Below are 57671 nucleotides of genomic sequence, written 5' to 3' on the forward strand. Positions count from 1 at the left end.
ACAGCAAAAGAACAATAAATCAAAATCACCCCAGTTCTCACAAATTTGGGTAACATTTAATTTTGAGGCAACGGGGGCGGCACGCCGCGCAGCTCGTACTGCCTGCTGCGGCCGCGCTGAGTCTGTTCGGCCGACGCCGGTGAGCAAGCCGCTATTGCAAAAAAACAGCAGTTTTAAGCCTGAAAAAAAGATTGACTCCACCTTTGCTGATTTGTATATTGCCCCGCTAAATTTTTGAAGCCGGAGGGCTAGACCTAATTGGTAAGGCGGCGGTCTTGAAAACCGTTGGGTTCATCACCCTTGGGGGTTCGAGTCCCCCGCCCTCCGCATGCACGATCGGCAGTGGTTGCTTCCGGAGGTCGGCTGCCGCAGCTTCGCCCCGCGCAATCCGGAGAGGTGCCTGAGTGGCCGAAAGGAGCCGCCTGCTAAGCGGTTGTAGTGCCAAAAGCGCTACCCAGGGTTCGAATCCCTGCCTCTCCGCTCGCATCACGAGAAACAGGAAGCCAGCATGGTGGTTGTGCGCTTTGCACCAAGTCCAACCGGTTATTTGCATATAGGCGGTGCGCGCACGGCGATTTTTAACTGGCTGTTTGCCCGCAAGCATGGCGGCAAGTTCTTTCTCAGGATCGAAGACACGGATCAACAGCGCTCCGGCGAGGAGATGACGCAGGCGATCATTGACAGCCTGCAATGGCTGGGGCTGGATTGGGATGCGAAACCGATCAAGCAGTCCGATCGCCTCGATCAGTACCGGCAAATCGCCCATGAACTTCTGGCCGCGGGCAAAGCCTACCGCAGTTTCACCTCTGCGGCGGAGCTTGAGGTCGCACGCCAGCGCGCGGCCGAGGCGAAACGGGATTTCCGCTATCGGGAAGAATTCCCGCGCCTCGCGGCTGCGGAAGAGGCGGCACGGCTGGAGCGAGGCGAACCCTTCGCGATCCGCCTGCCGATCCCCGAGGGCGTGACGGAATGGGAGGATCAGGTGCATGGCCGGGTAGCGTTCGACAACAGCCGCATCGAAGATTTCGTCCTCCTGCGCTCCGATGGCCAGCCGACTTATCACCTCGCAGTGGTGGTCGATGATCACGCCATGGGCATCACGCACGTGCTGCGTGGTGATGATCACATCTCCAATACGCCCAAACAGATACTGCTGTATCGTGCCCTGGGTTGGGAAATGCCGGTGTTTGCGCACCTTCCGCTCATTCTCGGCCCGGACAAGACCAGATTGAGCAAGCGTCACGGCGCGACGGCGGTGGGCGAGTATGCGCGGAAAGGGTATCTGCCTGAGGCCCTTTTCAATTTCCTCGCGCTGCTGGGTTGGTCGCCCGGTGATGACCGGGAGATTCTCGGCCGGAAAGAGTTGATCGAACTGTTTGATTTGCGCGGCCTTTCCAAAAGCAACGCCGTGTTCGATGAGAAGAAGCTCGAGTGGATGAACGGCGAATACCTCGACCACGTCGACGCGGCACGGCTCGAGGAGATGGTCATTGCTGCGCTGCGCCAGGCACGAAGTGACCTTGACGAGAACCTGCTGCGTGATTCGACCTACGTTCACCGCGTGGTCACGCTGCTCAAGCCCAAGGTCAGAACGATTCCGGCGTTCGCCACCTTTGGTGCTTACTTTTTCGCGGCGCCGGTTGTTTTCGATGAGAGCGCCAGGGCAAAACACTGGCAGGGCGCAGGCACGGCAACGCAACTTCGCCAGCTCGCAGCAGCCTTTGAACAACTGCCGGATTTTAGCGCAGCCGCAACCGAGGCCTGCTTGCGTTCCCTGGCTGATCAACTCGGGATCAAGGCGGCGAATCTGATTCACCCGGCACGGCTGGCACTGACCGGTTTCGGTGTAAGCCCCAGTTTTTTTGAAGTTGTGGAATTGCTGGGCAAACAGCGAGTCGTGCAGCGGCTCTACCAAGCCGTGACGCTGCTCGCAAGCTGAGGCACTGGGGAGTCGTCCAACGGCAGGACATATGGCTCTGGACCATAGAATCGGGGTTCGAATCCCTGCTCCCCAGCAACAGGCTGTCCCGACCGCTGGGAATTGATGGTCGGGCTTCGCGTTTGTGAAATGTTGTGAAATGTACTTGATTGACGGCGCATTCGTCTAGCGGTCTAGGACACCGGCCTCTCACGTCGGTAACACGGGTTCGAGTCCCGTATGCGCCACCACGCCGCAAATTTGAAATTGACTTTTGTGGAAATTCTCATATATTGCGGCTCCATGCGCCCGTAGCTCAACTGGATAGAGCGCTTGGCTACGGACCAAGAGGCTGAGGGTTCAAGTCCTTCCGGGCGTACAAGATCGGCTCAACGGGAAGACAAGAAATCGTTCTTGTCTTCTTTGTTTATCGAGCACTCTGGGTGTTGCCAGGTGCACCGTCAAAGTGTCGTTCGCCATCTTTCGGCGTTGTTCGGCATGTCCCTATCACTTGCCGCCGATGCAATAGAGGATGAAGCAGCCTTGACACACGACCATTGGATGCAGTTTGCCATCAAAGAAGCGGAGAAGGCGCTCGATAAGGGCGAGGTTCCCATCGGCGCCGTCATCGTTTTTGAGGACAAGATCATCGGTCGTGGCCACAATTTGACGGAGACCCTGCAGGACGCCACGGCGCACGCCGAGATGATCGCGATTACCGCGGCGGCCGCCAGCCAAGCCAGTTGGCGCCTCGATGGTGCCACGGTTTATACCACCGTCGAGCCGTGCCCGATGTGCTGCGGCGCCATTCTATTGTCGCGGATTGTGAAAGTCGTCTATGGTGCGGAAGACCCGCGTTTCGGCGGCTGCGGCTCGGTGCCCAAGGTCAACGTGATGTCAACCAATCCCTTTGGGCCGCCGGTGCAGTTGGTGCCTGCGATCAGACAGGCGGAATGCCAGGGCCTACTCAAGGCCTTTTTTCAGAAGTTGCGCGAGGATACCACGCCGGACGAGTTTTGAGGAGTGTGCCGGACGGTAGCGCGCGCGGTTGTTTGCTGGGGCAGTAGCTCAACTGGGAGAGCGCCACGTTCGCAACGTGGAGGTCGGCGGTTCGATCCCGCTCTGCTCCACCAGCAAGTGTGTTTGAAAAGCTCTGCGTTATCGACTTCTCGACATACGCTCATCGACCACGGAGAGGTGGCTGAGTGGTTGAAGGCGGCGGTCTCGAAAACCGTTATCGGCCCTAAAGGTCGATCGGGGGTTCGAATCCCCCCCTCTCCGCGACGAAAATTCCTCGCACGCGAATCCCATCACGCACAAATCCCCGCGCGCCATGCCAGTCTCCTTGCGAAAGGGGGGCAATCATGTCTGCCGGGCACCCTTCCGGGATTCAGAAAGGTATGTGCTATCGAGTTTCGTGCGAGCCCTATCGACCGCCGGAGAGGTGTCCGAGAGGCCGAAGGAACGCGACTGGAAATCGCGTGTAGTGCCACAAGCGCTACCGTGGGTTCGAATCCCACCCTCTCCGCCAGCTTCCAATGTGCCTGCCAAAAATCCCTTGCCTTTCAAAGACTCAATGGTTATTTTGCGCCACCTGAAAAAGCAATTGTCTGGCACGTCTTAATCGGTTGGTGACGCTTCTACATCCTACCAACGACAATCTTCACCACGCATGAAATGGCCAAGGCCCGCGCAATCGGCGCGTGCCGAACCCCGCCAGGGCCGGAAGGCAGCAACGGTAAGCAATGCAAAGATGTGCCGCGGGGCACCTTGGCCTTTTTAATCGCAACGCAGCGCCCATCAACCGCGTGTCAGGGAGGAGGTCATGTCATCCCTCGAATGGTCCAAGCGAGCGCAGCCCAGAAGTCCAGTACCTGAAGGCACGCCGGTTTCTCCCCCGCCTCCCGCCGGGCAGGAGGCGCTCGGCTTAACGACTCGCAAAACATGATCGACGACCAGCGCATCGTGGCTCGGAGTTCTCATGTCATACCTTGTGCTCGCGCGCAAATGGCGGCCCAAACAGTTTGCCACCGTCGTCGCGCAGCAACACGTCACCCGCACGCTTGAAAACGCGATCACTCAGAACCGTGTCGCCTCCGCCTATCTGTTTACCGGCCCGCGCGGCGTGGGCAAGACCACCATGGCCAGACTGCTGGCCAAAGCGATGAATTGTGAGCACGGCCCCACCACCTCGCCCTGCGACCAATGCAGTAACTGCGAAGAAATCACCGCCGGTCGCAGCATGGATGTCATCGAAATCGATGGCGCCTCCAACCGCGGTATCGATGAAGTCCGCAACATTCGCGATAATGCCCGCTTCGCGCCCGCCGGCAGCCGCAAGAAGATTTACATTATCGACGAAGTGCACATGCTCACCGAGCCGGCCTTCAACGCGCTGTTGAAAATCCTCGAAGAGCCGCCCTCGCATGTGCTGTTCATCTTCGCCACCACTGAAATCCACAAAGTCCCGGCCACCATCCTCTCCCGCTGCCAGCGCTTCGATTTTCGCCGTGTGCCAATCGGCGAAATCGCCGGCCAGCTCAAGATGATTTGCCAAAGCGAGGGGGTGCAAGCCGAGGAAGCGGCGCTGCATCTCATTGCCAAACGCGCCGAAGGCAGCATGCGTGACAGCCAGAGCCTGCTCGACCAGGTGATTTCCTATTGCGGTGACCGGGTCACCAAGGAAGACGTCTCCCGGCTGCTCGGTTTGATCGACCAGGATTTGTTTTTTGAATGCAGCGATGCGCTCGTCGCGCGTGATGCCCGCCGCGCGCTCGCGCTCAGCGAGAAGATTCACAATGCCGGCATTCATCTCGGTGAATTCTTCGAACGTCTGGCCGAGCATCTCAGCTTCATCCTCACCACCCGCGTCACCGCCGGCACCAGCCATCTGGTGGGATTGGAGAACTACGCCGAGCGTTACAGCGCCGCGGCGCATGCCCTAAATGAACCCGAACTGATGCGCAGCATACAGCTCGTCACTGAGGCGCAAGCGCGGCTGGCGCGCGCCGCCAATCCGCGCGTGCTGCTGGAAATGTGTCTGCTGCGCATGGTGCATGCCGGCGCAAGTGACAATGCCGGCGGCGGCTCCGCTCCGAAAACCACGCCGGGCGCCGCGGCCAAGCCGGCGTCACAGACAGCGGCAGAGGGCGTCACCGTGGTGGCGGCTGAGCCTGCCGCCGCCGAGCCTGTGACCGTGCCGCGCCTGGAAGGCATCGCTGTGATTCCGCAGATTAGCCCAAAACTCGCGGCCATGCCGGCGGCGGCGACACCGGCTGCCCCCACCCCGGCGGCCGGCGGCTTGTTCAACTCCGGACTGTTGGCGCGCGTGCAGGGCGTGCCGGTGGTGAAAGCGAAGGAACCGGTGCTGCCACTGGCGGCGCACATCGAGAACGAAGCGGCTGCGTTGCAGGCGATTCAACAGTCCTGGCCGCAAATCCTCGAGCGCGTCAAGGGTGAGAAGATCTCACTGGGATCGTTTTTGGAAATGGGCGCACCGACCGCACTGCACGAGGGCGCGCTGGAGTTGAGCTTCGGCAGCAACTGCAATGGCTTTCACCTCAACTCCGTGAACAATCAGAAGACGATCATTCAGAAAGTGGTGCAGGCCGAGACCGGTTACTCGGTGCGCATCATTTGCCGCAAGACGGAGAATGGTGCCGTGCCTCTTCCGGCGCCACCACCGGCGGAAACAGCCGAGCCAGTCGCGCCGGCCGCGCCGGCCGGTGTCACCAGCGCTCCGGTGAGCAACGGCGCAGCGAAAATCGCAGTCAGTCCCGACAATGCACAGAATCTGAAGATGTTATTCGAGCACTACCCGGTGGCCCAGAAGCTGGTTGAGGCGCTGGATGGCGAGTTGATCCGCTGCCAGCCCAAAAGGTGAAGGACTGACATTTCATCTGCATGGCCGAGGGAATTCTGCGTTCGCCGGGCGCGTCGCAATGCCGGCTTGAGCGAGCGCTCACCGTTGCTCTGGCAGAAGCTGGTCTGAATTCTTGAAAATACCAGGAGAGACAGTAATGAGCCGTTCCAGCATGGGTGATTTGTTCAGAGGTACACAAGTGCTGCAAGAAAAAATCAGTCAAACGCATGAAAAGCTGGCCAGCCTGCAGGTGGAGGGCACAGCCGGCGGCGGCATGGTCACCGTGGTGATGAACGGCCGGCGGGAAGTGCTGCAGTTGAAAATCGAGAAGGAAGTGGTCAACCCTGACGATACAGAAATGCTCGAGGATCTCATTGTGGCTGCCTTGAATCAGGCGCTGGTCAAGGCGCAGGAAGTCGAGATGACGGAGATGAACAAAGTCACCGGCGGCATGCTCAGCCAGGTCATCGGCGGCTTGCAGATGCCGGGGCTGTGAGATGCAATACCTCTCGCGCAGTGTCGAAACGGCAGTGCTCGAGCTGTCGAAGCTGCCGGGCATCGGGCGCAAGACTGCGCAACGGCTGGTCTTCTTTCTGCTCAAATCCCAGCGCGCGGACGTCGAGACGTTGGCGCAAGCGCTGCTGGCGTTGAAGGAGAGAGTGCTGCACTGTTCGCGCTGTTTCAATCTGACGGAATCAGATCCCTGCGTGATCTGCGCGAACCCGGGCCGCGATCATACAGTGATCTGCGTGGTGGAGGAGGCCAACGACGTGCTGGCGCTGGAAAACACCGGCGAGCACCGCGGCTTGTATCACGTGCTGGGCGGCGCGCTTTCACCGCTGGACGGTATCGGCCCAGATGATTTGCGCATGCGTGAGCTGCTGCAGCGAATTCAGGCGGCGCAGCCAGCCGTGGCGGAAGTGATCCTCGCCACCAATCCCAACACCGAGGGCGAGGCCACGGCGATCTATTTGCTCAATTTGATCAAGCCGCTGGGCGTCAAGATCAGCCGTTTGGCGCGTGGCCTGCCGGTGGGCAGCGATCTGGAATTCACCGACGAAGTCACATTGTCCCGCGCCCTCACTGGCCGGGTACCGTGGTAGAGCAATGAAGTTCCCCGTTCTGCAAAACAGGCTGGGCTTTTCCATCAACTGTTGAGGCCAACCATGACCGTCTCCAACGTCCTCACGATTACGCGCATGGTGCTGGCGCCCGTGGTCGTCGCGTTGCTGTTTCCGGCGGGCTTGGCGTATCGCTTCGCCTCTTTGGGTGTCTTTCTGATCGCGGTATTGACGGACTGGTATGACGGCTACCTCGCCCGCAAATCCGGCAACATGTCGGCGTGGGGCGCGTTTTGGGATCCGCTGGCAGACAAGATTCTCACCCTGTCGACCTTCTTCGCGTTCGCGCTCTATCAATACGTCGCGATGTGGATGGTGGCTGCGATTGCGGCGCGCGACATTCTCATCACGCTGCTGCGCACTTATGCGCAGTACAAGAACAAGCCGGTGGTGACCAGCGTGTCCGCAAAATGGAAAACCGCCAGCCAGATGGCCGCCATTTACCTCATTATGCTTTACCTGATTGCAGAATCCTATTTCCTCGGCGCCAATCCTCCGACCTGGTTGCAGTGGATCGAAACCTTCCACATCATTCCCGTGATGATGCACCTGGTCACGCTCATCACCGTCGTGACCGGCCTGCAATATCTCTACGAGAACCGCCATCATCTGCGCAGCCTGGGCCACTTCTTCTTTCGCATTTTTGCAGCCCGCAACCTGGCCAAGTAAGGTGCCTCCCCTTTCCCACACCCTGGCGCATCTGATCGCAACCGTCGGTGGCCTTGGCCGTCTGCGCGTCGCACCGGGCACTGCCGGCAGCCTCGCCGCCGCCCTTGCATTTCTCTGCTTTCCGACTTATCTTCCACCACTTTGGTTCACCGCCGCCGTCCTCACCCTGATGCTGATCGGGGTTTGGGCCGCTCAGCGCGTGGCCAGCGCCCGCCGGCAAACCGATCCCTCCGAAATTATCATCGATGAAGTGATCGGCATGGCGGTGACCCTGGCCTTCGTTCCACTCGACCCGCTCACCATTGCGATCGGTTTCGTGCTCTTTCGTGTATTCGACATCGCCAAGCCTTTTCCGGTGCGGCAGGTGGAAAAACTCCACGGCGGCTGGGGCATTGTTTTGGATGATGTGGCGGCTGGAGTGTATGCGAATGTGAGCCTGCGCGTGTTGGCCGCCGTCATCCCCGCAGGGATCTTGACCTGAAGCACGGCGGCGCGGCCGACGCTTACGCAAGATCACCGGCTGCACTGTAAATGATGCAATTGGGCATTTGGTGTCTGTCCACGATCGCAAATTTTTGAGAAAATGTTCCTGCAACGGCTGAGCCGTTGCCGCCTCAAAACTCTCTGAGCTGTCACGGCACGCGAAGTTTTCGAAACCTCGGCTCAGCCGAGGTTGGAACATCTTCGAACAGGCATTGATGGGAATGTTCCTGCAACGCCTGAGCCGTTGCCTCAAAATCCTCGGAGGCGCCACGACACTCGGAGTTTTGGCAACCCCAGCTCAGCCGAGAGTGGAACATTTGCGGAGGGATGCTCTTCCCATGTTAGCAAGGACTTTGAATGGTCGCAGAGGTCATCGCGATCGGCGATGAGTTGCTGATCGGGCAAGTCGTGAATACCAATGCTTCCTGGCTGGGCGAACAACTGAGCCACGTCGGCATTCCGCTGCGCTGCGTTACCACCGTTGGCGACCGCCACGATGACATTCTGAGCAGCCTGGCCGCAGCCTGGGCGCGCGTCGAACTCGTTCTGCTCACCGGCGGGCTGGGTCCGACCCACGACGATGTCACCAAAAAAGTTGTAGCGGAGTTCATCGGCGCACGCCGCATGGTGACCGACGAAAAAGTGCTGCAGCATGTGCAGGAGCTGTTCGCCAAGCGCGGGGTGGTCATGCCGGCGGTGAATGTCGAACAAGCCTACGTACCGGAAGGCGCCCAGGTGTTGTGGAATGAAATCGGCACCGCGCCGGGATTGCTCTTTGAAAAGGATGGCAAGCACGGCGTGGTCTTGCCCGGCGTGCCCGCGGAAATGAAGAACATCTTTTCCGGGCCGCTGTTGCCGCGTTTGCGGGGATGGGCGGGCGAGGTGATCATCCGCCATCGCACGATCCGAACGCACGGCATCGGCGAATCTGCACTCGCCGAACTGCTTGCGCCGGTCAGTGAACTCGAACAATTCGGCAAGCTTGCCTTTCTCGCAAGCCTCTCCGGCGTCAACGTGCGCATTTCCGTCACCGGCCGCACCGCCGAAGAAGTCGAGCATGCCGTTCGCCAGGCCGAGGCGCGCATTCTTGCCAAAGCGGGAAAACATGTCTACGGTTACGACAATGAGTCTCTCGAAGAAGTAGTTGGCAGAAAGCTGCGCGAGCACAAGGCCACGCTGGCGGTTGCCGAATCCTGCACCGGCGGACTGATCGCGCACCGCCTCACCAACATTCCCGGCAGTTCAGATTACCTTGCGTGCGGGTTGGTGACCTACAGCAATGCCTCCAAAACTGCGTTGCTCGACGTGCCGGAAGAAGTAATTGCCCAGCACGGCGCGGTGAGCGAAGCCTGCGTGCGCGCCATGGCGGTCGGTGTTCGCCAGCGCTGCGGGACTGACTACGGCCTGGCCACCACCGGCATTGCCGGACCGGCGGGCGGCAGCGCGGACAAGCCCGTCGGTTTGGTGTGGGCCGCGGTCGCCACGCCTGAAAAGGTGACGGCCCGGCACGTGATCTATACGACCGACCGGCTGTTCAACAAAGAACGCTTCAGCACGCTGGCGTTGAGCCTGCTCTATCGCGCGTTGCCGGAGGCGCGCGCATGAGCGACCTGCTGCGATTATTCGTCGCCTTCGAGCTGCCGCCCCCGATCGCGGCAGAACTGACGGCCTACCTCGCGCCGCTGCGCGAGTTGGAGAGCGGCGTGCGTTGGGTGAAGCCGGAAAAGGTTCACCTCACGCTCAAGTTTCTCGGTGAAACGCCGGTGGTCAAAATCGCGGCGATTCAGGCGGCGCTGGCAGAGGTTTGCCGGCAGTTTGCCCCCTTCACTTGTGAAGTTGCCGGCGCCGGCACTTTCCCCAATCCGCAGCGGCCGCAAGTTTTGTGGGTCGGACTCAATGACCCGCATGGCCGGCTCGTTAAACTGGCGGAGGAAGTGGATCGCGCGCTGCATCAAGTCGGATTTGCGCGGGAGAAGCGGGCCTTTTCACCGCACGTGACGCTCGGCCGTGTGCGTGCAGGTCGGGCCGAAGCGGCGGTGAAGGAAATGATGAATCACCCTTTTCCCAGCCGCGAGCTGGCCTGCGAAGAACTCGTGCTCATGCAAAGCGTGCTGCAGCGGGAAGGTGCGGTCTACACGGCGCTGCAGCGCTTTGCGCTCGGCAGTACGACGAACGCGAGCCGCAGGTGACGTGTGGCGGACGCGCAGTGCCAGCGTCATTTTGTCGCGCGCGGAATCCCAATTCAACCAGTCTCAATCACCTCAACATCTCTGGAGGGATGAGTGGAGAAAAATGAAAAACTCAAGGCGCTAGATCTCGCCATTCAGCAAATCGACCGGCAGTTCGGCAAAGGCTCGGTCATGAAACTGGGTGATGAGCGCGCAAAGGTTCAAATCGACGTCATCCCCACCGGCTCGATTTCCCTCGATGCCGCGCTGGGCATCGGCGGCGTGCCGCGCGGCCGCATCGTGGAAATCTACGGGCCGGAATCCAGCGGCAAGACCACCCTGGCGCTGCACATCATCGCGGAGGGGCAGAAACTGGGCGGCGTGGCGGCGTTCATCGACGCCGAGCATGCCCTCGATGCCCACTATGCCAAGAACCTGGGCGTCGACGTGGACAACCTGATCGTCTCGCAGCCCGATACCGGCGAGCAAGCGCTGGAGATCACGGAAACCCTGGTGCGCAGCGGCGCGCTCGACGTGGTGGTGATTGATTCGGTGGCGGCGCTGGTGCCCAAGGCCGAAATCGAAGGTGAAATGGGCGAAGCGCAGATGGGCCTGCAAGCGCGCTTGATGAGCCAGGCCATGCGCAAGCTCGCCGGCGCCATCAGCCGCACCAACGTCTGCGTCGTGTTCATCAATCAGATCCGCGAAAAGATCGGCGTGCTGTTCGGCAGTCCGGAGACCACCACCGGCGGCCGCGCGCTCAAGTTTTATGCGTCGGTGCGCCTGGATGTGCGCCGCATCGCCTCGATCAAGGACGGCGACAACGCCACCGGCAATCGCACCAAAGTCAAGGTGGTGAAGAACAAAGTGGCGCCGCCCTTCAAGGAAGCGGAATTCGATCTGATGTACGGCACCGGCATCTCTTCCGAGGGTGATCTCGCCGATCTGGCGATCAATTTGAAGCTCATCGAGAAAAGCGGCACCTGGTTCACCGTCGGTGAAGACCGCATGCAAGGCCGCGAGAACCTGAAGAAGTATTTGGTTGATAATCCCGAGGTGAAGAAGAACCTCGAGCTCAAAGTGCGCAAGGCAGTGGGGTTGATCAAGGAAGAGGCCCAGCCTGCGGCCCCCGCCGAGGCCGGCAAATCAGCCAAGCCCGCGGCGCCCGCTCCAGCGGCAGCAGCACCGGCGAAGAAGTAGCGGCTGTCTGGAATCTTGTGAACCGTCCCACGTGCCGTTGGAACTTCACAAATTCCCGCGAGAGCAAACATGATTTCCTCCAGCGGCCGTCAGTCCAATCTCTTCGAAAACGGCGAAGAAAAGCTCAAAGCGGCTTTGACCAAGGCCTATCGCCTGCTGGCGCTGCGCAGCCGCAGTGAGAAAGAGCTGCACGACGCGCTCCGCAAGGCTGGTTTTGATGAGGAGATTGTGGCCGCCGCGCTTGCCGAATGCCGGCGCCAGCATTATCTTGACGACACCGGCTTTGCGCGTTCGTTCATTCAAAGCCGGCTGCGCAACCGTCCGATGGGTCGGGAACGGCTGGCCGTCGAGCTGCGGCAAAAGGGCATCGCGGCCGAGATCATTGCCGCTGCGCTCGATGAGGTTTTCACCGACAGCGCAACCTTGACGCTGGCGAACCAGCTCGCCGACAAGCAGCGCAAGAAACTTGCGGCCCTGCCGCCGCGGAAGGCGCGGCAAAAACTTGCGGACTTTCTGCAACGTCGAGGATTTGATTGGGAGACGATTCGGGCGACGCCGCTGTGGCAGGAGTTGCGTGAAGATGATTCCGGAGGGTAGGATTCGAGAGTTCCCTGGGATTTGGCCGCAAAGTGCGCAAACTCGAGCAGCTCCTGTTCGAAATACTGCGCGGCAAATCGGACGCCGCCATTTCGTTTGGCGATCTACGGCTTTTTGCTCTTGCGCCTGGGGTTTGACGAAAGTGAGAGGCAGTCATCATATATTTCGAAAAGACGGCGTCGAAGAAAAGATAAACCTGCAGGGAATTTGGCAATCCCATTCCCGCTCCGCAAGAGCGGCGCTTGGTGCTGACGCGAGAAGGCCGTAGAAGCTCGTGGGTTTCTGGTCACACTGCCGAAAAACAACCATTCCGGCGGCGTGACCGGAACGCTTGGTGAGGGAGCATGGGGCAATGAGCAGAAGTCACCCCGACAACCAAACGGAAGTTTACAAGTTCTGGCTCGGTTTTTTTGAGAAAGTAACTGTACTGATTGTTGCGGCGGTGATCTTGCCGGGTATTGTTGGTCAATTGAGCTTCCAGTTTACCTTGGCGGCGGGTTGGGTGGGCGTTGTTTTGGTTTTGCTGGTGATCATGCCATGGCTCAGTTACAGTCTCTGGCACCTGCCCAAAGCAGAAGATAACTCGCAAGGAGATGAGTCATGACCAGTGAGATGGCCTTCACCGTGATGATAACACCGGTGGCTCTGACCGGCATCTACTTGGTCTGGTGGACGCGCCGGGAAACGCGCAAAGACAGAAATCAATGATTGGGACATACAATTCAGGATATTCACATGAAGTCCAAAGCCGTTCGGCAGTCCTTTCTCGATTATTTCAAGCGGCAGGGTCACACCATCGTTCCCTCCGCGCCGGTGGTGCCGTTGGATGATCCGACGTTGCTGTTCACCAACGCCGGCATGAACCAGTTCAAGAACATTTTTCTCGGCACCGAGCAACGTGACTACAAGCGCGCGGCCGACACGCAAAAGTGCATTCGCGTCAGCGGCAAGCACAATGATCTCGAAGACGTCGGCTTCGACACCTATCATCACACCTTCTTCGAGATGCTCGGCAACTGGTCCTTCGGCGACTACTACAAGGCCGAGGCCATTGCCTGGGCGTGGGAGCTGCTCACCAAAGAATGGGGTCTGCCGAAGGATCGCCTGTACGCGACGATTTACAAAACGGATGACGAAGCCGCGGGATGGTGGCGCAAAATCGCCGGCCTGCCGAGCGATCGTATTCAGCGCTTCGGCGAGAAGGACAACTTCTGGGAAATGGGCGAAACCGGCCCCTGCGGCCCGTGCTCGGAGATTCACATCGATCTCACCCCGGACAAATCCGGCGCCGGCCTGGTGAATGCCGGCGACCCGCGCGTGATGGAAATCTGGAATCTCGTGTTCATTCAATACAACCGCGAGGCCGACGGCACGCTGGTTGAATTGCCTGCCAAACACGTCGACACCGGCATGGGCTTCGAGCGCGTGCTCGCTGTGCTCAATAAAGTCCAATCGAACTACGACACCGACCTCTTCACGCCGATTCTGGAAACGATCAGCGAGATCTCCGGCAAGGGTTATGATTTCGAGAACGGCATGCCGCATCGCGTGCTGGCCGATCACATTCGCTGCCTGACCTTTGCCATCGGCGACGGCGCCCTGCCTTCAAACGAAGGCCGCGGTTACGTGCTGCGCCGCATTCTGCGCCGCGCCGCGCGCTTCGGCAGAAAACTCGGCATGCACGAGCCCTTCGTTTACAAACTGGTGCAGCCGGTGGTGGAGGTCATGGGCGAGACGTTCTCGGAGCTGCACGACAAGCACGAATACATCAGCCGGGTGATCAAAGCCGAAGAGGAAAGCTTCAATCACACGCTCGATCGTGGACTGGAGATTTTCAGCGGCATCGTCGCCAAATTGGACAAGGAAAAGAAGAACAAGATTCCGGGCGAAGATGCTTTTCGCCTGTATGATACCTACGGCTTTCCGCTCGATCTCACCCAACTCATGGCGCGCGAGCGTGACCTGCTGGTGGATGAAGCAGGCTTCAACGCCGCCATGGCAGTGCAGAAGAGCAAATCACGTGAAGCCGGCAAATGGGATTATCACACCAGCCTGAAGCCGGATGAATGGCGCGAGCTGACCGCCGGCGCCGCCTCGCGCTTTGTGGGCTACACCGATCTCGAGCTGCAAGCTGAAATCCGGCGCTTGCAGCAAGAGGGCGAGCGCGTGGTGTTCACGCTCTCCCATACGCCGTTCTATGCGGAATCCGGCGGGCAAGTCGGCGACCAGGGCCGCGTGGAGGGCGAGGGCTTCGTGATCGAAGTCAGCGACGTGCAAAAAGTCGGATCACACATTGCGCATGTCGGCAAGCTGCTGTACGGCCAAATCGAGAATCCCCGCGTGCTGGCGCAAGTCGATGCCCGGTTGCGGCTCGACACGGCGCGCAATCACACCGCCACGCATCTGCTGCATCGCGCCTTGCGCGATACCGTCGGCAAGCACGTCACCCAGGCGGGTTCGCTCGTCGCTCCCGCGCGCCTGCGCTTCGATGTCACGCACTTCGAGCGCATCTCGCCGGCCCAGCTCGAGGACATTGCAGGCATCGTCAACGAGCAAATCCGCGCTGATCTGGAAATCACCACCAGCCAGATGCCATATGACGAGGCACGCCAGCTCGGCGCGATGGCGATTTTCGAGGAGAAATACGGCGACATCGTGCGCGTCGTCCGCATCGGCGATTTTTCGCTGGAGTTGTGCGGCGGCACGCATTTGCATCACACCGGCGAGGCGGGGCTGTTTTCCCTGCTGAGCGAAGGCTCGGCGGCCGCCGGCATTCGCCGGTTGGAGGCCGCCACCGGCCGCGGCTCGGAATTGCTGGTGCGCAAGGAAAGGCGCATGGCCGAAGAACTGCGCGCCTTGCTCAACAGCAATGAAGACGACGTCACCGAGCGCGTGCGGCAGCTTCTGGAGGAACGCAAGACGCTCGAGCGCGAGCTGCGCCAGTTGCGTTTGAAACTGGCGCAACAGGAGATTGTTGATCTCGCCAATCGCGCCATGCCTCTCAACGGCTTTCGTTTCGTCACCGCCCGGGTGGAAGCGAACACCGCGGACGATCTCAAACAAATGGGCGACACGTTGCGCGAAAAGCTCGGCAGCGGCGTGGGCGTGCTGGCGGCAGTGATGGACGACAAACTCACCTTCGCGTGCGTGGTCACCGATGATTTGATTCAACAGCAAAAGCTGAAGGCCGGTGAGATCGTCAAGCGGGTTGCTGCCATAGCCGGCGGTTCGGGCGGCGGCAGGCCGCATTTGGCGCTCGCCGGCGGCAAAGACGTGCACCGTTTGCAGGAAGCCCTGAACCAGGTACCCAAAATCTTGCAGGAGATGACCAATCGCTAGGCCAGCCGCATCTCAGGTGGGCAGCGGCAGCGCGACGGTTGCTCACCGCCCGGCCACGGCGCGCGACGGTGTTTGGCGCCAGCGCGAAGGCCCACACAAAGTCTACGACTACCTGTTGTCCGTGCGCGCGCAGAGCGGCGCGGGCCACTTTGTCCTGATCGATCCCGACAAGTGGGAATTCACCCAGCTCGCCGGCATGGCGGCCGCCGCCAGTGAAGGTGGCGCCGACGCCATTCTCATCGGCAGCAGCATGCTGCTGAATCCGCATTTCGATGACATCGTCCTCGCGATTCGCGCCGCGACGGAGATACCATGCCTGCTCTTCCCCGGCAGCACCATTCAACTCTCCCGCCATGCCGACGCGGTCTTGTTTCTCTCGTTGATCAGCGGCCGCAATGCCAACTACCTGATTGGCGAACAAGTCAAAGCCGCGCCGCTCATCCGGCATTTCGGCATTGAATCCATCGCCACTGGCTACATGCTGATCGACTCCGGCCGCATGACCTCCGCCGAATACATGAGCAACACCCGGCCGATGCCGCGTGACAAGCATGACATCGCCAAAGCCACGGCGCTGGCCGCGCAATACCTTGGCATGCAGTGGGTGTATCTGGAAGCCGGCAGCGGCGCCGAACATGCGATTTCGCCGGAGATGATTGCGGCGGTGGCCGGGTATGTCGAGGTGCCGGTGATCGCCGGCGGCGGCATTCGCACGCCCGAGCAGGCCGCCAAATGTGTGGCCGCCGGCGCGGCTTTCGTGGTGACGGGCAACGTGTTCGAGCAAGCCGGCGGCGGCGCGCTGATTCGGGATTTCGCCGCCGCAATTCACGCCGGCTCGCCACCGGCGCCCTGACGGCCGGCCAATGTCACCGCCACTACCCAGTCAAGCGAGTTTCCGTGCAGCGCGGCCGGCAGCTTCGATAGATTCTCATCAGGACGTTTGCGGTTAGGACATAGAATGATAGACATGCACTCGCATCTGTTGCCGGCGATTGACGACGGCTCGGAAAGCTGGGAAGAATCCCTGCAGATGGCTGCCCAAGCCGTTGCCACCGGCACCACCGAGCTGGCCGTCACCCACCATATCCTCGACAACACGCAGTATCGCCTGGAGTCGGAGATACTCGCGAAGTTTGCCGAAATGAAACAACGGCTGCTGCAGGCCAAGGTGGCGCTGAAGCTGCATCTCGCCGCCGAAATCTTCTATCAGCCCGAGATGGAGCTGTCCCACGAAATCTCGACCTTCAACAACAACGGCCGTTACTTTCTGGTGGAATTTCCGATGCAGGGCATTCCGCGCGGCGCAGATGACACCTTCTTTCAGTTCGTGCTCGAGGGCAAAATCCCGATCATTGCGCACCCCGAACGCAATTTCGGCTTTCTGAAGAACCCACAACGCGCCTATGACTTCGTGCAGCGCGGCGCCCTGTTGCAGTTGAACGCCGGCAGCCTGGACGGCAAATACGGCGAAGGCGTCAAAGCGCTGGCCATGGCCCTGCTCGACAGCCGGTTGATTCACTTCATCGGCAGCGACGGCCACAACACCGGCCGCCGGCCCATGCGCATCGGCAGCAGCTTCGGCATTGTGCGCGACATGTGGGGCGAGGAAACGGCGCAACGCATCTTTCATGACAATCCCCGCCAGGCGCTCGCCGGTGAAGACATCAAGATTCCGGAGCCGCTGCCGGTGGAAGCGGTGCGCAAACGCTCGAGCTTCAGTCCGCTGAGTCTGTTGAAGAAGCTGGTTGCGAGAAATGCCTAAACAACCGCCGGCGAGACGCTCTCCCCTCAAACCAGACGCCGCCACCCGCGTCACACCGGAACAATTCCTCTCCGTCTTTCCGCCGGCCACGCAAGCCCTTGCGCAACGCCTGCGCCGCCTCATCAAGCAAACGCTTCCCCATTGTCTCGAAGCAGTTTATCCCGGCTGGCGGCTGCTCGGCTATCGCATTCGCGGCGAGGGCAAGAGCCACTATTTCGCCTTTCTCGCGCCCAAGCAGGATCACGTCGTGCTCGGTTTTGAATTCGGTGTTTTTCTCTCCGACCCTGGAGGCTTGCTGCAAGGCGAGGGCAAGCAAGTGCGGCAATTGACGATCAGGAGCATGGCGGACTGGCGGCCGCGGAAATTTGCGGCGTTTATTCGAGAGGCCGCCGCGCTGGCCGCGATGCCGAAGGCGGCGATGGCACGCAAGCAGTTCGGCAAACGGAGCTGAAATGCGGCCATCCGCCATAATCCTTGCTAATTTCGGCGGGTTGTTCTATGTTGCGTCGTGCCAGACCGCCGGGGCGAAATCACTGCGCGGCGGAGTGATGGCATTTGCCTGACTGATGGGCCAGGGAAGTACATGGCCGGGCGCGCAACCGGGGAATGGCCCTCATGCCGGCCCGGAAGTCGTGGAATAGTTTCTCGGCGCCGTTTGAAAAAAATGGAACTCGCAATCGGTTAAGCGTTTTCAAAAGGCGGGAAACGCACCCATACTATGTTTGGATTCCTCAATTCGGCTCTGTTATGGGCCATGGCCGCCGTCGCGCTGCCCCTGCTCATCCATCTGCTCACCAAGCGCAAGCTCAAAGTCGTTGCGATCAGCACTCTGGCCTTTCTCAAGCGCCTCGAACGGGAGAATATCCGCCGGCTCAAGCTGAAGCAATTGCTGTTGCTGCTGCTGCGCATGTTGATCGTGGCGCTGCTGGTGCTCGCTTTTGCCCGGCCGACCTTGCGGCAAAACAGCGCGGCACTGGCGCAACGCGCCCGCACCACCGCGGTGCTCATCGTCGACAACTCGCTGAGCATGGCGGCCGCGCCGGAAGGTGTCTCGTTTCTCGCTGCGGCGCGCCGCCAGGTGCAGGAAATGGCGGATCTTTTTGCCACCGGTGATGAGATTTACCTGATCACCGCGGCCAAGCCGGCTGCGCTCCTGCCCGGCGGCCCGTTGGTGGAAGCCGAGCGCTTGCGTGAAGCGGCGCAATCGTTGCCGCAAACCTGGGCGGAAACCGATCTTGCCGGCGCCTTCGCCCTCGGCCGCGGGCTGCTGGAGAAATCGCGCAACGTCAATCGTGAAATTTATCTGTTCAGCGATGGCCGCGCCGCACAATTGCCGGAGCTGCCCGCGCTGCCGGGCGTGCGCGCATACTTCGTGCGCTACGACCGGCCGCTGGCCAACAATCTGACGCTCAGCGGCGCGACGCTGCGCAACCAGATTTTCGAGCGCGGCAAAAGCTTCGAAGTCACCGCCACGCTGGCCAACCACGGCGCCCATGACGTGCAGAGCCAATTGCTGCATCTCTATCTCAACGACAAACGCGTGGCGCAGCAAAGCGTGGAGGTACCCGCCGGCACGCAGCGCGCGGTGACGTTTCGCGCCGTGCCTGACACCACCGGCTTCCTGCGCGGCCGGCTGGCGCTGGAAGACGACGATTCGCCCGCCGACAATGCGCAGTTCTTCACGTTTTATATTCCGCCGCATCGGCGCCTGCTGGCGGTGAGTGAGCGGCCCGCTGATCTCGTATTCCTGCGCGCCGCCCTGCAATCGCATGCCGCCGCCACGCCGGCCGCCACCCAAAGCTGGAAGGAGATCACCACCAGAGAGTTGGCGGCAGAGCGCCTGCAGGATTACGACGGCATCGTGCTTGCTAATGTCAGCCGCTTTGCCGACGGCGTGGCCGAGCGTTTGATCAGCTTCATGAACAGCGGCGGCGGTGTGATCGTTTTGCTGGGCAGCGACGTCGATTTGCGGCACTACAATGAAGCCCTCTTGTCGCGCCTCGAACTCGGCGCATTCGGCGAAACCATCGGCAATATTGCCCAGCCGGAAAACTTCATGCAACTGGGTCGCATTGATTTCTCCCACCCGCTCTTCGACGGCGTGTTTGAGAGCAGCGACGACAAACCTCGGCTGGATTCCCCCAGGTTTCGCTTTGCCGTGCAATTGCGTTTGCAGGCCGGCACGAACGCGATCATCGACTATGCGAACCAGCAACCGTTTTTGGTCGAGCGCCAGGTGGGCAGCGGCCGCTTGCTGTTGTTCACTTCCGGGGTGGAAGAGGGCTGGTCGGATTTTTCCTTCAAGGGCATTTTTGCGCCGTTGCTGTACCGCAGCGTGGTATATCTTGCGCAAAGCCGCGACAATCTGCAGGCAGCGGCCACGATCGGCACTGAGTTGACCAGCGTGCTGCGCCAGCCCGCGGAGGAATTGGTGGTGGAGTTGCCCACCGGCGAGTTGCTGAAAACGCCGGTGCAGGTGGCGGGGCAGAATTATCGAGTGCGAGTGACGGAAACGGCGGAGCCGGGCTTTTATCAGTTGCGCGATCGCGGCGAGGTGGTGCACACCTGGGCAGTCAACTTCAATGCCGCGGAATTGAGCACGGCGCCCCTTGCTGAAAGCGCGCTGGCAGCCGCGGCCGGGGTATCCACGCTCGCACTCTTGTCCGGCGAAGGCAATGTGCGAGAGCAAATCCTATCCGCGCGTTACGGCTCCGAATTGTGGCAGATTTTCCTGATCGCCGCCCTCCTCGCGATGATCGTCGAGATGCTGCTTTATCGCAGCAGCGTGACCGCCGGCACTGCGAGCCAACACTCTCCCGCCGGAGTGCCGCAGGAGAAGGCGGGAGTGATCTGACCCGCGGAGGAACGGCCGCACGGCTGTGCGGGGGCAGGCAGAGTGTGAGATTTTGCCGCGAATCAAGACGCGGCCCAAACCGGCACAATCACAATTCTCAAGGAGGCAGTCAAAAACATCATGTATGAAACCCAGACCCGTGGGCGCGAGCGCGCGCTGTTGGTGGGATTTACCACGGATGGCCATTCCCGCGTCGCCGTCGAGGATTCTTTGCAGGAATTGGCGCTGCTGGCTGACACTGCCGGCGCCGATATTGTCGAAACCATTATTCACTCCCGCCCCAAGATCGACCCAGCCTTTTTTATCGGCCGCGGCAAAGCCGAATTCATCGCCACTCTGGTCGCCGAGCAGGACATTGACGTCGTCATTTTTGATGACGATCTCTCTCCGGGCCAGGCGAAAAATCTCGAAGAGCTTTTCGAAAAGAAGGTCATCGACCGCAGCGGCTTGATTCTAGACATCTTTGCGCGCCGGGCGCGCACCCGCGAGGCGCGCACCCAGGTCGAGTTGGCGCAGTTGGAGTATCTGCTGCCGCGCTTGACGCGCATGTGGAGCCATTTCTCCCGGCAGGTTGGCGGTATCGGTCTGCGCGGGCCGGGTGAAACCCAGCTCGAAGTCGACCGCCGCATTGTGCGCCAGCGCATCGCTCATCTCTCCCGCGAGTTGAAAAAGATCGACCGGCAGCGCGCCGTGCGCCGCCAGCACCGCGACGGCGTGTTCAAAGCCGCGCTGGTGGGTTACACCAACGCCGGCAAATCGACGCTGTTGAATGCCCTCACCGAAGCCGAGGTGTTCGTCGAGGATCGTTTGTTCGCCACGCTCGACTCGACGGTGCGCGCGCTGCGCTGGCCGCAAAATGGCTATCAAAAAGAGGTGGGCCCGGTGGTGCTCATTGACACGGTGGGCTTCATCCGCAAACTGCCGCATCATCTCGTGGCCTCGTTCAAAACCACTCTCGATGAGTTGCGCGAGGCCTCGCTGCTGCTGCATGTTATCGATGTCACGCATCCGCAGGTCGAACAACAAATCGCCACGGTGCGGAGCGTGCTCACGGAGATGCAGCTTCATGAATACCCGGTGCTGCACGTTTTCAACAAAGTCGATCTGTTGCCGGAAGACGGGCTGCTGCAGCGCCTGCAGCAGGAATATGCGCCGGCGATCTTTGTCTCGGCGCAACGCAAAATGTTCCTGGGGGATTTGCAGCGCTGGATCAATGATTTCGCCGCTGCCGGCGCGGTGGAATTCGAGGCCGAGCTGCCGCTCTCCGAACCGGCCAAGCTCGCGCGCGTGCACGAGATGGCCAACGTGCTGGAACGCCGCTTTGAAGCGGACAAGGTCATTCTCAAGTTGCGCGCCCGGCAGGCGGCCGCGGCACAGATTCGGCAGATGCTGTCGAATCATGCCAACGGCGTCGCTGCGTAGGATTACTCCTGCTTCTGCTCCTACTCTTACTCTTGCTCCTCCTCGCCTTTTTTCGTTGAGAACGAATAGGAGTGGGAGCAAGAGTAGGAGTAAGAGTAGGAGTAAGAGTAGGAGTAAGAGTAGGAGTAAGAGTAGGAGTAAGAGTAGGAGTAAGAGTAAGAGTAAGAGTAGGAGTAAGAGTAAGAGTAAGAGTAGTAATTGACCCTCACACCAATACTGCATTCTGCATGCCGCTTCACATTCTCATCGTCGATGACGAACCTCACATCCGCAGTACGCTGAGCGGATTGCTCTCCGATCTCGGCCACGTCACGCTGGCGTGCGCGAGCGGAGAAGAAGCACTCGAGCTGTTGGTGCAGCAGCCGGCCGATTTGATCTTTCTCGATTTGCGCCTGCCGGGCCTGAGCGGCCTCGAGGTATTGCAGCGCATGCGCGAGCAGAACCTCGCGGTGCCGGTAATCATGATTTCCGCGCATGCCGATATCAGCCTGGCCGTGCAGGCGACGCGGCTGGGCGCCTACAATCTGCTCGAAAAACCGCTGCAGCCGGAGCGCGTCGTGCTCGAGGTCAGGCATTTCGCCGAACGCCTGCAGCTCGAGGCTGAGCGCGACACGCTGCGGCAGCGCGCGGGCGTGACCGGCGAGATGATCGGCCAGTCGCCCGCTATGCTCGAGTTGCGCCAGGCCATCAGCAAGGCCGCGCCTGCGGAGGCGCGTGTGCTGATCACCGGCGAGAACGGTACCGGCAAGGAGCTGGTCGCCGAAGCGCTGCACCGGCAGAGCCTGCGCCAGGACAAGCCATTCGTGCGCGTCAACTGCGCCGCCATTCCGCGCGAGCTGATCGAGAGCGAGCTGTTCGGCCATGAAAAAGGCGCGTTCACCGGCGCGGCGCGGCGCAAGATCGGATTGATCGAGCAAGCCCACGGCGGCACGATTTTTCTCGATGAAATCGGCGACATGTCGCTCGACACCCAGGCCAAGCTTTTGCGGGTGTTGCAGCAAAACGAACTCATGCGCGTGGGCGGCACACAAACCATCCGCTTCGATGTGCGCGTCATCTCTGCCACCAACAAAAACCTGGATGCGGAAATCAGCGCCGGCCGTTTTCGTGAGGATTTGTATTTTCGCATCTCGGTGATTCCGATCGCTGTGCCGCCGCTGCGCGACCGGCTGGTGGATTTGCCGCTGCTGGCGGCGCATTTTCTCGGCCAGCTCGCCGCGGCCTACGGCCGCCGCGCCAAAACCTTGACCCCCGCGGCCGCCGATCTGTTGATGCGGCATCACTGGCCGGGCAACGTGCGCGAGCTGCGCAACATCATCGAGCGCTTGATGATCATGAACGATGAGCCGGCCATCACCGCCGGCCATGTGCAGCAAGCCCTGCCTGCTCTCGCCGCCGCGTCCTCTCCGTTTCCGGCTGTGCCCGCCGCAACGTCCGGCGATCTTGGTTATGCTTTGCTGGATACCACGGCGGACATTCCCTTGCGCGACCGTTTGGAGAAATTCGAATACGAGCTGCTGTCGCGCTTCTTTACTTTGACCGACGGCAACGTCAGTGAGATGGCGCGGCGCCTGCGCACCGACCGCGCCAATCTGCATCGCAAGCTGCAACGGTACAACATCAAAGCATAAAGGTCGGCGCGCCCGCCAATTTGCACGTTGATTTTTACCGCAATTCTCCTAGCTTCCCACCGAACAATCAGCGCCGCCCTCATCCCTGACGGGAAAGAAATACATGACACGCTTTCACCTCGGCTTGACCGGTCTGTTGCTGTTGGGTGCGCTTGCCCTTCCGGCTATGATGCCCTTCGCTTTTCCGGCGCGGGATCATTATCGCCCCGGTGATTGGGTGAGCTACGGCGTCAATCGCTATGTCAGCTCTGTGGCCGCCAGTCCGGAACAGGCTTTCTTCGGCACCACCACCGGCATCGCGCGCTATGATATTTTGCGCGGCACCTGGCAGGCGCCTTACACCACCAGCGACGGCATCGCTGACAACCGGATCATCGCCGTTGGATTCGATCACATCACCAGCACATTGTGGTGCGCCACAGCCAAAGGTCTCAGCCGGCAGCATCCCGCTTCCTTGCGCTGGACCAACTTCAGCAAGACCGAGATCGGCGTCTCTGAAAACGAAGAGTTCGTCTCGCTCGGCTTCGACAACAACGGCAACTGGTTCGAAACCAGCTCGGGCCGGCTGTTCCGGCAGGACAAATTCGGCAGCTTCTTTCAACCGGCTGGCGGCCAAGTGCCGGAGAGCGGTGTCGTGTGGTTTGGTGACCGCTCCCCCCGGCCCCGGCCATTTCCACATTTCTTCATGCCCGCCGGTTATCTCTTCGATCCCCGTGGCTTGGTGCAGGATCGTCATCTGCGCCAGGCGCGCGTGACCGGCGTGAGCCAGGACCGCTGGGGCAACATGTGGCTCGGTACTTGGGGATTGGGCGCCCTGCGCGTGGATCTCAATGTCGATCAGGCGCAGCTCATCAGCACCGGCCTCGCCAGCCAGCGCGTCGATGCGTTGCTGTTCGATGACAACGGTTTGTGGATCGGCGGCGTGCGCAACGCCCTCCGCCAGCCGGCCGATGAATCATTGGAAGGCATCACCTACTGGCGCGATCCCCAAGCCGGCAATTCCGACAACCGCGATTGGCGCTACTACGACGCGCGCTACAATTTCAGCATGAGCAGCGACGAGGTGAACAGCTTCGCCTTCGACCGCGACAAACTCTACTGCGCCACCGAGAACGGCATCAACATCTACGACACGCAAAAAGACCGCTGGCAACGTCTGCTTTCGCTCGATGGACTGGCCAGCCCGCGCGTCAACGATCTTGTCATCTATGAAAATTATCTCTATGCCGCCACGGATTTGGGATTGAACCGCATCGTGCTCGGCACGATCGGCCGAGACTCGCTGGGCATCGGCGAAGTGCTGCCGGACATGCTGCGGCACGTGCGCGTGCATGATCTCGACCGCCAGGAAAATCTGCTTTGGGCGGCCACCGATCAAGGGCCGTTCGTGTATGACATGGCCAAAGACAACGGCGGTTTCACCGATATCGAAAACGGGCCGGGCCGCGTCATCACCTATGCGGTTTCATATTACGATTCGCTGGTTTGGTTCGGCACCAACTGGGGCGTCGAGGCGCTGGAGGTCGTGCATCAGCAGTGGCTGACCGCGCCGGCGCGCAACTCGCTGGGCGGCGCGGAAATCTACGCCCTCGTCTCCGGGCCGGAGGTGGTGTGGGCCGGCACCAACAACGGCGCGTTCAAATATCATCCCGAGCGCCGGGAATGGAAGCAATACACCACCGAGGACGGTTTGATCGATGATCACGTCAATGCCATTGCGCTCGACCGGGAGCTGGTCTGGTTCGGGACGGATTTGGGATTGACTGTGTTTCGTTGGCAGGCGTTTCATCGTTTCGAGTAAATGCGGCTCGTGGAGTTCTGATTATGCTCAACGCCGGCGTTTTGACCTTTCGGGAGTTTCCCATGCGCGAAACTCTGCCGCTCGCCGCCATTCATGAAGCCGTGCTCCAGTTTCTGCACGGCCGCGATGACGCCGGCCTTTTTGGCGCACCGGCGGTCAATGCCTATGTTAGCGCGCCTCGCATGTCACAGGGCGTCGAATTGCTTTCCGTGCGTGCCCTTGAGCTGGCAAAAGAAATGCGGGATCATCTCAGCCAGAGATTTCGCATTGCCGTACGCCTGCGCAAGATGGGCGAAGGGAAAGGCTCCCGCCTCTTGCAAGTCAGAAAAGCCGGCAACCGCCATCTCGTGGATATCCGGCCGGTCGCAAAACTGCCTCGCGCACGGTAGATCGATAGTCTGCTGGTCGTGGCGCCCGCAGAGTTGGTCGCCAGCAAGGTTGTCGCATTTCACCAGCGGCGCGGCAAGCCCAAGTCCGGCACCGATTGGCGGGACTTGGCGATGTTGCTGTTGGCGTTTCCCGAGCTTAAGGCCGCCGCGTCGGGGCCGGTGGCAGAAAGCCTGAAATCGGCTGGGGTGGATGCCAAGATACTGGAGGTCTGGCAGGAAGTGGTGGCGCAGGACATCCAGCCGCCCGAAGAGGATGATGAGTTTTGAATGCTTTTTCTTGAGTGTATGGATCTCTTCAGCCAGCTCGCGCAGGAAAATCTGCAACACAGCACACCGCTCGCGGAGCGCATGCGGCCGCGGCATATCGATGATTTTGTCGGGCAGGGGCATTTGCTCGACCCGGGCAAGCCCTTGCGCCTGGCATGGGAAACCGGCGCTTTCGGCTCGCTGCTGCTGTGGGGGCCGCCGGGCAGCGGCAAGACCACGCTGGCCAAGCTGCTGGCGCAGGCCTCGCAGGCGGATTTTTTCATGCTGAGCGCCGTGGCGAGCGGTGTCGCGGAAGTGCGCGAAGTGCTGCAAAAAGCAACGAACAATCGCCGCAGCGGCCGGCGCACGATTCTGTTCATCGATGAGATTCACCGCTTCAACAAGGCCCAGCAGGATGCCCTGCTGCAGCGCGTGGAAGACGGCACCATCTGCCTCATCGGCGCGACCACGGAGAATCCCTCATTTGAAGTCATCTCCCCGCTGCTCTCCCGCTGCCAGGTGTACACGCTAAAAGCGCTGGACGAAGCTGCGCTGCGGCAGATTATCGCGCATGCGCTCGCCCACGACCCGCAGTTGCAGCAGGCCAGGATTGTGTTGGAAGAGGCGGCGCGCGACTTTCTGGTGGCGCTCGCGGCCGGTGACGGCCGGGCGGCGTTGAACGGCCTGGAGCAGGCGGTGCGCCTCTGTCCGCCGAACGCGCAGCAGCAGCGCGTGCTCACCGTCGAACACATCCGCGAGGCGGTGCAGAAGCGCGCCTTGCACTACGATCGCGCCGGGGACCAGCATTATGACACGATCTCGGCGTTCATCAAAAGCGTGCGCGGCGGTGATCCCAATGCGGCGCTGCATTATCTTGCGCGCATGCTGGAGGCCGGCGAGGATCCCAAATTCATCGCCCGGCGCTTGATCATTCTCGCCAGCGAGGATATCGGCAATGCCGAGCCGCTGGGTTTGGTGGTCGCCACGTCGGCGTTCACCGCGGTCACTTATGTCGGCATGCCGGAGGCCGGCTTGGTGCTGGCGCAGACGGCCACTTTTCTCGCCGGCGCACCCAAAAGCAATGCCTCCTATCGCGGCCTTTCTGCCGCCACGCAGGACGTGAAGGAAAAACCAGTGGCACAGATTCCGCTGCACTTGCGCAATGCGCCCACGAGCTTGATGGCGCAGGCGGGGTATGGCAGCGGCTATCAATATCCGCACGATTTTCCCGGCCACTTCGTGGAACAGGAATACCTGCCGGAAAACTTGACCGGCGCGCTGTACTACCGGCCCTCCGCCAACGGCGCGGAAGCAGACATTGCCCGGCGGCTGCAGGCCTGGTGGCAAAAATACCGTGAACAGCGAAACGGCGATGAGGCTGCCGCACCGCCGGACTCCGAGTAACCGGCATTCGATTTGTCCGGGCGCAGTGACCCAGCCCGCGCCAGACGCGGAATGCCCCACTCTTCGCGAGACGGGCGGCGCCATGCGAATGCCTGCCAGATGCTACTCGATTGCATGAGCACACGCACGACGAAACACTGTCTTCGAGTTATTTGATCCCATGAAGAGAGAGGTGAAGCCTTTCGCCCTGCCATCGGCGTTGCGCACGCTCGTTGCAGTCCTGCTGACTACCAGTGCGCTGCACGCGCAGGAAGTTCCCGCCAGCACGGCGCCGGCCACTGATTCAGTTTTCGCCAAAACCCAGCCGGCGCAACCCGCCTCCGCCAAATCGGAAGTCGACGCTCCCATCGACTACACGGCCGCTGAAATCGAAATTCTCGTGCCGGCGCGCATCATCGTGCTCACCGGCAAGGCGGTAGTCAAATACAAAACCGCGACGTTGACCGCCGGCCGCATCATAGTTGACATGGACAGCCGCACGTTGCGCGCCGAGCCGCTGCCGGATTCGCTGCGGCTTGCGCCTGCTGCTGCGCCAGGCGCGGCGAACGGCAAAACCGCCACCGCGGCCGATCTGCCCACCTTCACCGACGGCAGCGACAAGCTGGTGGGCGACAGAATGGAATTCAACTTTGCCACGGAAAAAGGCCGGGTGCTGCGCGGCCGCACCGAGTTCGACGGCGGCCATTACTTTGGCGAGCGCATCAAACGCGTGGACGACAAGACGCTGAATGTCGGCAGCGGCACCTACACCACCTGTGCTCTCAACGAGAATCCGCATTTCCACTTTTGGAGCGAGCGGATGAAGATCACCGTGCAGGACAAAGTCGTGGCCAAGCCCGTGGTATTTTTTCTCGGCAAGATTCCGCTGGCAGTGCTGCCTTTTGCGGTGTTTCCCACCAAAACCGGCCGCCATTCCGGACTGCTGATTCCCAAGTACGGGCAAAGCACACTCGAAGGCCGTTTCCTGCGTGACCTGGGCTACTATTGGGCGATCAATGACTATCTCGATGCCCGCGGCACAGTCGATTTCTATGATCGTTCCGGCTGGCTGCTGCGCGGCGATCTGACTTACGTCAAGCGCTATGCCTATCGCGGCAGCATCGGCGGTTCGTTCACCCGCAAGAATTTTGCCTTCGCCGACCGGCGTGAACGCTTGTGGGATTTGCGCATCAATCACAGCCAACCGATCGGCGAGAGCGCGTCGTTGACCGCTGCCGGCACCTTTACCAGCGGCAAGAGTTTCTACAACAACTTCACGCCTGACCGCAACCAGCAATTGACGCGGCGCTTGACTTCGCAGGCAACCTACTCGACGCGTCTGGGCAACAACAGCCTCTCGATCAATCTCTCCGAGAGCAAAGATTTGCAGGATGGCTCCTATACCCGCACGCTGCCGAACCTCAGCTTCAGCATGCCGCAGCGGCCGCTGTTTGGCGCGCAGAAGAAAAAGACCCGCGCTCCCAGCCTCAGCCTGGAAGAGATTCCGTGGTATCAAAACATCCAGTTCAGCTACGCCAGCAATGCCAGCTATCAAATCAGCCGCGGCCGGGAAATCAATAACGTGGCGCCGCCCAAGCAGACGCTCGGCCGCGCCAGCCACTCGCTCAACTTCTCGCAATTCAGTCCGAAGTACTTCGGCTGGCTTTCGCTTTCGCAGACGATGGCGATGCGGGAGGATTGGTTCGATCGCACGCGCAGCTTTTTCGTCGCGGACACCGGCGCCACTGTTACCTCGGCGCCGCAGATAAACTCGCGCGAGGTCAAGGGCTTCTTTGCGCGGCACACTTTCACCTACACCGCCTCCGCCAACACCAAGCTCTACGGCACGTTCTTTCCAAAGATCGGAGCGATTCAGGCGCTGCGGCACGAAATGGCACCGACCGTGTCGTTTTCCTATCAGCCGGATTTTTCCAGTTCGTTTTGGGGATATTATCAAGAGCTGACCCTGCCCGACGGCAGCAAAATCAAGCGCGATCGCTTCGGCGGCACCGGCCAGGGCAAGCTCGCGAGCGTGAGTTTCGGCTTGGCCAATCTGTTTCAGATGAAAGTCGGCAGCGAGGAGAAGCCCAGGAAGATCAACCTCTTCAATCTCGGACTGTCCACCGGCTACAATTTTGCGGCGCAGCGTTTCAAGCAAAGCCCGCTTTCTTCCAATTTGCAGGCCAGCCCCGGCCGCGGGTTGTCGTTGAGCTTGAACGCGGGACACAGCTTCTATGACGTCGATTCCACCGGCGTCGAAGTGGAGCGCTTGTTGTGGAAGAAGAACGGTATTTTCAGCGGCAAATACCTGCGTCTCACCAATGTTTCACTGAACGCCAGCATTCAACTGCAGGGCGAAACCGGCGGCAGCCCCACGCCCGCGGAGATCGAAACGCAGGAACCGTTCGACGAAACCAGCGGCCTGGCCGCCGGCCTGCCGCAGCCCATGAGTCCGTTTGCCTCGCAGCCTGATGGCGGGGGTGAGGCTTCGGTGCCGTGGAGTGCGAGTTTGAGTCTGAGCTACAGCCTGAACCGCGCCAATCCTCTGCGGCCGACGAAATACGCGCAATTGGGCATCCCCAATGCGCGCATGCAGTTGACCAAGAACCTGAGCCTGGACTACTCGGCGCAATTCGATCTGGTGAAGAAGGCCGTGATCTATCAGAGCTACGGCGTGCATCGCGATCTGCATTGTTGGGAGATGCGGCTGACGTGGATTCCCGGCGGCGCACGGCAGAGTTTCTACATGAGCATCAGTTTGAAAGCGCCGCTGCAAGACATCAAGATCGAAAAGCGCGGCGGCCGGTCGAGCGTGTTTGGCGGATCGTATTATTGATCGCGCGCGCCTGAAGTGCTGCGGACCGGTCTGACATTATGGGCGCGAGCCGACTGCGGCAGGAGCTGCCGGAAGCACAATATCTAGTCTGTGAATAGCCGTTCAGTAGCTCAAATAGACGAAATGCGGCTTGATTGCAAAATTCGGCTTGCATTTCACCCCGCACTCGCCTACCTTTGCCGGTCTTATGTGAGGAGATGAACAGCAATGGCGAGGACAATTTCGATTTCCAACCAAAAAGGCGGCGTGGGCAAGACCACGACGGCAGTCAACCTGTCGGCCTGCATCGCCGTGGCGGAAAACCCGGTGCTGGTGGTGGATATTGATCCACAGGCCAATACCACCAGCGGCTTGGGCGTCGATCCGCGCAAGGTGAGAAACAGCATCTACGAAGTCCTCATCAACGATCTCGACGTCAATCAGGCGATCATCAAGACGGATCTCGAGTATTTGGATTTGCTGCCCTCCCACGTGCGGCTGGTGGGCGCGGAAGTCGAGTTGGTAAGCGCGATGACGCGCGAACAGATTCTCAAGCGTGCCCTCTCCCGGCTGGAAAAATCCTACCGCTACATCTTCATCGACTGCCCGCCCTCGCTGGGATTGCTGACGCTGAATGCGCTCACCGCGGCGGATTCGGTTTTGATTCCAATTCAATGTGAATACTACGCGCTCGAGGGCCTGAGCCAGTTGTTGAACACCATCCGGCTGGTGCAGAAGCATCTCAACTCGCGCCTGGAAATCGAGGGCGTGCTGCTGACGATGTATGACGGCCGGTTGAATCTCAGCCGGCAAGTGGCGGACGACGTGCGCAAATACTTCGGCGACAAGGTTTACAACACCGCGATTCTGCGCAACGTGCGCTTGAGTGAGGCGCCGAGTTACGGCAAGCCCATCATTTTGTATGATGCGGTGTGCAGCGGCGCGGAAAATTACATGAGTCTGGCATCCGAGATCTTGAAGAATGGCTACCAACCGGTTGGGAAGAGGGCTGCAAGCGCTCATTCCCGAACTCAGCAATAGCGACAGCGGCAAGTCCGAATCGGTTCGGGAGATCGAAATTGCCAGGATCACGGCCAACCCCTTCCAGCCCCGCGTCGAGTTCGATCCTGCCCGCCTGGAAGAGCTCAAACAATCCATCCTGCAAAACGGTTTGATCACGCCCGTCACCGTGCGGCCGCACGGCGCGAATTTCCAGCTCATCGCCGGCGAGCGCCGTTTGCGCGCCGTGCAGGAGCTCGGCTACACGCGCGTGCCGGCTTTTGTACTCGACATCAAAGACGACCGGCAGATGCTGGAGCTTGCCATCGTCGAGAACGTGCAGCGCGAGGATCTCAATCCCATCGAAGAGGCGCGCGGCTATCAGCGCTTGATCGAGGAGTGTGACCTGACCCAGGAGATCGTGGCGCAAAAGGTGGGCAAGGATCGCGTCACCATTGCCAACGCGCTGCGCCTGCTGAAGCTGGCTGAGCCGATTCAGGAGAGTCTGAAGAAAGGTGAGCTTTCCGCCGGCCATGCGCGCGCCATCTTGACCGCGCCCGACAAGCAAAAGCAACTCGCGCTCTGGAAGAAAACCGTCAAGCAGCAGCTCAGCGTGCGGCAGGTCGAGAAACTCGCGCGCAACGAAAGCAACGGCACCGCCAAAGCCGCGAAAAAGAAATTGCGCACGGTGGCCGCCGACGTGCAGCAGGCGGAGGATCTGCTGCGCCGCAAACTGGGCACGCAAGTGCGCATCGAAAAGAAAGGCAAGGGCGGGGTGATCGAAGTCGAATTCTATACCACCGACGATCTCGAACGAATTCTCGAGCTGCTGCAGAGCGTGTAACCCGCCGGTTTTCCCGCCGCACCACTTCCTCGTCACTTTCCCCGCATTTTCGCTGGCTGCTCTTTCAGCATGGTCCGCACGGAATCGAGGCTGCCGTCATTCGGCGCCGGCCTGAGGCGCAAGATCTCACAGACCAAGTCATAAACGTGAATGTTCTGGAATGGCGCAGCGCGCAATTTGGTCTTGAAAGCCGGACCGTGCGCGATAAAGGTCGCGCGCATGGAGGGCAGCAGATTGTCATAGCCGTGGTCGCCCCCTCGAGGTCCCCGGCGACGGCTGTGAGCGCTGATCGTCCAGCCGTCGTCCGCCAGGCCCATGATCGGCATGATGCGGCGGTGCCGGCGAAAGTGAAAGCGCTCGGGGATTTCCGCTTTGCGATAGACCAGCAAATGCGGATGCGCCCCTTTGAGTTTCTGATAGACCGCCTCTTCCTGCCCCGGCCGCGGCAGCAGCGCCAGCACCGGCGTCCAGTCGATGACTTCGACCTGCTGCAGATCGAGGTAATCATCGAGGTAAATGACGCGCTCGGCACTGGTGGCGGCCATGCCGTGATCGGAGACGACGATGAGGTTGACCCGCTTTAAAATATCGCGCGCCGCCAGGCCGTGCACCAACTCGCCGATCACGCTGTCGATCGCCGTGATCGCCTGACTCAACTCCGGTGAATCCGGGCCAAACTCGTGGCCCAAATCGTCGATGATGCTGAAATACAGCGTGATCAGGGTCGGCCGCTGCGGTTTGGGCAGGTCAAGCCAGGCCAGCACCTGCGCGACGCGCGCGGAGTTGGGCGTGTCATGTTCGTAGCGTTTCCAATAGGCCGGGCGCACGCCGAGTATTTCCGTTTCTGATCCCACCCAAAAATAAGTGGCGCTGATCCTTCCCTGTTGCTGTGCCGTCACCCACAACGGCTCGCCGCCCCACCAGCGGCTGTCTTCCACCGCGGCGCGATCACCGATGCGAAAACGCGCGTTGAGCTCGGGATCGTACATGGTGTTGGACACAATGCCGTGATGCTCGGGATAGAGTCCGGTAACGATCGTGTAGTGATTCGGAAACGTTTTGCTGGGAAAGGCGGGAATCATTCCTTGGGCGCGCACGCCGTTTTGTGCCAGGCGCTGCAAGTTGGGTGCGGCGGCTTTGTCCAAATAGTCATGGCGAAATCCGTCAATCGAGATCAGGACAACAGTGGGGTCAAGGTCTTTGATGCGGCTTGCGTGCGGCGTGGTTTCCCGCACAGCAGCCGGACCGGTGCAGCCGATGAGGAACAAAACGGCGAACACCGCAAGAGTTCTCTGTTGCATAATAGTTCCTTCTCGCATGCATATCGGTTCGCGCTCGCGCCAACTTCGGCGAGCATGCAAGTCATACCGCGTGCTGCTCCGACCGGGCGTGCAGGCCATGGCCGGCGCAGCAGGCGTCAAATTTGCCTGAATGATGAAGCGTGTGAAAATCCGGACGGTGGCATCGCTCCGTCCTACACTTCCCTGCGCATCAACACATAATACAAACCCATCGCCAGCAGCAGGCCGACAAACCACGCATAGGTGTAAATCTGATCGAAAAACGCCGGAAAGATGAGCCTGGCCGCGGCGGCATTGATGAAACCGGGCACGTTGGGCAGAATCGCCAGAACGAGTACCAGCACGGCCTTCCAGTTGATGCCGTGGCGATAGGTGTACTCACCGTGGCGGCGGTATAAATCCTCCACGTTCAGGCGGCCGCGGCGAATGAGAAAATAATCGCAGATCATGATGCCGCCAATGGGGCCGAGCAGCGCGCTGTAACCGATCAACCAGACGAAAATGTAGTTGCCCAAATCCGACAGCAGCCGCCAGGGCATGATCACCAGGCCGATCACCGCGGTGATCAAGCCGCCGGTTTTGAAGGAAATCAGCGTGGGCCGGAGATTGGAGAAATCATTCGCCGGCGAAACCACGTTGGCCGCGATGTTGGTGGTCAGCGTCGCAATGGAGAGGGAAACGAGGGAGAGCACGACGGTGGCGGGTGCATCGAATTTGGCCAGCAACTGCACCGGATCCCAAATCGCTTTGCCGTAAATGATCACCGTCGCGCAGGTGACCGCGATGCCGATGAACGCGTACAGCCCCATGGTGGCCGGCAAACCGATGACCTGCCCCAGCATCTGATCGCGCTGGCTGCGGGCGAAGCGCGTGAAGTCGGGAATGTTGAGGGAGAGCGTGGCCCAGAAGCCGATCATGCCGGTCAACGCGGGAAAAAAGATCTTCCAGAACGAAACCTGCGTGGTGCCTGCCGAGGCCTTGACCCTGGCCACGGTTTCGGCGGAGAGAATGTTGGCCAGGCCGCCGGCGTTGGAGACCGCCCAATACAACAAGCCCAAGCCAATTGCGAGCAGGAACGGCGCCGACAGCGTCTCCAGCCAGCGAATGGATTCCGTGCCCGCAAGAATGATGGCGACATTGATGGCCCAAAAGAGGAGGAAGCAGCCGAGCTGCGGCAGCGAGATGCCGAGCCAGGGAATGATGCTGTCATCGATGCCCGGCCGCAAGCCGAACAGCACGCCCAACAGCGCATAGATCGCGCTGCCGCCGATCCAGGTTTGGATGCCGAACCAGCCGCAGGCCACCACCGCGCGCATGAGCGCCGCAATGTTCGATCCGATGGTGCCGAAGGAAGCGCGCAGCAGCACCGGAAACGGAATGCCGTATTTGGTGCCGGCATGGGCGTTGAGCACCATGGGAATGAGCACGATGACGTTGCCGAGAATGATCGTGAACAGCGCCTGGCTCCAGCTCATGCCGCTGTCGATCAATCCGGCGGCCAGCATGTAGGTGGGGATGCACACCGCCATGCCGATCCACAAGGCCGCGATATTCCACAACGACCAGGTGCGCTGGCTCAGCGTGGTCGGCGCCAGATCTTCGTTGTAGAGATCGGAGCCGGCCATGTCCGCGCGAGTTGCCGTGATTTGCGCAAGATCGAGATCACTTGGCACGTAACCTCCCGGGGAAGACTTCAGCAACGGTGGCACGGCAACGCCGGTGCCGTGAGCGGAAAGAATGGGTGGGAATTAAAACAAAATCGCCCAACTTGTCAAAGGAAAATTACCGGTGGGAAAGGCGGCAGGCTACGCGCGCGGAGCATGATTGCGCCAGTTTTCCGACAGCATGCCGCCAGGCTGCTCGTCGCCGTCTTCCTGCTTTAGGCCGAAGCACGGCTTCAATTCAGTGGGGACAATCTCTGCGAGTGTGATTCTCTGGCCGGCATAAACGTTGTAGGCCTCGACAAGCTCCTCGAGTTTCGCCCGACGCCGGTCACGCTGCTCGTCGGCTAGGCCAGAAACTCCGGCCACAGCATTGCGGCGTGCCTCCAAAATCGTGTCGCCGATTTGCTCGAAGTAGTACCGTTCCATGGATCGGGAGATTAGGTCACCGACTGAGGCGGCGACTTCTTCATCTGCCACTTGCTGGGAGCTCTCTCTCGAATGAAACTTGTCCAGCGCCAGGGCCAACTGCTCATCGATACCGAGATAGATGAAGAGCGCGGGTTGACGTTCATAGTAGTCCGTTTTCTGTGCGAAGCTGGCCAACAAATGCTGTTCGACGAGAAACCGCTCCTGGAACGTCATCTTGCGATGCGTCACATAGCGGAGCGCATTGGCAGCGCGATGGTACTCGATGCGCGCCATCAAGTCTGCAAACGAAAAGTAGAATAATTCTTTCATCAGTGTCTCAGCCTTAGACTCTTCACTTCCATCGAGAATGCGGGCGCTTGCGCGCTGGCGGCCCACTATTCAGACCTAGCTATCGCAAATTTGGTTCCACGCCCTTTCCTCGGGCTGCCTGCTCGTCTGCAATACATGATAATCAGTTAGTTAGCCTCATCTTTGTGCCGGCAGGTCGCCACGGCCAACGGTAAATTTTCCCTGGTGTGAGATTCTGGTTGCCATTTTTGACACAGGTGCTAATTGGGCGTGATCGGCAACATCACGCGCACCGTAGTGCCTTCGCCAGGCGCACTCGTCACCGCGATCGTGCCGCCATGCGCCGCCACGATCCACTGGCAGATGGCCAGGCCGAGGCCGCTGCCGCCGGTGTCGCTGGCGCGCGCCTTGTCGACGCGATAGAAACGGTCGAAGATACGGGGCAACTCTTCCGCCGGGATGCCGCTGCCAGTGTCACACACCATCAGTTCGAGGTGGGCATTGACTTTGCGCAGGTGCAGCGTGATTTCTCCCTGAGTGGTGTATTTGAGCGCGTTGTCGCAGAGATTCAGAAGCAGACGGCGGATCAGTGACTCGTCGCCGAAGAACGCCACGGCCTCCTCGCTGTGAAGCTGCACCGTGAGCGGCCGGCCTTCCGCGAGAATCTGCAAATCTTCGAATACTTCTTTCACCGCGAGATCCAACCGAAAAGCGGTCTTGTGAATGGGATAATCGCCGGAATCCGAGCGCGCCAGCAGCATCAGGTTGTCGACGATCTGGCCGAGGGCGATGACGCGATCGAGAATGCGTTGCAGCCAGGCGCGGGTTTCGTCCGCCGTGCTCTCGTCTTGATAAGCCAATTCGACGTCGCCGCGCAAAACCGTGAGCGGCGTGCGCAACTCATGGGCGGCATCCTGGGTGAACTGCTGCAGCCGTTTCACGCCTTCTTCCAAACGGCTGATCATGCGGTTGAGCGTGGCGACCAGCGCGCCGAATTCATCCTTGCCGGCATAGGCGGGCAGGCGTTCGCGGAGATTGGCGAGCGAGAGTGACTCCGCCGCGCGCGCCGCCGCGGCCACCGGCCGCAGCGCCAGTTTTGACATGAGCCAGCCGCCGGTGAGCGCCAGCAGCATCGCCAGAGGCAAAATCCAAATGAGCAGGGCGCCGGCCTCTTCCGCCACTTCGAACAAGGTTTCGTTCATCACACCCACTGCCGCCACGCCCCACTCGCGCCGGAACACACGCACGCGAAAGTGATCATCGGCGACCACGAGCGTGTAGATGCCGGCACGTCGCTCCAGCAGATCGGGCGGCACCAGTTGCTCGATGCTGTGCATGCCGCCGCTGCCCAAGGCGCGGCCGTGGTGGCGCTGCACCGCCACCAGCGCGAATTGCGGCTTCAGGCCGTAGCGCTCTTCCAGGTTCTCGTTCAGATCCGCCGCCAGTGAGTCCAATTCTTCGCCCTGTGCCGTGGCCAGGTCGAGGAATTCGCTGTCGATCAAGTTCGTGAGCCATTGTTCCTCGCTGCGCAAGGCCTCGCGCGTTTCGCTGTCGAGCTGGGTGTACAGCTTGAGCGCAATGACGGCGACGACGAGGAGCAACACTGCGGAGAGCGCGAGCGTGAACCAAATCGTGAGGCGGCCGCGGATGGTCAAGTTCATGCGCCCGGCTCCCGGATCACATATCCGCTGTTGCGCACTGTGTGAATCAGCCGGTGCCCGCCCGCCTGCTCGATCTTTTGGCGCAAGCGCCGAATGTAGACTTCGATCAAGTTGTAGTCGCTGTCAAAATGATAATCCCACACGTGCTCGGCAATCATGCCTTTGGTGAGCAACCGGCCCTTGTTGCGCAGGAGATATTCCAGAATCGCAAACTCGCGGCTGGTCAGCTCGAGCGCGGTTTCGCCGACCCGCACTTCATGCGAGGCGGTATCCAGCACCAGATCGCCGGCAGCCAGAAAAGTGGCCTTGTGCTCTGAATGGCGCCGCAACAGTGCCCGCACACGCGCGCGCAACTCGGCAACGGCGAACGGTTTTCCCAAATAATCGTCTGCGCCGGCATCCAAACCGGCCACGCGATCAGCGACTTCGTCGCGCGCGGTCAGCAACAAAACCGGAGAGGCGATCTCTTCCTTGCGCAAGGACTTGAGCACCGCCAGCCCGTCTTTGAGCGGCAGCATGAGATCCAGGATGATCAAATCATAGGATTCCGACAGCGCCATTTCCTCACCCTGTCGGCCATCGTGCGCGAGATCGACCGCATGAGATTCCTCGACCAGCGCCCGCCGGATGAAGCTGGCCACTTCTTTTTCGTCTTCGATAACGAGGATCCGCATGGTTGATTCGTCAAGGACTTGGTTCCAGCGCTGAAATATCTTCCGCAGAGGCTTGCTGCTGAAGATAAACAATTTGCTGAAGGGAAACTGAATTTTTTCGCGGGTCTAGGCCCGGCCTGCTTTCAGGCTGAGTTCAGATCAGTATCGTATTCTTCACTATGATCAGGCGGCGCCAGCAGGCGCCTGGTCATTCTCGCAGCCAAGTCTACTGCCGGCAGAGCCAATTCAACGAGGTAAATATGACGAAAAGTAAATATCACATTGCCGCAATGCTGATATCCGGCATATTGGCATTCACCAACATTGGCCAAGCCCAGCCGCGCTTGACCACGCCCGACTGCAAATTGATCTATCCCGGGGCCAATTCTTCCGAGGCCATCAGAACGCTGGCTTCCGGCGTGCAATGGACGGAAGCCTGGGAGCAGGGTGCCTGGGGCCGCGCGGAAGATTTTCTCGGATATGTTTTCTTGAAGTCGCAAGTCTACGAAGGCAAATCGATTGCTGTCTTGGTGGGAGTGACGAGTACCGGCCGCATTACCAGCGTTCGTGTCAAAGGCAGCGAGAACGTCGAGGCAGAATTCCTCGCCCAGTTTCGCGGCAAGAGCGTCCGCGGCAACTTCAAACTGATGCGCTCGCCGGAAGATTTGCTGTCGGTGCCGGCGGGCATCAGGGCAATGGCGGGAAATCTCGCGCTCTCCGAGAGCATTGCGCAGAGTGTGAAGGAAATCGCCTCTGCGGCCAACGAAGTCATGAAGTGAGGAGCAATGACAGAGAGTTCTCCCATCTCAACAAGTTGACATGCCAGGAAATGGGAAAGCCCGGAACTCGGCGCACTTGACTGCCTGGCAGGAATCGCCGAGTACCCGAAGTCGTTGGCGCGTCTCAGCTCCAGCGAACCTCCTATCTGGAAAGCCCTCGCGATTGGTATTCCCGCCGAAGATTCGGCCCACGGTTTGACCTACCCAATTTCGTGCAGGTCATTTGCTGGTTCAGATTTTGGATTGAAGGTAAGGCGCAATGTGCTGCAAAATTTGGTCAGCGAGGCTCGCCCGAACGGTGCGAAGCTTGGTGACGGTAATCTTGGGTATGTCTCTGCTGCTGATCCTCAGCAAACCGGCACCGGGGCAAACTTTGTCGTTGGATGACTGCCTCCGTCTCGCCTTGCAGGAAAATCAGCGGCTCGTTTCTGCCGGATATGGCGTCAACGCTGCCGAGCAACAGATCAAAGCAGCGGGCGCTTTGCGGCGGCCCAATTTGAGCTTGACCGCTGGCGCTTCGTTCGCGCCGTTGACCGGCCTCGATCCCGCGCTCACCGAGGGCGGCGAGTATGAGGGGCTGGTCGAAATCAAACAACCGCTTTATGACGGAACGATCAAACCGGCGCAACAACAAGCCGAAGTGAATTTGCGGCAAGCGACACATGCCAAAACTCGTGCTGCGGCTGACCTTCGTCTCAACGTGCGGCTGGCCTATATCGACCTGCTGCGCACGCAACGACAATACGCGTTCACGCAAGAAAGCATCACCGACCTGCAATCCTACCTTGAAACCGTGCGCGCGCTGGCGTACGGTGGCGCCGTGCCCAAAACCGACATTACACGCGCCGAGATTCAGTTGCAGGCGGAAACCATCGTACTCAATGATTTCCGCACCGCCGTCGCCGTCGCCATGAAGCATCTGCTCGAACCGATGGGTTTGCCATTGGACACAACAATCGTTATAGCCGATTCAATTGCACTGCCGGCAGCGCGGGAACGCATCGAAGCTAATCTCGATCTCAAAGAATTTGGATTCAACCTCGAAACGGCCAGGCTCGAGCTCAAGCTGGCCCAGGCCGAACGCTTGCCGGTAATCTCGGCATTCGGCAGCGCCGGCGGTTGGACCTCGCGGAGTCAACTCCTCGAAGCCGGCGCGCCGCATCTCTTTGGCTATCTCGTGGGCGTTTCACTCGCTCTTCCGATTTGGAATTGGGGCGCGACAACGGCGCGCATCGCGCAAAGCAACGCCGCGCTCAATTCACTGCAAGCGGATTTCACCGTGCTGCGGCGCCGTCTCGATACGGAGTATCAAACAAGCCGGCGGCAATTTCACGCGGCAGTGGAGAAGTTGAATCTGCTCAAGGACAGTCACGTCAAAGCGCTGGCGCAATACGAAATTTTGCTGGCGCAATATGCCGGCGGCGGCGTGAGCAGCCTGGAAGTGATCGACGCGCATCGCACCCTGTTGGGCATTCTCTTGCAGGAAGAACAAACCCGCGCCGAGATCGACGCGCTGCATGCGCAAATGCTGCGCTTAACAGGAGAAACGGAATGAAAAGCAGTTTATTTCGCTTTGAATCAATAATCGACAACAATGCGGATCGCATTCCGGATGTCGCTCCGCAGGGATCCTTCCTCAGCCGAGCACAGTGCGCAATTGCAAAAAGATGCTTGCGGCATGACATTTTTGTTCTGTTCTGCACCGTCCACATGATTTCCTTTTCGCTTGCCTTTCTCACCGCTTGCGGCAACGGCGCGAGTGGAGAGGAAGAAACCGAAGCCGCAGCGGTTCCGGTCGTCGAAGTAAGGATCGACAGCGTCCGCAGCGGCAACATCCCGGAAGTCATTACGGCAACGGGCATGACCAAAGTGTTGCGGCAAGAGAGCATCAGCTCGCCCATCGACGGCAAGGTGACCGCGCTGCGCGTGCTTGAAGGCGACGCGGTGAAGCAAGGACAAGTGATCGCTGTCGTGGCGACGAGAGAAGCGCTGGCCGCCATCACCGGGGCGGAATTGCTGCAGTCGCGCGCACAGACTCCCGAAGAAACCAAGCGCGCCGCAGCCGCATTGGCGCTGGCCCAGCGCAACAACACCGCCTTGGAAGTTTGTGCGCCCTTTGACGGCGTCATCGTCGCGCGCGCCTTGAACGAAAACGAATTCGTCAACGCCGGCGGCGCACTGGCGACGATCATTGATTTGCGCTCGCTCTATTTCCTTGCCAAGCTGCCGGCGCGGGAGCTGTCCCACCTCAAATCGGGACAGGAAGCCACAGTGAATTTTCAAAGCTGGCCGGAAAAACTCTATCCCTGCAAAGTCGAAAATATCCAGCCGCAGATCGATCCCGTCGCGCAAATGGCCGAGGTGCGGCTGCGTTTTCTGGCGCCCGCCGCCGAGTTGCGCAGCGAGATGTTTGGCAGCGCCGGCATCGTCATCGGCGACCATCAAAATGCCTTGCTCGTGCCGGATAAAGCAGTGCTGCGCAACGATGAGACCGGCGCGTACACCATCGTCGCAGCCGCCGGAGATTCGCTCGGCATCATTCACGAAATCACGCCCGGCATCGAAACGCCGGAAACGGTGGAAATTTCCGGCGACGGCATTCATCCCGGCATGCACATTATTGTGGAAGGCCATTACGGTCTGCCGGATTCGACGAGGATTCATGTCGTGCAATAAAGTGTTCGTGGTTACGCCTTCAGACGCTGAACGTTCAAGATCAACGCAAAATCTTCTACTTCAGCAAAAAATCCTGTAATTCTCAAAGCTGGTGCCTAAAGGCACTACTACAAACATGAGCATCATCCCCTTCGCGCACAAGCATCAGCGTGCGATCATCTTCACGATTTCCGTCTTGGCGCTCGCCGGCGTTTACGCGGCCATCAATCTGCCGATCACGCTGTTTCCGGAGATCACCTTTCCGCGCATCATGATTCTCGCCGACAACGGCGAGCAGCCCATCGAGCGCATGATGATCGAAGTCACCAAACCGCTCGAAGAAGCGGCGCGCGGCGTGCCCGGTGTGGTCACCGTGCGCTCGGCAACGAATCGCGGCTCCTCGGAGATTTCCATCAATTTCACCTGGGGCACGGATATTTTTCACGCGCTGCAATTGCTGCAAGGCCGCATCGCCGCCGTGCGCAATGAAATGCCGGCCACGGCTTCGATTCACGTGGAGCGGATGGACATTTCCGTTTTCCCGGTGATGGGGTTCAGCTTGACTTCGGACAAGCGCAGCCAGGTCGAGCTGCGCGATCTCGCCCTGTACACGCTGCGCCCGGCCTTGTTGCGCATTCAAGGCGTCGGGCAAATCCGCATCACTGGCGGCAAAACGCGCGAGTTTCACGTCGTCGTCGATCCGATGGCGCTCGCTTCGTACAACCTCGACATTCGCGAAGTCAACGACGCGATCAACAACGCCAACCTCGTGGCGTCCACCGGCTTGGTAAGCGACAACTATCATCTCTATCTCAGTCTCACCGACAATCTGTTCACGCGCCTCGACGAGATCGGCAACGTGGTGGTCGCGTTGCGCCATGGCGCACCGGTGCGTATCAAAGATGTCGCGCAGGTTTCTTCCGGCGAGGAAGACGTCTTCGTTCGCATCTCGGCAAACGGCAAAGACGCAGTGCTGCTGGACATCATGCGCCAGCCCGATGGCAACATCGTCCAAATCGGCGCAGCGACGAAAACGCTGCTGGCTGAGATGCGCAACCAAATTCCGCCGGACGTGGAGATCAAATCCTATTTCGATCAAGGCGAGTTTGTTTCCGATTCGATTGCGGGCGCGCGCGATGCCATTCTCATCGGCGTCGCCCTGGCGATGCTGGTGCTGCTCTATTTCATGAAGAACTGGCGCATCACCCTCGTCGCCGCCATCGTGGTGCCGGCAACGATTGCCGCCACCATCGGCTGCCTGTTCGCCATCGGCGCGACGATCAACGTGATGACGCTCGGCGGCATTGCGGCCGCGGTCGGCCTCATCATCGACGACATCATCGTGGTGGTCGAAAGCATCTTCCATCATTTTCACAAAGGCGAAAAAGATTTCATGGCCACGGCGCACGGCGCGGTGCAAGAGCTGCTGCCCGCGATCGTCGGCTCGAGCCTCGCCACGTTGGTGATTCACATTCCGTTCGCGTTTCTCAGCGGCGTCACCGGCGCGTTCTTCGCCGCGCTGTCGGTCACGATGGTGTTCGCGCTCAGCCTCTCATTTATTTTCTCCGTCATCTTCGCGCCGTTGGTGGCCGGCGCCGTGCTCACGGAAAACGACATCGAAAATGCGATCAGCCGCGAACAAAAGAGCCGGCATCGCCTTTTGCACGTTTACGAGCGCGCGCTGCGCGGCCTGCTCCGCCGCAAATGGCTCGTGCTGCCGCTCATCCTGATTTTGATGATCGGCGGTTGGAGATTGTATCAACAAACCGGCACCGGCTTCATGCCCGATATGGATGAAGGTACGTTTGTGTTGGATTATTTGACACCGCCCGGCACTTCGTTTGAAGAAACCGACCGCATGCTCAAGCAAGTGGAAGAAATTTTGCGCACGACGCCGGAGGTGGAAAACTTCGGCCGGCGCACGGGAACCGAACTGGGATTTTTCATCACCGAATCGAACGCCGGCGATATTCTGGTGAAACTGAAGCACGAGCGGGCGCGCTCGATCTTTGCGGTCATCGATGACATCCGCCGGCGCATCGAGCAGGCGCAGCCGACGATGGAATTGGAGTTCGGCCAGCAAATGCAGGACGTCATCGGCGATTTGATCGGCTGGCCCTCACCCATCGAAATTCAAATTTTCGGCGACAACAAAGCGCAACTCGAAGAAAAGGCGCGGCAGGTGGCGGAGCTGATTACGCCCATTCGCGGCGTGGAAGACGTGTACGACGGCATCACCATTTCCGGCTCGAGCATTCTCATCAAAGTCGATCAAGCCCAAGCCAGCCGCGCCGGCCTCACCGTGAGCGACGTGCAAGCGCAATTGGAAAATTTGATGAAAGGCAAAGCCGAGACCAGCATTCAGCGCGGCGAAAAACTCATCGGCATTCGCACGCGCTACAACGATCTGCTGCGCAACGATCTGGTCACGATCAAGCAAGTGCAATTGCAATCGCCCAACGGCTTTCTCGTGCCGCTCGCCAGCATCGCGACCATCACCACCACCAAAGGCGAGGCGCAAATTCATCGCGAAGATTTGAAGCAACTGGTGTCGGTGACGGCGCGAACTTCGGGGCGCGATCTCGGCAGCACCGTCGCCGAAATTCAACGCACGCTGAAACGCAGGCTGGTGCTGCCCACCGGCGTTTCCATTCACTACGGCGGCACATATCAAACGCAGCAGGAATCGTTTCGCGGCTTGTTGCTGGTGCTCGCCGCCGCGGTGCTCTTTGTCTTCATCGTTTTATTGTTTGAATTCGAATCGTTCCGCGTGCCGCTCACCGTGTTTTTGATCAACCTGCCCTCGCTCTTCGGCGTCGTCTTCGCGCTCTGGCTGACGCACGTGACCTTCAATGTGTCGAGCTTCGTCGGCACCATTCTCGTCGTCGGTATCGTCGCCGAGAATGCGGTTTTCTTATTGCATTACGTGGTGAAATATCAAGGGGAGGGAATGGCGTGGGACGAGGCGCTGGTGCAAGCGAGCCTGATCCGCGTCCGCCCCATTCTGATGACGACGTTTGCCGCAGTGTTTGCCTTGTTGCCGCTCGCGCTCAACCTCGGCGCCGGCACGCAAATGCAGCAGCCGCTGGCCATCGCGGTGATCGGCGGGTTTTCGGTTTCGACCTTGTTGCTGCTGTTTGCCCTGCCAATGGTGTTTGGATTGATGCAAAAGAAAGCAAGCGAGGGCAATGCAACAGGAAGAGGTAGATAGTCAGGGGAGGCCGCCAATCGAGGGATTCATGAGAGCGCGGCTGCGGTGAACGATGCGGCAATTCTTGTTTGACTCGCAGAGTGTTTGCCATGCCCGCGCAACCGCAGAGCAGGGCGGGCCCCGGCGACGGCCAGCCGGCTACTTCGCCGACCAATCCTTCCGTTCGATCGCATTCACTTTGACGTAGAATTCATCCGGCACCACGCCGTTGATGTCCTTGAAGTAAAACTTGGCCAGGCCTTCCTTGCCCGCATAGTTGAAGATGCCGAACAGCGCGCCGTGGCTGGCCTGCTGATCAGAAGTGTAAATGCTGGCCCACCAGTCGCCCTCCAGCTCCTGGTCGCGAATGCTTCTGCCGCCCAGGGCCGACACAAAAACGAATGACCGGCCTTCATCAGCCGGCGTGGCGGGATCATCGGCGGACAGCACGAGTGTGTCTGACCGGCTGGCCACCACCTGATCCTGGAAGCTGCTCATCAGATGCGTGCGGCTGTAGGTGTGTTCGTGAGCGGTGGCGATGAGGGCGCCGCCCTTTCGGGCCGCTTCATAAATCTCCCAGCCGGTTTCATCGGATTTGCCGCCGATCTGCATGCGCTTCATGTTCTTGTGCCAGCTCGCGATCCGCCAGACCGAATGATCCGCCGCCAGCTTCTGCTGAACGTATTCCGCGTGTCCTGCGCCGAAAATGTCCGGCGCAGTGAGCAGCAAGAAAATGCCGTTGAACGCGAAGGAAGATTTCACCCCCAAGTCGCCCTCCCAGCTTATGCCCAGCCGGTGCATGCGCGCCCTCAGGAAACTCTGATAGCCGCCCTCGCCATAAAAGACGTGGCGATCGTGATTGCCCACCGAAGCGAAATAAGGGAAGTCGGCGCCGAGGATGTCGTTGATCTGCGCCTCCCAGGCGGCCGGATCATTCTGATAGTCGAAATCGCCCGAATGCACCACCGCCTGCGCGCCTTCCGCAGCAATCAGCCGCAACACGGCTTGTGCGTTTTCGCCCAAGCCTTGATCGCCGAGGAATGCAATCATGTAGTTGTCCGGCGTTTTCACGGCCGGTGCGGCGAGGGCGGCCGCCGGCTGAATTGCAGCGGCCGGCGCGTTCGCGCCCTCGCTTGATTCCAGGCGATCGGATCGGCAGGAGGCGATCATGGCGCACGGCAGAATTCCCATGAACAGCGCGATTGCCGCAGAACGGTGCACGTTTCTCATGTGTTCCTCATTTTCAAGTTGCCGGAAGCGTGCGGGTCACGCGCGAGCTGCCATTCCACCAAAGCAGAGATGGCTGGCGAACCTGCTCCGGGGGGGTGCTGTCGTTAGATTACTGTCCAGCATTCGCCGGCTTGACGCGCTGCTCGATTTGCCATTGATGGCCCTTGTTTTTGAAATCGCCATGATATTGGCCCAGGGCCTCGGCCTTTTCTCTCTCATCCAGCCATTTGCTCAGCACTTGCACGTTGCCGCCATGCGACTCCTTGTCGAGGCACACTGCCCGGTATTGATACTGCACCCCCGGCGGCGAGGCAATTTGGGCAGTATCGGATTGCGCCGAAGTGTTGGCTGTGCCGTTCTGGCTTGATGATTGGCAGCCCATGATCGCCCCGATCAGCAGGACAATCAAGCTGAAAAAGGCGAGTTGTTTGCGCATAGTGCGCCTCCGTAAAGTGGCTTGGGGAGAAACCGGATGGCCGAACATTCACTCCGTGCCGGCAGTGGTAAACGAAGTCTCGACGTACGAGATGTTGCCCTCCACGGAGACCGTGCCGATGCCGAGCGTGTATTCCGTCGCGGGAGCCAGAAAGCCGTCAGGCACCTCGAAGGCAACAGCCGTTCCGGTGATCTGGGCCGTGACGTGGACATCCAACTCATCCTGTTCGATATAGACGACGTAGGCCGCCACCTCCTTGACCGGCGTCCAGGTAATCTGCAGGTTCTGGATGGCCACGTCCTGGCCGCCGGCGGGCGGCTGAACAAAAGAGACGGTTGCCGGCAGGCGGTGACGCAAGGTGGATTTGCCCTGCAGCCGGGCGCCGGAGACCGTCGTTCCGCTGAAAGTGTACACCCCCTCGGGGTAGGCCGCTTTCAGGCTCTTGACGTCCTGCGGTTCGGGAGATTCAAAGCGGAATTGGCGCATTCCCAGCGTCGATGCATCGGGCGCGGTGAAATCCGCGACCGTGCGACCGTCGGGCGAAGTCACAATGAGCTTTGCCAATCCTTCGGCCCCGGCCTTTGCCTCGAAAACCACTTCCATGTCGCCGTCGGTGGCGTTTTGTTCGAAGCGGACATTGGCTTTGGCAAAAGCACCGGGCGTTGCGGGTTTCGCCGCCAGGGGAACTTGTGCTGCGCTGCGAGCGCCCAGCAGGAGCGTGAGGCCCGCGAGCAGGTGGAGGCTTGCTTTCATTGCAACTCCAAGCGTGTTGGTTGGGCAGGCAGATTCATTGGATCGAAAACATGATGCCGATCTCGGGGGCAAAGTCCGTCGCTTTGGAGGTGATGCCGAACCCGTTGTTGGCTTTCAGGCGCACACAACGGCTGAAGACCCACTGCATCTCGGGCACCAGGAAGATTTCGTCTTCTGTGCCTTCCACCATTATGAAGACCCGAAAGCTTTCGGATACTTTGCGCAAGTATTCGAGCGCAAACTCGCCCGGCCCCGCGGCTTTTTCCGCAGCGGAATAGTCGACCGCCGCCCGCAGGGTGATCGTGCCCCAGCGCAGTCCTTTCACAAGACCGGACCCGAGCTTGAACTCCCAGTCGCTGGTCCCGATCAAGCTGTTCTTCTTGCCGGTCGGAAAGACGGTTTCGAAGTAGGTGAAATACTCCGGTTGGCTTGCGCTTTCCCGGTTCCAGCGATAGCGCAGTTGGCCCTCCACATCGCCCAGGCCCGATTCCTCGATGCGCTGCGGTACGCGGGAGGGGTCGCTGGGCGATTTGTCCAGCCGGGCCGAAATCGTGGCCATTTCAAACTCCACCGCCAGCTTTTCGGTGATACCATATCCCAGAAAGATCAAGCCCTCATTGGCGCGATAGCGGCCGCGATAATCTTCGTTGAGGCCGTAGCCCAATTCTGCTGGTTTGTATTCGATGTCGTTGTCGTAGTAATATTCATAGAAGGGGTAGAACTTCAGCTCGCCCTTTTCAACGTAGGTGCCGAACTGTGACAAGGGCATGCCGGTACCACGATCGCGCAGATAGGACGGCACCATCTCCTGTGCCGTGCTCCGGTTGGGCGACACCACCATCGCCGCCAGGATTACCAGCATGATCATCGCGGCTACTTTGGATTTCATGGCTAACCTCGTGGTTGGTTGAGTGCGGGTTGTCGCTAAATGATTGTTGCCTGTGCCATGCTAGTCGGAAATCTGAACTGGGGCTGAAGCGAGGCTGCCTGATCCGCTGATTCCCGCGTTTGCAGAAGCGAAAAAAATGGGAAAGCCTTCGTGGCCCTCCCCGAGGTGGAAGAATGAAGGCGCCCGCCATATTGGGCCGGCGCCAAACCGAATCGCTTTCGTCAGGTGAAGCACTTCATGCTTTCGTTAATTTGAGAATGGCATTGAGCAGGAATGTGGCGCCGGCGATCAAGCCAGCGTCGAGCGCGGTGGCGGGCGTGTCGAACGTGCCCGCGTCGAACCACTCTTTTGCCTGCAACACCACAAAGCCGATCACTGCCACCTGAATGGCGCTCATGAGCAGGCCCGTCCACGTGCTGCGCGCACCCTGGCCAAGTGATTTGGTGGAATTCTCCATCCGTGCTCCTCAGGTTCGTGTTTGTTCGATATCGCCATTGGTTCGAAGCCGGCGCGCCGGTCGAGCGCCGCCCGTGAGTGTCATCGCATCCTATTTCTTCACGATCGTTTCAGCCGGCGGTTTTTCCAGAAACTTCGCGGGACTCAGAATGAGCTGATCGAAGCCGACGCCCTCCATCCCTGCCTGCAGGCGTACGGTGATTTCGCCGCTGGTTTTGAAATAGATCAGCGATGGCGTTTTGGCGCCGGCAAAATCAGAACTCACCCAGGCCCAGCCTTCCTGCGCCGGCCCTTGCGCGGTCAAGTAGCTGCCGGTGCGGGGCTTCAAAATTGCCTGGTTGTCTTTGTCCACCGCCTCCGTAAACTGCACCCAGAACTTGTTTGCCTGCGATTTGCCCTTGGGCTTGCCGACTTTCATGTGAATCCAGCAGCGGTACGGAACGCCGGCCTGCACTTTCACCTTGAAGGTCACATGCGGATCATTCTCGGGCGGGGGATCCAACTCGCCGCCGGTATTGGGCGTTCCCACCAGCTTGCCGCCGGGCGCGGCCGGATCTTTCCAAAAATCGAACTCGGAAAGGGCGCTTTCCGGCAGGTCGGAGGCGTAGACGACGATCTCGGGCACGCCGGATTTCTGGTCCTGGGTTTCGGCAATTGCCTCGCGGTCAGCAGCCGGCGCCGCGGCGGGTTCTCTGCCCGCGCCCAGCGCCAGACCATGACAACTCGCGAGCAACGCCATTCCGGCAACAATTTGCAGCGGTTTGATCATTTCATCTCCTTATAGCTGTCTTGATTCGATGGTTGTGGCATGATCGCGTCTGCTACTGATCCGCAGTCATGTCAATGCTCTTGCTCTCACCAACCTGCAAACCGCCGACGCGCGCGAGCAGCTTTTGATATTCTTCGTCGGTGGGCTGGTAGACGATGACAACGCTCGCGCCCAGGCCGCCGGCACTGGTGACTTGATGCACCAGTTTGAGCGTGCCGTCTGGCTGCATGGTGAGCGTGCCGGTCGAGGCTTGGGCCGCGCCGCGCTCGGAGGCTCTGCCTGCAATCTGGCCACCACTGGTCGCCTCCGCGTCCTGGTTGAACAGATTCGCGGCGCCGGCAGTGACGATGCGGGCGCCAACCGGCGGGCCCTCTGCCAACACCGCCAGCTCACCGGCGAGGCTGTCCACCTTGACGCGTTCGCGCACAAAAACCAGGGAATCCGGGTTGCTGAACACCCATGTGCTGCCGCGCGAATCATAGATGACTGACATGACGGGGACGACTTTGCGGACCTTCCCGCCGAATTTGGTTTCACCGATCGGGGCCGTCGCGAGGCCGAGCTCTGCGGCTCTTCTTGCGGTCAGTCGTATGCGCTGGCGCGCATCTCCAGCTAATTCGATCCGCGTGCGGCCGGCCTCGGGCGGAGGTTCCGGCTGCTGTTGGCACGCGGTAAACTGCAGGCTGGTAACGATGAATACCGCTACCGGCCAGTGCGGTACGCATGGCATGGTGCGTTCGCCTCTTGAATGTTCAACGTAAGACAGCTCCAAAAGCCCCACGGCATTTCTGCTTGCGGCGCTGCGCCCGGCGGTCGATTTACCGAGCCGGCGCGTGGGATTGATCAGTGCGCCGTTGGACTCGCCCCACGAGGCCTTTCCCGTTCCGAGGTTACGAACCGGTCGGGGTGCCGCCCATGTCGATCTTCCGGCGCCGAATCCGGTAGAGCAGAATGATGGCACCGATCAACACGAGCGGACCGCCGATCGCATAGGGCAACACGCCGCCGGGATTGAGTTTGGTAAACGGCGTCACGACCAGGTGGATGCCCGAACTCGCGACCGGCTGGCTGGTGGCGTCCCTGCCCGCGGGTTCGGGAATGACGACCATGTAGACCAGATAGTCGCCGTCGAGAATCGCGTTGACCCGCCAGCCATGCGTAGCGGACTCGCCCGGCGCCAGGGTTTCGACGTATTGCGTGCGCTGCGGTGACCAATCTTCGGGATCGACGATGTCACCGGCCGCATCAAGATTGACGATGTTCATCGCCAGGCAAAGCGCAGGAGAGTTTTCCGTGCCGTGGTTGGTCACCACTGTGTTGTACAGGATGTAGTCTCCCGCCTTCACCGTCTTGTAGTCCATGTCGATGGTGATCTGCACGGCATGCTGCGGGGCAGCATGCGTCGTTTCCTGAGCCGCTGCCGGCGACACGCCCGGTAACACCACCAAGCCGGCAATCACCAACACGCCCACCCCGATCAGACGGCCAATCGCAGCCCAGAACTTGCTCGTTTTTCCCGCTTCCAGCCGAAGGCTTGGGCTGGCATAGAGGAACAGCACGCCATAAACCAACAGGGCAAACACGACGGACGAGAGGAGAAACGGCCACCACTCGCCCAGCGTTCGGTTATTCACCAAGATCTTCGACAGAAAGTGGTTGACCGCGGCGATCGGGTTCACTTGCTGCAGCAGCGAACCCATCAGGCCGGTTTGCGCACGGCCGGGCAAGGTGGTCGGCAAAAGGAAGAGAACATAGATGCCCAAACCGACGAACAGGCTGGTCTTGTTGGAATTGGACCAAAAGCTGCCGATCATCCCCATGGCGGTATACGCCGGCGCCAGAATCGAGCCGGTGATGGCGCCCCAGACGACGGCATGGCGAAACACTTCATTGCCTTGCGAAATTACATGCATGTAGGGAATGGCGATGGCAAAGCACACCGGCCACGGCGAAACGCCGGCGAGAAACTTGCCGAACACAATCTGTCGCCGGCTCGTGGGGGTCAATAAGAGCGATTCCAGCGTGGCGCGTTCGCGCTCGCCGCTGATGCTGTCCGCGCCGATGATCAGGCTGATGAACAGGCCGACGGCGATCGCTGCCTTGAGCGTTTCATACACCATCTCCTGCGGCGGAATCAGGCTCAGCTCGCTGTTGCTGGCCAGCACGTAGGTCATGATTCCCAGCAAGATGCTGAAAATGAGGACGAGCACCGGCGCCTTGCCGCCCATCCACAATTCATTCAACTCTCTGATGAAGACCAGCCACCAAGTGGGCGCGCCCGCCCCCGGCAGCTCACCCCGACTGTTGTTCATGTTCTGTTTTGTACTCACGCCACGGCCTCCTCGGTTAAGTGCAGAAAGACATCTTGCAAGCGGCTGCGTTCAGTCGAAAAATCAAGAATGGGGATTTCGGCGCGAATCAGCGCCTCCAGAATCGTGTTGTTGGAGTAGGCGGTCTCCGCCGAATTACCCTCTGCAAAATTCGCAAACTCCACGCGCAGCCAGCCATCTTCCTCGCCCACCGGCGTTACGTTCGCGACGTGCGACATGGCAGCCAGCACGCCCCGGGCTTCTGCCAGCGAGGCTTGCGGCACTTGAATGCGAATGCCGCTTCCGGCCATGAGACCCTTGCCGCTGCGGCCCTGGCGGAGAATTTCATCCACGGTTCCGGCCGCGACCACCTGGCCCAGGTTCAAGATGAGCACGTCATCACAAATGCTTTCCACCTCCGGCAAATCATGGCTGCACAGGATCACACCGACGGCGCGCTCGCGCGCAATCCGCTCGATCAAATCGAGCAGTTCCTTTTGGCCGCGCGGATCCAGGCCCAGCGTTGGCTCGTCCAGAAAGAGGACGGAGGGATCGTTCACCAGCGTGCGTGCAATGCCCAAGCGCTGTCGCATGCCGCGACTGTAAGTGCCGATCAGGGATTTCGATCGCTTGTCCAGCCCCACTTCTTCCAGCAGCTCCGTGCCGGTGGCCTTGGCCTGCGCTGCGCTGCGGCCATACAGCCGGCCGTAGAACACCAGAAACTCCAGCCCGGTCATTTGCTTGGGAAACCCCAAACTCTCCGGCAATACGCCGATCTTGCGGCGCAGCTCTTCGGGATGATCAGAGCTGATGCCGTTGACCACGAAGTGGCCGGCGTCGGGCTCCAAGATCGTCGTCAGGATGCGAATCGCAGTCGTTTTGCCCGCGCCGTTCGGACCCAGGAAGCCCAGGATTCGTCCCGCATTCAAGGAAAACGATAGTCCTTTCAGCGCTTCCCGCTGGCCGTACGACTTGCGCAGGTCACGCGCCAATAATACTTCGGGCGAAGATCGCGAAGACTTGGAGTTATTTCTGTCTGACATTGAACCAGCCTCCTCGAAGAACTATGAGAGCCGAACAACCCATTGGTCAGGCAAGGCCAACTTCTCTCTGCACTGATCAGAATAAAATAAATATAATCAAAAAATCTGAACTGTAACTGAATCGTAACATTTTAGACGTTGAGCATCGCTTCGATTTGCCGGCATGAAATCGACCAATGATCTTGTCTGGCCTGCTCCACCTACTTGCTGGCATTGTGGGTGGGTTGAGATCACTTTGCCGCCGCCGGACGTACGCCCGCGCATGATCAAACGGTGACGCAAGCAAGCCAGCCGGAGCGCGCCCGCTTTTTTCGTGGCGATGGAATTCGCTGAATCCGTGCTGAGCCGTCGCCGCCGGCCTCCGCTTGCGCCGTCACCTTGCCTTCACTTTCAGAAATTCACCAGCACATTCAGCCGCAGGCGTGTGTAGAACTCGTTTTCATTGCCCTCCGGCCCGGTAGTGGGAATGAATTGGTCGCGCCGAAAATGATACAGCGTGGCGGTAAGCACGGTGTTTTCGACGACGACATAATCGAGCGCCAGCGTATGTTGCTCATAGTTGCTGGAGAAAGTAGTGTTGTCATGGGTGAAGGCCGCCAGCGCGGCATCGGTTTCCAATCTGGAGTATCCATATTGCAGCCGCCAATCTCTTTTTTTCGCGGCTTTCCCGACGTAGATATCCGCGGCAAAACCGGCGTCCTCCTCGACCGCTGCGCCGCGATTCTTCACATAGTCTCCGACGAAACGGACCGGGAAGCGCTCACTGAAGCCGCGATACTCGAGGATGGCGACGGCATTGATCAAATCAAAATCGGAGAGGTAACCCTTGCCGTTGACCGTCAAATAATTGCTTTGAATGTCGCCGGCGTTGGCGTTGAGCAAGCTTTTGATGCTGTAATCATAGTAGCCGCCCGCCAGGGTGAGATTGAGGTTGGGGCCGGGGCGAAGGGCAACTTCCATCTGGCCGCCCAGCATGTAGCTGTCATCATTGACGGTTTGTTCATCAATGATGAAATACACGCCGGTGAGCTTGGGAATGAAGCTTGAGGAGCCGGAAAAGGTGTAGCTCGCGCCCACCCCCTGCGGATTCACATCACCGTCCCACACCAGCTCGGTGGTGCGAAAGGGATTGGCGAATTTGCCGCCGGTGAGAAAGAGATTTTTGTACTTCAACTCCATGTACACGCGATCCAGGCTGATGGTGAGGTCGTTGACAAAGTCACCCAGCGTGATATCGGTGGTGTTGGGGTCATCGGGCGAGCCGGTGGCCAGGCGCGCGCCGAAGTTGAACAGTCCGTTTATCTTTTTGTTCATGCCGAATCGGAAGCGCACGACTTCGCGGTAGCGTGGATCGCGGCTGCCGGGCTGGGCGCTGGGCTCCTGCTTGGTCGTTCCCTCAAAGCGCACGCGGAAATCTCCGGCGAAGTTCAACGGCTCCGTCTGCGCTCGGGCTTCGTCCAGGGTGGGCGCAAACAGGAGCATCAGAGTCGCCAGCAGCATGCTGAGGGGGCGTTGGCCGCGCTTGGCAGCCGGGCTGATTCTCTTACGCATGGTTGTGTTCTCCATTAGGACAGCTTTCCCTGCCGTTCCGCCAGGCTTCTTCTCACCAAGCGGGAGAGACAGCCAGCGGTTTGACGGGTTTGCGGGCCAGTTGTTCGTGAACGCTTTCTCCGCCTGCACCTTCACATCATTTCTCCCCCGCTCGTTATGCGAGCGGGGGAAGTTTTCCGCAAGGAAAGGGTGCAATGTTCGAGTCCAATACGATCTGGATGCCGGGGACTTCACTCCGCCTCCCGGCCGAAGCCATAGCAAGAAAGCGCGGGATGATGCGTTATGCGGTCTGTGCCGCAGGCGTGCCGTTGCTGTGGCGCCCAAACTTCAAATACAAGCTCGGCACCACAAACAGATTGAGCAGCGTCGAAGTGATCAAACCGCCGAGAATGACCACGGCCATCGGATGCTCGATCTCGTTTCCGGGAATCGCGCCCGCGATCACCAGGGGGATCAGCGCCAAGCCGGTGGTCGAGGCGGTCATCAAGATCGGCGCCAGCCGTTCTTTGGCCCCGCGCAGCACCAGACCGACGCCAAAGGTTTCACCTTCTTGCTCTTCGAGGTGCTGGAAGTGATTGATCATCAGGATGCCGTTGCGCGCCGAGATTCCCAAAACCGTGAGGAATCCGACCATCGAACCGAGCGAAATAACGCCGTCGCCCAGCCAGGCTGCCAGCACGCCGCCGACCAAAGCCGAGGGCAACAGCAAGAAGGACAGCGTTGCCAGACGCCCGTTCTTGAAAGAAGTATGCAGGAAGAAGAAAATGGCGATGCCGGCAATGATCGAAAAGATAAGCATCTTACGCTGGACAGCCTGCCGCTCGGTGTACTCTCCCAGCAGCACGGGATAGTACTCCTGCGGAAACTCGACAGTTGCCAACGCTGCTTCGACGTCCGCATAGACGTCGCCGAGATCACGGCCCTTGACATTGCCGCCCACGTCGATGCGGCGCTTGAGGTGTTCACGATTAACCACATTCGGCGTGGGCGCGACGCGCACCTCGGCGACCTCTTGCAACTGCACGTGACCGCCACCGGGAACGTCGAGCAACATTTCCTTGATATCGGTCACGCTGTTGCGTGCCGAGGGAATGCTCCACACATTCACGTCGTACGTGCGGTTGCCGATGTGAATGTCACCCGCCTCTTCACCGGCGATCATCGTAGTGGCCATGCGGCGAACGTCACCTGGCTTGAGGCCGTATTTCTGCGCCTTGACGAGATCCACCTTGACTTCAATCTGAGGAATCTTCTCCTGAAACGAGAAGTGCAGTTCGACGATGCCGGGAACTTTCGACAAGGCCTCTTTTACTTCCGCGGCCTTTTGGCCGAGCACATCCAGATCCGTGCCAAAGATGCGCACCACAATGGCTTCCGAGGTTCCGGTTAACACCTCGCGAATGCGTTCTTTGAGATAAGTTTGTACATCGCGATAGATTCCGGGATAGCCATCGACCGTGGTCTGAATTGCTTCCAGCGTCTTGTCATAGTCCACCTTCGGGTCAATACTAACCCAGTGTTCGGCGAAATACATACCGACGACTTCATCCATGATCAACGCTTGCCCGATGTGCGAGCCCAGGTTGAGCACGCCGGGAATTTCGAGCAGTTCCTCGGCGCTTTGAATGCTGATGCGTTGCATTTCCGGCCATGAGGTTCCGGGTTTGGTCAGCCAGTGCATCAGGAAATCTCTCTCCTTAAAGTCAGGAAGTAATGACTGACCGAGCCGCGGATAGATCAAAAGGCCGCCCAGAAGAAAGACGCCGACTGTGGCATAGGCCATGCCCGGTTTTTTGACAATTTTCGTCAGCAGCGAATCGTAGCCGCGCTGCAGCCAGCGGGTGAGCGGAGACTCGCGGTGCTCCAACGGCACGTTGCGTAACAGCAGAAAACTCATCGCCGGCGTAACAGTCAACGCGACCACCATGGAGGCTCCAATCGCTATCGCGTAAGAGAGGGCTAGCGGCTTAAAAAATGCGCCGGACAAACCTTCCATCACGAAGACCGGCCACAACGCCGCTATCTCGATTAGCGACGAGAAGATGATCGCGTGGCGTACTTCATACGAGGCTTCAAGAATAAGCCTCCCGAACGAAGTTTTCCGGCCCTCTTTTCGAGCCTCACGCAAACGCCGCACGATGTTTTCGACGTCGACAATTGCGTCATCGACCACGGCGCCTAAGGCGATTACCAGACCGGCCAGTACCATGGTGTTGATTGTGGTTCCCTGCCAGTGAAACACCATCAAAGCCGCCATCAACGACAAGGGAATCGCCGTACAACTAATCAATGCCGTGCGCCACTCGTAGAGAAAGGCAAAAAGAATGACAATCACCAGCAATGCCGCAATGAGCAACGCCTTGTTGAGATTGTCAATGGACATCTCGATGAAGGTGGCCGGGCGGAAGATGGCGGCGTCGATCTCCACGTCCGGCAGGCCGGGCCGCATGGCATCAATCGCCTTTTCCACCTCTTGTGTCACACGCAGCGTGTTGCCCCAGGGGAATTTTTCCACGATGAGCAGCAGGCCGATACCATCGTTGACGATGCCTTCGCCGATCATGGGCTGATGCCCCATGACGACCTCGGCCACGTCTTTCAGGTACAGTTGCTGGCCGTTTCTGACCGCAACCGGCATTTCACCCAAGTCCTTTGCCGTAACATTTTCATAATCTTTGACCAAGGGCAGAACGTGCCGGACTTGCAAGCGTTGATTCGGCGTATCGATCCAGCCGCCGGAGCCGACATGGTGCCCCTCAGAAAACTGGAACAACCCGACATCCAAAGCAGAAGTCGTGGCTTCCATTACTTCATCCAGCGTCACTTTGTGCTTCTTCATCCACTCCGGCACAACGTTCACCTGGAACATTTCAATGCGCTCACCCCAAATGGCAATATTGGCCACACCGGGAACGCGCAATAACCGTTGGCGGATCGTCCAGTAGGTGATCATCGATAAATCAACTACCGACTTGGTTTTGGAGGAGATTCCGATCTTCAACATACGGCTCGTCGCCGAGAGCGGCGGCAGCATAATCGGCGGCGCGGCCCAGGTCGGCAGAATCGGCGATATCGTGGTCAGGCGCTCGTGAACATTTTGCCGCGCCAGCAGCAAATCAGTGCCTGCCTCGAAGTACATTTTAATGGCAGACAAATCCGGAACCGATTTGGAGCGCATGACGGTCATTCCGGGGATTCCGGCAAGCACCTGTTCCAGCGGAACGGTTACCAGAGATTCGACTTCTTCCGGAGAAAGCCCGAGGCAGATGGTCTGAACTTCGACCATCGGCGGGGCAAACTCAGGGAAGACGTCCACTGGCATCTTGCCAAGTTGCCCGATGCCGAAGTACATCAGTCCCGCGGCGACGGCAATCACCAGGAACCGAAACTTCAGGCTCGTTCCAACAATCCATCGCATCATAGCGAACCTCTATGATTGATTTTTTTCAAAGCAAAGTTGAAAGTTTGAGAAACTGCTTGTCGCTGGTTTCTGGTTGCTGGTATACTGTTTTACTTCAATTCCGTAGTCCTGCCCCCTTGTGGGGCATTGCTGTAACCGCGACCTCATGGTTTTTGACCTCCGCCCACAAGGGTCGGGGACTAGAAAACCTGCGCAATACGAATCTTTCAAAACCAGCAACGAGCAACCAACGACCAGCAACAAGCGACCAGCAACCAACAACCAGTTAATGTCCAACCTTGAACTCGGTCCCGTACAGCTCGGCAACAGCAACAGTTGCGATCGTCGTGCCCGCCGGCGGACCGGAATTCAGAGTCACTGTATCCCCCGTAATTCTATCGATATCGACTTTGTGGCGAACGTATGTGCGCGGTGCCGGGCTGGTATAGACCCAGGTTTCTCCCTTCGGATCGTAGATCAGCGAAGAATACGGCACCACGGTCTTACCGCCCTGCTCGCGCACAGTTTCGGTTTGAACATCGAGCCGTTTTACGGCTTGCTCGGTTAGCGTCACTTTCTTGACGTCCGATCCGGGAATGGCTTCAACTTCAGCCGGGTGTTCGGCATGGTGGCCGGCATGATGCCTTTGACACGCGGTGATTTGCAGACCGACGATAAGCAGTGCTGCAATCATCAAACGGCTCAGATTCTT

At 59.7% G+C, this 57671-nt stretch carries 48 protein-coding genes, 8 tRNA genes and 1 other RNA gene (1 of these 57 running past the window's edge); 40 read left to right on the top strand and 17 right to left on the bottom strand.

What is annotated here, in order from left to right:
- The 36 genes from L6R21_25605 to L6R21_25780 all read left to right on the top strand — a co-directional run.
- The coding region (locus tag L6R21_25605; GenBank protein ID MCK6562588.1) for a hypothetical protein at nucleotides 1-238 on the top strand (238 nt) is incomplete at its 5' end.
- Between the two features lie 4 nt (nucleotides 239-242).
- Nucleotides 243-327, top strand: a tRNA-Ser gene (locus tag L6R21_25610).
- A gap of 63 nt (nucleotides 328-390) precedes the next feature.
- Nucleotides 391-480, top strand: a tRNA-Ser gene (locus tag L6R21_25615).
- A 28-nt stretch (nucleotides 481-508) separates the two neighbouring features.
- Entirely contained in the window at nucleotides 509-1939 is a 1431-nt protein-coding gene (gltX, locus tag L6R21_25620) for a glutamate--tRNA ligase (protein MCK6562589.1), read from the top strand.
- 5 nt (nucleotides 1940-1944) lie between these two features.
- Nucleotides 1945-2015 (top strand) — tRNA-Gln (locus L6R21_25625).
- A gap of 78 nt (nucleotides 2016-2093) precedes the next feature.
- Nucleotides 2094-2169: transfer RNA gene (locus L6R21_25630), tRNA-Glu, on the top strand.
- 54 nt (nucleotides 2170-2223) lie between these two features.
- Nucleotides 2224-2297 (top strand) — tRNA-Arg (locus L6R21_25635).
- Between the two features lie 164 nt (nucleotides 2298-2461).
- A complete protein-coding gene (locus L6R21_25640; GenBank protein ID MCK6562590.1) occupies nucleotides 2462-2938 on the top strand; it encodes a nucleoside deaminase in 477 nt (158 codons plus the stop codon).
- 37 nt (nucleotides 2939-2975) lie between these two features.
- A tRNA-Ala gene (locus tag L6R21_25645) sits at nucleotides 2976-3051 on the top strand.
- Nucleotides 3052-3109: 58 nt separating this feature from the next.
- A tRNA-Ser gene (locus L6R21_25650) sits at nucleotides 3110-3199 on the top strand.
- Nucleotides 3200-3356: 157 nt separating this feature from the next.
- Nucleotides 3357-3449, top strand: a tRNA-Ser gene (locus L6R21_25655).
- 148 nt (nucleotides 3450-3597) lie between these two features.
- An RNA gene (gene ffs, locus L6R21_25660) (signal recognition particle sRNA small type) lies at nucleotides 3598-3697 on the top strand.
- 202 nt (nucleotides 3698-3899) lie between these two features.
- Complete coding sequence (gene dnaX, locus L6R21_25665) at nucleotides 3900-5801, top strand: DNA polymerase III subunit gamma/tau (protein ID MCK6562591.1); 1902 nt, start codon at nucleotides 3900-3902, stop codon at nucleotides 5799-5801.
- A gap of 136 nt (nucleotides 5802-5937) precedes the next feature.
- Nucleotides 5938-6276, top strand: a complete 339-nt coding sequence (locus tag L6R21_25670) for a YbaB/EbfC family nucleoid-associated protein (GenBank protein ID MCK6562592.1) — start codon at nucleotides 5938-5940, stop codon at nucleotides 6274-6276.
- Nucleotide 6277: 1 nt separating this feature from the next.
- Entirely contained in the window at nucleotides 6278-6883 is a 606-nt protein-coding gene (gene recR, locus L6R21_25675; protein ID MCK6562593.1) for a recombination mediator RecR, read from the top strand.
- A gap of 63 nt (nucleotides 6884-6946) precedes the next feature.
- The gene (gene pgsA, locus L6R21_25680; GenBank protein ID MCK6562594.1) at nucleotides 6947-7570 is read left to right on the top strand and encodes a CDP-diacylglycerol--glycerol-3-phosphate 3-phosphatidyltransferase; all 624 of its coding nucleotides are present in this window, start codon (nucleotides 6947-6949) and stop codon (nucleotides 7568-7570) included.
- 1 nt (nucleotide 7571) lies between these two features.
- Nucleotides 7572-8051, top strand: a complete 480-nt coding sequence (locus tag L6R21_25685) for a phosphatidylglycerophosphatase A (GenBank protein ID MCK6562595.1) — start codon at nucleotides 7572-7574, stop codon at nucleotides 8049-8051.
- A gap of 359 nt (nucleotides 8052-8410) precedes the next feature.
- Nucleotides 8411-9658 carry a competence/damage-inducible protein A gene (locus L6R21_25690; protein MCK6562596.1) on the top strand — a complete coding sequence of 416 codons (1248 nt, stop codon included), beginning with the start codon at nucleotides 8411-8413 and terminating at the stop codon, nucleotides 9656-9658.
- Nucleotides 9655-10242, top strand: coding sequence for an RNA 2',3'-cyclic phosphodiesterase (thpR, locus tag L6R21_25695; protein MCK6562597.1), 588 nt, complete (start codon nucleotides 9655-9657; stop codon nucleotides 10240-10242). Before L6R21_25690 ends, thpR begins: the two co-directional genes overlap by 4 nt.
- A gap of 93 nt (nucleotides 10243-10335) precedes the next feature.
- The gene (gene recA / locus L6R21_25700; GenBank protein MCK6562598.1) at nucleotides 10336-11421 is read left to right on the top strand and encodes a recombinase RecA; all 1086 of its coding nucleotides are present in this window, start codon (nucleotides 10336-10338) and stop codon (nucleotides 11419-11421) included.
- A 69-nt stretch (nucleotides 11422-11490) separates the two neighbouring features.
- Nucleotides 11491-12018 (top strand): recombination regulator RecX, encoded by a 528-nt coding sequence (locus L6R21_25705; protein MCK6562599.1) that lies wholly within the window; start codon nucleotides 11491-11493, stop codon nucleotides 12016-12018.
- A 352-nt stretch (nucleotides 12019-12370) separates the two neighbouring features.
- On the top strand, nucleotides 12371-12622 hold the full coding sequence (locus tag L6R21_25710) for a hypothetical protein (protein MCK6562600.1): 252 nt from the start codon (nucleotides 12371-12373) through the stop codon (nucleotides 12620-12622).
- Between the two features lie 131 nt (nucleotides 12623-12753).
- Complete coding sequence (gene alaS, locus L6R21_25715; protein ID MCK6562601.1) at nucleotides 12754-15357, top strand: alanine--tRNA ligase; 2604 nt, start codon at nucleotides 12754-12756, stop codon at nucleotides 15355-15357.
- Nucleotides 15358-15373: 16 nt separating this feature from the next.
- Nucleotides 15374-16210, top strand: a complete 837-nt coding sequence (locus tag L6R21_25720; protein MCK6562602.1) for a geranylgeranylglyceryl/heptaprenylglyceryl phosphate synthase — start codon at nucleotides 15374-15376, stop codon at nucleotides 16208-16210.
- Nucleotides 16211-16315: 105 nt separating this feature from the next.
- Complete coding sequence (locus L6R21_25725; protein ID MCK6562603.1) at nucleotides 16316-17119, top strand: hypothetical protein; 804 nt, start codon at nucleotides 16316-16318, stop codon at nucleotides 17117-17119.
- Entirely contained in the window at nucleotides 17112-17570 is a 459-nt protein-coding gene (locus L6R21_25730) for a DUF1801 domain-containing protein (GenBank protein ID MCK6562604.1), read from the top strand. The genes L6R21_25725 and L6R21_25730 overlap by 8 nt, the downstream gene beginning before the upstream one ends.
- A gap of 267 nt (nucleotides 17571-17837) precedes the next feature.
- Nucleotides 17838-19973 carry a BatA and WFA domain-containing protein gene (locus tag L6R21_25735; protein MCK6562605.1) on the top strand — a complete coding sequence of 712 codons (2136 nt, stop codon included), beginning with the start codon at nucleotides 17838-17840 and terminating at the stop codon, nucleotides 19971-19973.
- Between the two features lie 120 nt (nucleotides 19974-20093).
- Nucleotides 20094-21395: a GTPase HflX gene (hflX, locus tag L6R21_25740; protein ID MCK6562606.1), complete on the top strand. Its 1302-nt coding sequence runs from the start codon at nucleotides 20094-20096 to the stop codon at nucleotides 21393-21395.
- Nucleotides 21396-21622: 227 nt separating this feature from the next.
- A complete protein-coding gene (locus tag L6R21_25745) occupies nucleotides 21623-23026 on the top strand; it encodes a sigma-54 dependent transcriptional regulator (protein ID MCK6562607.1) in 1404 nt (467 codons plus the stop codon).
- A gap of 103 nt (nucleotides 23027-23129) precedes the next feature.
- Nucleotides 23130-24827 carry a hypothetical protein gene (locus L6R21_25750; protein MCK6562608.1) on the top strand — a complete coding sequence of 566 codons (1698 nt, stop codon included), beginning with the start codon at nucleotides 23130-23132 and terminating at the stop codon, nucleotides 24825-24827.
- A 62-nt stretch (nucleotides 24828-24889) separates the two neighbouring features.
- Nucleotides 24890-25216 carry a hypothetical protein gene (locus tag L6R21_25755; protein MCK6562609.1) on the top strand — a complete coding sequence of 109 codons (327 nt, stop codon included), beginning with the start codon at nucleotides 24890-24892 and terminating at the stop codon, nucleotides 25214-25216.
- A gap of 33 nt (nucleotides 25217-25249) precedes the next feature.
- Nucleotides 25250-25483, top strand: a complete 234-nt coding sequence (locus tag L6R21_25760) for a hypothetical protein (protein MCK6562610.1) — start codon at nucleotides 25250-25252, stop codon at nucleotides 25481-25483.
- Nucleotides 25484-26866, top strand: a complete 1383-nt coding sequence (locus L6R21_25765; GenBank protein ID MCK6562611.1) for a replication-associated recombination protein A — start codon at nucleotides 25484-25486, stop codon at nucleotides 26864-26866. It begins immediately after the preceding gene.
- A gap of 172 nt (nucleotides 26867-27038) precedes the next feature.
- A complete protein-coding gene (locus tag L6R21_25770) occupies nucleotides 27039-29681 on the top strand; it encodes a hypothetical protein (GenBank protein ID MCK6562612.1) in 2643 nt (880 codons plus the stop codon).
- A gap of 207 nt (nucleotides 29682-29888) precedes the next feature.
- Nucleotides 29889-30701: an AAA family ATPase gene (locus L6R21_25775; GenBank protein ID MCK6562613.1), complete on the top strand. Its 813-nt coding sequence runs from the start codon at nucleotides 29889-29891 to the stop codon at nucleotides 30699-30701.
- The gene (locus L6R21_25780; protein MCK6562614.1) at nucleotides 30643-31503 is read left to right on the top strand and encodes a ParB/RepB/Spo0J family partition protein; all 861 of its coding nucleotides are present in this window, start codon (nucleotides 30643-30645) and stop codon (nucleotides 31501-31503) included. Before L6R21_25775 ends, L6R21_25780 begins: the two co-directional genes overlap by 59 nt.
- Before the next feature lie 32 nt (nucleotides 31504-31535).
- Here L6R21_25780 and L6R21_25785 read toward each other — a convergent pair whose 3' ends face one another.
- The 5 genes from L6R21_25785 to L6R21_25805 form a co-directional block, all read right to left on the bottom strand.
- Nucleotides 31536-32804, bottom strand: coding sequence for an ectonucleotide pyrophosphatase/phosphodiesterase (locus L6R21_25785; GenBank protein MCK6562615.1), 1269 nt, complete (start codon nucleotides 32802-32804; stop codon nucleotides 31536-31538).
- A 173-nt stretch (nucleotides 32805-32977) separates the two neighbouring features.
- Nucleotides 32978-34429, bottom strand: a complete 1452-nt coding sequence (locus L6R21_25790; protein MCK6562616.1) for an NCS1 family nucleobase:cation symporter-1 — start codon at nucleotides 34427-34429, stop codon at nucleotides 32978-32980.
- 180 nt (nucleotides 34430-34609) lie between these two features.
- Nucleotides 34610-35206 carry a hypothetical protein gene (locus L6R21_25795; GenBank protein MCK6562617.1) on the bottom strand — a complete coding sequence of 199 codons (597 nt, stop codon included), beginning with the start codon at nucleotides 35204-35206 and terminating at the stop codon, nucleotides 34610-34612.
- A gap of 239 nt (nucleotides 35207-35445) precedes the next feature.
- Nucleotides 35446-36846 carry an ATP-binding protein gene (locus L6R21_25800; protein ID MCK6562618.1) on the bottom strand — a complete coding sequence of 467 codons (1401 nt, stop codon included), beginning with the start codon at nucleotides 36844-36846 and terminating at the stop codon, nucleotides 35446-35448.
- Nucleotides 36843-37520, bottom strand: coding sequence for a response regulator transcription factor (locus tag L6R21_25805; GenBank protein MCK6562619.1), 678 nt, complete (start codon nucleotides 37518-37520; stop codon nucleotides 36843-36845). The genes L6R21_25800 and L6R21_25805 overlap by 4 nt, the downstream gene beginning before the upstream one ends.
- Nucleotides 37521-37759: 239 nt before the next feature.
- Between L6R21_25805 and L6R21_25810 the strand changes: the two genes are divergently transcribed.
- The 4 genes from L6R21_25810 to L6R21_25825 all read left to right on the top strand — a co-directional run bounded on the left by L6R21_25810 (nucleotide 37760) and on the right by L6R21_25825 (nucleotide 44144).
- Nucleotides 37760-38278, top strand: a complete 519-nt coding sequence (locus L6R21_25810) for a hypothetical protein (GenBank protein ID MCK6562620.1) — start codon at nucleotides 37760-37762, stop codon at nucleotides 38276-38278.
- 328 nt (nucleotides 38279-38606) lie between these two features.
- On the top strand, nucleotides 38607-39833 hold the full coding sequence (locus L6R21_25815) for a TolC family protein (protein MCK6562621.1): 1227 nt from the start codon (nucleotides 38607-38609) through the stop codon (nucleotides 39831-39833).
- Between the two features lie 155 nt (nucleotides 39834-39988).
- The gene (locus L6R21_25820) at nucleotides 39989-40954 is read left to right on the top strand and encodes an efflux RND transporter periplasmic adaptor subunit (GenBank protein MCK6562622.1); all 966 of its coding nucleotides are present in this window, start codon (nucleotides 39989-39991) and stop codon (nucleotides 40952-40954) included.
- Between the two features lie 115 nt (nucleotides 40955-41069).
- A complete protein-coding gene (locus L6R21_25825) occupies nucleotides 41070-44144 on the top strand; it encodes an efflux RND transporter permease subunit (GenBank protein MCK6562623.1) in 3075 nt (1024 codons plus the stop codon).
- A 138-nt stretch (nucleotides 44145-44282) separates the two neighbouring features.
- Here the strand turns inward: L6R21_25825 and L6R21_25830 are convergent, their stop codons facing one another.
- From L6R21_25830 to L6R21_25885, 12 genes are all read right to left on the bottom strand, one after another.
- Nucleotides 44283-45353 (bottom strand): metallophosphoesterase, encoded by a 1071-nt coding sequence (locus L6R21_25830; GenBank protein ID MCK6562624.1) that lies wholly within the window; start codon nucleotides 45351-45353, stop codon nucleotides 44283-44285.
- A 109-nt stretch (nucleotides 45354-45462) separates the two neighbouring features.
- The gene (locus L6R21_25835; GenBank protein MCK6562625.1) at nucleotides 45463-45789 is read right to left on the bottom strand and encodes a hypothetical protein; all 327 of its coding nucleotides are present in this window, start codon (nucleotides 45787-45789) and stop codon (nucleotides 45463-45465) included.
- Nucleotides 45790-45837: 48 nt separating this feature from the next.
- The gene (locus L6R21_25840; GenBank protein MCK6562626.1) at nucleotides 45838-46542 is read right to left on the bottom strand and encodes a hypothetical protein; all 705 of its coding nucleotides are present in this window, start codon (nucleotides 46540-46542) and stop codon (nucleotides 45838-45840) included.
- A gap of 34 nt (nucleotides 46543-46576) precedes the next feature.
- Nucleotides 46577-47431, bottom strand: coding sequence for a hypothetical protein (locus L6R21_25845; protein MCK6562627.1), 855 nt, complete (start codon nucleotides 47429-47431; stop codon nucleotides 46577-46579).
- 235 nt (nucleotides 47432-47666) lie between these two features.
- Nucleotides 47667-47888 carry a hypothetical protein gene (locus L6R21_25850; GenBank protein ID MCK6562628.1) on the bottom strand — a complete coding sequence of 74 codons (222 nt, stop codon included), beginning with the start codon at nucleotides 47886-47888 and terminating at the stop codon, nucleotides 47667-47669.
- A 90-nt stretch (nucleotides 47889-47978) separates the two neighbouring features.
- On the bottom strand, nucleotides 47979-48656 hold the full coding sequence (locus L6R21_25855) for a hypothetical protein (protein ID MCK6562629.1): 678 nt from the start codon (nucleotides 48654-48656) through the stop codon (nucleotides 47979-47981).
- 52 nt (nucleotides 48657-48708) lie between these two features.
- Nucleotides 48709-49386, bottom strand: coding sequence for a hypothetical protein (locus tag L6R21_25860; GenBank protein ID MCK6562630.1), 678 nt, complete (start codon nucleotides 49384-49386; stop codon nucleotides 48709-48711).
- Between the two features lie 160 nt (nucleotides 49387-49546).
- Nucleotides 49547-50986, bottom strand: coding sequence for an ABC transporter permease (locus L6R21_25865; GenBank protein MCK6562631.1), 1440 nt, complete (start codon nucleotides 50984-50986; stop codon nucleotides 49547-49549).
- The gene (locus L6R21_25870; GenBank protein MCK6562632.1) at nucleotides 50983-52008 is read right to left on the bottom strand and encodes an ABC transporter ATP-binding protein; all 1026 of its coding nucleotides are present in this window, start codon (nucleotides 52006-52008) and stop codon (nucleotides 50983-50985) included. The genes L6R21_25865 and L6R21_25870 overlap by 4 nt, the downstream gene beginning before the upstream one ends.
- Before the next feature lie 390 nt (nucleotides 52009-52398).
- Entirely contained in the window at nucleotides 52399-53559 is a 1161-nt protein-coding gene (locus L6R21_25875; GenBank protein ID MCK6562633.1) for a putative porin, read from the bottom strand.
- Nucleotides 53560-53839: 280 nt separating this feature from the next.
- The gene (locus L6R21_25880) at nucleotides 53840-56980 is read right to left on the bottom strand and encodes an efflux RND transporter permease subunit (protein ID MCK6562634.1); all 3141 of its coding nucleotides are present in this window, start codon (nucleotides 56978-56980) and stop codon (nucleotides 53840-53842) included.
- A gap of 265 nt (nucleotides 56981-57245) precedes the next feature.
- Nucleotides 57246-57671 carry the 3' portion of a hypothetical protein gene (locus L6R21_25885; GenBank protein MCK6562635.1) on the bottom strand. Its footprint extends 3 nt past the window's final position, so 426 of the gene's 429 nt are visible here — the last part of the coding sequence; its start codon lies beyond the right edge, outside the window — the gene reads right to left on this strand; it ends in the stop codon at nucleotides 57246-57248.

The sequence above is a fragment of the bacterium genome (assembly GCA_023150945.1).
Classification (GTDB): domain Bacteria; phylum Zhuqueibacterota; class Zhuqueibacteria; order Zhuqueibacterales; family Zhuqueibacteraceae; genus Coneutiohabitans.

Coding starts and splice junctions, on each gene's coding strand:
- gltX (MCK6562589.1), top strand. CDS start 509: ATGGTGGTTGTGCGCTTTGCACCAAGTCCAACCGGTTATTTGCATATA.
- dnaX (MCK6562591.1), top strand. CDS start 3,900: ATGTCATACCTTGTGCTCGCGCGCAAATGGCGGCCCAAACAGTTTGCC.
- L6R21_25670 (MCK6562592.1), top strand. CDS start 5,938: ATGAGCCGTTCCAGCATGGGTGATTTGTTCAGAGGTACACAAGTGCTG.
- recR (MCK6562593.1), top strand. CDS start 6,278: ATGCAATACCTCTCGCGCAGTGTCGAAACGGCAGTGCTCGAGCTGTCG.
- pgsA (MCK6562594.1), top strand. CDS start 6,947: ATGACCGTCTCCAACGTCCTCACGATTACGCGCATGGTGCTGGCGCCC.
- L6R21_25690 (MCK6562596.1), top strand. CDS start 8,411: ATGGTCGCAGAGGTCATCGCGATCGGCGATGAGTTGCTGATCGGGCAA.
- thpR (MCK6562597.1), top strand. CDS start 9,655: ATGAGCGACCTGCTGCGATTATTCGTCGCCTTCGAGCTGCCGCCCCCG.
- L6R21_25705 (MCK6562599.1), top strand. CDS start 11,491: ATGATTTCCTCCAGCGGCCGTCAGTCCAATCTCTTCGAAAACGGCGAA.
- L6R21_25710 (MCK6562600.1), top strand. CDS start 12,371: ATGAGCAGAAGTCACCCCGACAACCAAACGGAAGTTTACAAGTTCTGG.
- alaS (MCK6562601.1), top strand. CDS start 12,754: ATGAAGTCCAAAGCCGTTCGGCAGTCCTTTCTCGATTATTTCAAGCGG.
- L6R21_25725 (MCK6562603.1), top strand. CDS start 16,316: ATGATAGACATGCACTCGCATCTGTTGCCGGCGATTGACGACGGCTCG.
- L6R21_25730 (MCK6562604.1), top strand. CDS start 17,112: ATGCCTAAACAACCGCCGGCGAGACGCTCTCCCCTCAAACCAGACGCC.
- L6R21_25735 (MCK6562605.1), top strand. CDS start 17,838: ATGTTTGGATTCCTCAATTCGGCTCTGTTATGGGCCATGGCCGCCGTC.
- hflX (MCK6562606.1), top strand. CDS start 20,094: ATGTATGAAACCCAGACCCGTGGGCGCGAGCGCGCGCTGTTGGTGGGA.
- L6R21_25745 (MCK6562607.1), top strand. CDS start 21,623: ATGCCGCTTCACATTCTCATCGTCGATGACGAACCTCACATCCGCAGT.
- L6R21_25750 (MCK6562608.1), top strand. CDS start 23,130: ATGACACGCTTTCACCTCGGCTTGACCGGTCTGTTGCTGTTGGGTGCG.
- L6R21_25755 (MCK6562609.1), top strand. CDS start 24,890: ATGCGCGAAACTCTGCCGCTCGCCGCCATTCATGAAGCCGTGCTCCAG.
- L6R21_25765 (MCK6562611.1), top strand. CDS start 25,484: ATGCTTTTTCTTGAGTGTATGGATCTCTTCAGCCAGCTCGCGCAGGAA.
- L6R21_25775 (MCK6562613.1), top strand. CDS start 29,889: ATGGCGAGGACAATTTCGATTTCCAACCAAAAAGGCGGCGTGGGCAAG.
- L6R21_25780 (MCK6562614.1), top strand. CDS start 30,643: ATGGCTACCAACCGGTTGGGAAGAGGGCTGCAAGCGCTCATTCCCGAA.
- L6R21_25785 (MCK6562615.1), bottom strand. CDS start 32,804: ATGCAACAGAGAACTCTTGCGGTGTTCGCCGTTTTGTTCCTCATCGGC.
- L6R21_25790 (MCK6562616.1), bottom strand. CDS start 34,429: ATGGCCGGCTCCGATCTCTACAACGAAGATCTGGCGCCGACCACGCTG.
- L6R21_25795 (MCK6562617.1), bottom strand. CDS start 35,206: ATGAAAGAATTATTCTACTTTTCGTTTGCAGACTTGATGGCGCGCATC.
- L6R21_25800 (MCK6562618.1), bottom strand. CDS start 36,846: ATGAACTTGACCATCCGCGGCCGCCTCACGATTTGGTTCACGCTCGCG.
- L6R21_25805 (MCK6562619.1), bottom strand. CDS start 37,520: ATGCGGATCCTCGTTATCGAAGACGAAAAAGAAGTGGCCAGCTTCATC.
- L6R21_25810 (MCK6562620.1), top strand. CDS start 37,760: ATGACGAAAAGTAAATATCACATTGCCGCAATGCTGATATCCGGCATA.
- L6R21_25815 (MCK6562621.1), top strand. CDS start 38,607: ATGTCTCTGCTGCTGATCCTCAGCAAACCGGCACCGGGGCAAACTTTG.
- L6R21_25820 (MCK6562622.1), top strand. CDS start 39,989: ATGATTTCCTTTTCGCTTGCCTTTCTCACCGCTTGCGGCAACGGCGCG.
- L6R21_25825 (MCK6562623.1), top strand. CDS start 41,070: ATGAGCATCATCCCCTTCGCGCACAAGCATCAGCGTGCGATCATCTTC.
- L6R21_25830 (MCK6562624.1), bottom strand. CDS start 45,353: ATGAGAAACGTGCACCGTTCTGCGGCAATCGCGCTGTTCATGGGAATT.
- L6R21_25835 (MCK6562625.1), bottom strand. CDS start 45,789: ATGCGCAAACAACTCGCCTTTTTCAGCTTGATTGTCCTGCTGATCGGG.
- L6R21_25840 (MCK6562626.1), bottom strand. CDS start 46,542: ATGAAAGCAAGCCTCCACCTGCTCGCGGGCCTCACGCTCCTGCTGGGC.
- L6R21_25845 (MCK6562627.1), bottom strand. CDS start 47,431: ATGAAATCCAAAGTAGCCGCGATGATCATGCTGGTAATCCTGGCGGCG.
- L6R21_25850 (MCK6562628.1), bottom strand. CDS start 47,888: ATGGAGAATTCCACCAAATCACTTGGCCAGGGTGCGCGCAGCACGTGG.
- L6R21_25855 (MCK6562629.1), bottom strand. CDS start 48,656: ATGATCAAACCGCTGCAAATTGTTGCCGGAATGGCGTTGCTCGCGAGT.
- L6R21_25860 (MCK6562630.1), bottom strand. CDS start 49,386: ATGCCATGCGTACCGCACTGGCCGGTAGCGGTATTCATCGTTACCAGC.
- L6R21_25870 (MCK6562632.1), bottom strand. CDS start 52,008: ATGTCAGACAGAAATAACTCCAAGTCTTCGCGATCTTCGCCCGAAGTA.
- L6R21_25875 (MCK6562633.1), bottom strand. CDS start 53,559: ATGCGTAAGAGAATCAGCCCGGCTGCCAAGCGCGGCCAACGCCCCCTC.
- L6R21_25880 (MCK6562634.1), bottom strand. CDS start 56,980: ATGATGCGATGGATTGTTGGAACGAGCCTGAAGTTTCGGTTCCTGGTG.